General features: G+C 65.8%; 51 protein-coding genes and 1 pseudogene (1 of these 52 cut by a window edge). 17 read left to right on the top strand and 35 right to left on the bottom strand.

Features of this window, described 5'->3' with window-relative positions; translation table 11 throughout:
* Together DID99_RS31385 and istB are read left to right on the top strand one after the other, a co-directional pair.
* Nucleotides 1-346, top strand: a pseudogene (locus DID99_RS31385) (IS21 family transposase); the annotation flags it as partial.
* Nucleotides 339-1,136, top strand: coding sequence for an IS21-like element helper ATPase IstB (istB, locus tag DID99_RS31390; RefSeq protein ID WP_124668253.1), 798 nt, complete (start codon nucleotides 339-341; stop codon nucleotides 1,134-1,136). The pseudogene DID99_RS31385 and the gene istB, both read left to right, overlap by 8 nt.
* Before the next feature lie 149 nt (nucleotides 1,137-1,285).
* Here the strand turns inward: istB and DID99_RS31395 are convergent, their stop codons facing one another.
* From DID99_RS31395 to DID99_RS31415, 5 genes are all read right to left on the bottom strand, one after another.
* Nucleotides 1,286-2,251, bottom strand: coding sequence for a site-specific integrase (locus tag DID99_RS31395; protein WP_221623065.1), 966 nt, complete (start codon nucleotides 2,249-2,251; stop codon nucleotides 1,286-1,288).
* Entirely contained in the window at nucleotides 2,238-2,453 is a 216-nt protein-coding gene (locus tag DID99_RS31400) for a hypothetical protein (protein ID WP_124668254.1), read from the bottom strand. Before DID99_RS31400 ends, DID99_RS31395 begins: the two co-directional genes overlap by 14 nt.
* A 141-nt stretch (nucleotides 2,454-2,594) precedes the next feature.
* Complete coding sequence (locus DID99_RS31405) at nucleotides 2,595-3,704, bottom strand: hypothetical protein (protein ID WP_124668255.1); 1,110 nt, start codon at nucleotides 3,702-3,704, stop codon at nucleotides 2,595-2,597.
* 139 nt (nucleotides 3,705-3,843) lie between these two features.
* On the bottom strand, nucleotides 3,844-4,377 hold the full coding sequence (locus DID99_RS31410; RefSeq protein WP_124668256.1) for a hypothetical protein: 534 nt from the start codon (nucleotides 4,375-4,377) through the stop codon (nucleotides 3,844-3,846).
* A gap of 297 nt (nucleotides 4,378-4,674) precedes the next feature.
* On the bottom strand, nucleotides 4,675-5,577 hold the full coding sequence (locus DID99_RS31415) for a restriction endonuclease (RefSeq protein ID WP_124668257.1): 903 nt from the start codon (nucleotides 5,575-5,577) through the stop codon (nucleotides 4,675-4,677).
* A 476-nt stretch (nucleotides 5,578-6,053) separates the two neighbouring features.
* On the opposite strand from DID99_RS31415, the gene DID99_RS31420 reads away from it, so the two are divergent.
* On the top strand, nucleotides 6,054-7,175 hold the full coding sequence (locus DID99_RS31420; protein ID WP_124668258.1) for an HPP family protein: 1,122 nt from the start codon (nucleotides 6,054-6,056) through the stop codon (nucleotides 7,173-7,175).
* Between the two features lie 459 nt (nucleotides 7,176-7,634).
* Here the strand turns inward: DID99_RS31420 and DID99_RS31425 are convergent, their stop codons facing one another.
* Nucleotides 7,635-8,174, bottom strand: a complete 540-nt coding sequence (locus DID99_RS31425) for a hypothetical protein (protein WP_124668259.1) — start codon at nucleotides 8,172-8,174, stop codon at nucleotides 7,635-7,637.
* Between the two features lie 208 nt (nucleotides 8,175-8,382).
* Here DID99_RS31425 and DID99_RS31430 point away from each other — a divergent pair, with 208 nt between their 5' ends.
* The gene (locus tag DID99_RS31430) at nucleotides 8,383-8,625 is read left to right on the top strand and encodes a helix-turn-helix domain-containing protein (RefSeq protein ID WP_124668260.1); all 243 of its coding nucleotides are present in this window, start codon (nucleotides 8,383-8,385) and stop codon (nucleotides 8,623-8,625) included.
* 460 nt (nucleotides 8,626-9,085) lie between these two features.
* On the opposite strand, the gene DID99_RS31435 is transcribed toward DID99_RS31430, so the two are convergent.
* The 3 genes from DID99_RS31435 to DID99_RS31440 form a co-directional block, all read right to left on the bottom strand.
* The gene (locus tag DID99_RS31435) at nucleotides 9,086-10,411 is read right to left on the bottom strand and encodes a hypothetical protein (RefSeq protein ID WP_124668261.1); all 1,326 of its coding nucleotides are present in this window, start codon (nucleotides 10,409-10,411) and stop codon (nucleotides 9,086-9,088) included.
* Nucleotides 10,412-11,630: 1,219 nt separating this feature from the next.
* Nucleotides 11,631-11,792: a DUF29 domain-containing protein gene (locus tag DID99_RS37065; protein ID WP_148094685.1), complete on the bottom strand. Its 162-nt coding sequence runs from the start codon at nucleotides 11,790-11,792 to the stop codon at nucleotides 11,631-11,633.
* A gap of 91 nt (nucleotides 11,793-11,883) precedes the next feature.
* Nucleotides 11,884-12,966: an LAGLIDADG family homing endonuclease gene (locus tag DID99_RS31440; RefSeq protein WP_185733847.1), complete on the bottom strand. Its 1,083-nt coding sequence runs from the start codon at nucleotides 12,964-12,966 to the stop codon at nucleotides 11,884-11,886.
* A 768-nt stretch (nucleotides 12,967-13,734) separates the two neighbouring features.
* On the opposite strand from DID99_RS31440, the gene DID99_RS31445 reads away from it, so the two are divergent.
* Both DID99_RS31445 and DID99_RS31450 read left to right on the top strand, forming a co-directional pair.
* Nucleotides 13,735-14,046, top strand: a complete 312-nt coding sequence (locus DID99_RS31445; protein WP_124668263.1) for a hypothetical protein — start codon at nucleotides 13,735-13,737, stop codon at nucleotides 14,044-14,046.
* Between the two features lie 143 nt (nucleotides 14,047-14,189).
* Nucleotides 14,190-15,488, top strand: coding sequence for a hypothetical protein (locus DID99_RS31450; protein WP_124668264.1), 1,299 nt, complete (start codon nucleotides 14,190-14,192; stop codon nucleotides 15,486-15,488).
* A 523-nt stretch (nucleotides 15,489-16,011) separates the two neighbouring features.
* On the opposite strand, the gene DID99_RS31455 is transcribed toward DID99_RS31450, so the two are convergent.
* The 3 genes from DID99_RS31455 to DID99_RS31465 form a co-directional block, all read right to left on the bottom strand.
* On the bottom strand, nucleotides 16,012-17,409 hold the full coding sequence (locus DID99_RS31455; protein WP_124520492.1) for an enolase C-terminal domain-like protein: 1,398 nt from the start codon (nucleotides 17,407-17,409) through the stop codon (nucleotides 16,012-16,014).
* A gap of 62 nt (nucleotides 17,410-17,471) precedes the next feature.
* Nucleotides 17,472-18,812, bottom strand: coding sequence for an MFS transporter (locus DID99_RS31460; RefSeq protein WP_124668265.1), 1,341 nt, complete (start codon nucleotides 18,810-18,812; stop codon nucleotides 17,472-17,474).
* A 246-nt stretch (nucleotides 18,813-19,058) separates the two neighbouring features.
* Entirely contained in the window at nucleotides 19,059-20,033 is a 975-nt protein-coding gene (locus DID99_RS31465; protein ID WP_124668266.1) for a LysR substrate-binding domain-containing protein, read from the bottom strand.
* 17 nt (nucleotides 20,034-20,050) lie between these two features.
* On the opposite strand from DID99_RS31465, the gene DID99_RS31470 reads away from it, so the two are divergent.
* The 3 genes from DID99_RS31470 (at nucleotide 20,051) to DID99_RS31480 (ending at nucleotide 22,879) form a co-directional block, all read left to right on the top strand.
* Nucleotides 20,051-20,773 (top strand): glutathione S-transferase family protein, encoded by a 723-nt coding sequence (locus DID99_RS31470; RefSeq protein ID WP_124668267.1) that lies wholly within the window; start codon nucleotides 20,051-20,053, stop codon nucleotides 20,771-20,773.
* A 125-nt stretch (nucleotides 20,774-20,898) separates the two neighbouring features.
* Entirely contained in the window at nucleotides 20,899-21,525 is a 627-nt protein-coding gene (locus DID99_RS31475; protein ID WP_124668268.1) for a DUF2239 family protein, read from the top strand.
* Nucleotides 21,526-21,541: 16 nt separating this feature from the next.
* Complete coding sequence (locus DID99_RS31480; RefSeq protein WP_124668269.1) at nucleotides 21,542-22,879, top strand: carotenoid oxygenase family protein; 1,338 nt, start codon at nucleotides 21,542-21,544, stop codon at nucleotides 22,877-22,879.
* Between the two features lie 13 nt (nucleotides 22,880-22,892).
* On the opposite strand, the gene DID99_RS31485 is transcribed toward DID99_RS31480, so the two are convergent.
* Genes DID99_RS31485 through DID99_RS31500 form a run of 4 tightly spaced genes read right to left on the bottom strand, consistent with a single transcriptional unit; the run spans nucleotide 22,893 to nucleotide 27,159 of the window.
* A complete protein-coding gene (locus tag DID99_RS31485) occupies nucleotides 22,893-24,059 on the bottom strand; it encodes an ABC transporter permease (RefSeq protein ID WP_124668270.1) in 1,167 nt (388 codons plus the stop codon).
* A gap of 12 nt (nucleotides 24,060-24,071) precedes the next feature.
* Nucleotides 24,072-25,226 (bottom strand): ABC transporter permease, encoded by a 1,155-nt coding sequence (locus tag DID99_RS31490; RefSeq protein ID WP_124489227.1) that lies wholly within the window; start codon nucleotides 25,224-25,226, stop codon nucleotides 24,072-24,074.
* A gap of 18 nt (nucleotides 25,227-25,244) precedes the next feature.
* Nucleotides 25,245-25,943 carry an ABC transporter ATP-binding protein gene (locus DID99_RS31495; RefSeq protein ID WP_124668271.1) on the bottom strand — a complete coding sequence of 233 codons (699 nt, stop codon included), beginning with the start codon at nucleotides 25,941-25,943 and terminating at the stop codon, nucleotides 25,245-25,247.
* 10 nt (nucleotides 25,944-25,953) lie between these two features.
* Nucleotides 25,954-27,159 (bottom strand): efflux RND transporter periplasmic adaptor subunit, encoded by a 1,206-nt coding sequence (locus tag DID99_RS31500; protein WP_044846340.1) that lies wholly within the window; start codon nucleotides 27,157-27,159, stop codon nucleotides 25,954-25,956.
* Nucleotides 27,160-27,528: 369 nt separating this feature from the next.
* Between DID99_RS31500 and DID99_RS31505 the strand changes: the two genes are divergently transcribed.
* Nucleotides 27,529-27,762, top strand: coding sequence for a hypothetical protein (locus tag DID99_RS31505; protein ID WP_044846339.1), 234 nt, complete (start codon nucleotides 27,529-27,531; stop codon nucleotides 27,760-27,762).
* A gap of 200 nt (nucleotides 27,763-27,962) precedes the next feature.
* Here the strand turns inward: DID99_RS31505 and DID99_RS31510 are convergent, their stop codons facing one another.
* Entirely contained in the window at nucleotides 27,963-28,730 is a 768-nt protein-coding gene (locus tag DID99_RS31510) for a Mut7-C RNAse domain-containing protein (RefSeq protein WP_124668272.1), read from the bottom strand.
* Between DID99_RS31510 and DID99_RS31515 the strand changes: the two genes are divergently transcribed.
* Together DID99_RS31515 and DID99_RS31520 are read left to right on the top strand one after the other, a co-directional pair.
* Complete coding sequence (locus DID99_RS31515; RefSeq protein WP_260444740.1) at nucleotides 28,658-29,698, top strand: NAD(P)-dependent oxidoreductase; 1,041 nt, start codon at nucleotides 28,658-28,660, stop codon at nucleotides 29,696-29,698. The genes DID99_RS31510 and DID99_RS31515 overlap by 73 nt on opposite strands.
* 71 nt (nucleotides 29,699-29,769) lie before the next feature.
* A complete protein-coding gene (locus DID99_RS31520) occupies nucleotides 29,770-30,405 on the top strand; it encodes a LysE family translocator (RefSeq protein WP_124668274.1) in 636 nt (211 codons plus the stop codon).
* 81 nt (nucleotides 30,406-30,486) lie between these two features.
* Here DID99_RS31520 and DID99_RS31525 read toward each other — a convergent pair whose 3' ends face one another.
* Nucleotides 30,487-31,764, bottom strand: a complete 1,278-nt coding sequence (locus tag DID99_RS31525) for an MFS transporter (RefSeq protein ID WP_124668283.1) — start codon at nucleotides 31,762-31,764, stop codon at nucleotides 30,487-30,489.
* Between the two features lie 98 nt (nucleotides 31,765-31,862).
* On the opposite strand from DID99_RS31525, the gene DID99_RS31530 reads away from it, so the two are divergent.
* On the top strand, nucleotides 31,863-32,783 hold the full coding sequence (locus DID99_RS31530; RefSeq protein ID WP_044846334.1) for a LysR family transcriptional regulator: 921 nt from the start codon (nucleotides 31,863-31,865) through the stop codon (nucleotides 32,781-32,783).
* A gap of 195 nt (nucleotides 32,784-32,978) precedes the next feature.
* Here DID99_RS31530 and DID99_RS31535 read toward each other — a convergent pair whose 3' ends face one another.
* The 7 genes from DID99_RS31535 to DID99_RS31570 form a co-directional block, all read right to left on the bottom strand.
* A complete protein-coding gene (locus DID99_RS31535) occupies nucleotides 32,979-33,812 on the bottom strand; it encodes an OmpW family protein (RefSeq protein WP_044846333.1) in 834 nt (277 codons plus the stop codon).
* A gap of 15 nt (nucleotides 33,813-33,827) precedes the next feature.
* Complete coding sequence (locus DID99_RS31540) at nucleotides 33,828-35,072, bottom strand: DUF2957 domain-containing protein (protein ID WP_124668275.1); 1,245 nt, start codon at nucleotides 35,070-35,072, stop codon at nucleotides 33,828-33,830.
* A gap of 151 nt (nucleotides 35,073-35,223) precedes the next feature.
* Complete coding sequence (locus DID99_RS31545; RefSeq protein WP_124489231.1) at nucleotides 35,224-36,657, bottom strand: DUF2957 domain-containing protein; 1,434 nt, start codon at nucleotides 36,655-36,657, stop codon at nucleotides 35,224-35,226.
* Nucleotides 36,658-37,083: 426 nt separating this feature from the next.
* Entirely contained in the window at nucleotides 37,084-38,034 is a 951-nt protein-coding gene (argC, locus tag DID99_RS31550) for an N-acetyl-gamma-glutamyl-phosphate reductase (protein WP_124489232.1), read from the bottom strand.
* Between the two features lie 187 nt (nucleotides 38,035-38,221).
* Nucleotides 38,222-38,794, bottom strand: coding sequence for a flavodoxin family protein (locus DID99_RS31555; RefSeq protein ID WP_044846329.1), 573 nt, complete (start codon nucleotides 38,792-38,794; stop codon nucleotides 38,222-38,224).
* A 307-nt stretch (nucleotides 38,795-39,101) separates the two neighbouring features.
* The gene (locus DID99_RS31565) at nucleotides 39,102-39,707 is read right to left on the bottom strand and encodes a YbhB/YbcL family Raf kinase inhibitor-like protein (protein ID WP_044846328.1); all 606 of its coding nucleotides are present in this window, start codon (nucleotides 39,705-39,707) and stop codon (nucleotides 39,102-39,104) included.
* A 239-nt stretch (nucleotides 39,708-39,946) separates the two neighbouring features.
* Nucleotides 39,947-40,633: an orotate phosphoribosyltransferase gene (locus DID99_RS31570; protein ID WP_006752465.1), complete on the bottom strand. Its 687-nt coding sequence runs from the start codon at nucleotides 40,631-40,633 to the stop codon at nucleotides 39,947-39,949.
* A gap of 473 nt (nucleotides 40,634-41,106) precedes the next feature.
* Here DID99_RS31570 and DID99_RS31575 point away from each other — a divergent pair, with 473 nt between their 5' ends.
* On the top strand, nucleotides 41,107-43,377 hold the full coding sequence (locus DID99_RS31575; protein ID WP_124489234.1) for an NADP-dependent malic enzyme: 2,271 nt from the start codon (nucleotides 41,107-41,109) through the stop codon (nucleotides 43,375-43,377).
* A gap of 145 nt (nucleotides 43,378-43,522) precedes the next feature.
* Here the strand turns inward: DID99_RS31575 and DID99_RS31580 are convergent, their stop codons facing one another.
* Nucleotides 43,523-47,113, bottom strand: a complete 3,591-nt coding sequence (locus DID99_RS31580; RefSeq protein ID WP_124668276.1) for an indolepyruvate ferredoxin oxidoreductase family protein — start codon at nucleotides 47,111-47,113, stop codon at nucleotides 43,523-43,525.
* A gap of 317 nt (nucleotides 47,114-47,430) precedes the next feature.
* Here DID99_RS31580 and DID99_RS31585 point away from each other — a divergent pair, with 317 nt between their 5' ends.
* Nucleotides 47,431-47,625, top strand: a complete 195-nt coding sequence (locus DID99_RS31585) for a hypothetical protein (RefSeq protein ID WP_124668277.1) — start codon at nucleotides 47,431-47,433, stop codon at nucleotides 47,623-47,625.
* A gap of 133 nt (nucleotides 47,626-47,758) precedes the next feature.
* On the opposite strand, the gene hppD is transcribed toward DID99_RS31585, so the two are convergent.
* Complete coding sequence (hppD, locus tag DID99_RS31590) at nucleotides 47,759-48,856, bottom strand: 4-hydroxyphenylpyruvate dioxygenase (RefSeq protein ID WP_124571406.1); 1,098 nt, start codon at nucleotides 48,854-48,856, stop codon at nucleotides 47,759-47,761.
* Between the two features lie 213 nt (nucleotides 48,857-49,069).
* Between hppD and DID99_RS31595 the strand changes: the two genes are divergently transcribed.
* The gene (locus DID99_RS31595; RefSeq protein ID WP_011655746.1) at nucleotides 49,070-49,594 is read left to right on the top strand and encodes an Lrp/AsnC family transcriptional regulator; all 525 of its coding nucleotides are present in this window, start codon (nucleotides 49,070-49,072) and stop codon (nucleotides 49,592-49,594) included.
* A 69-nt stretch (nucleotides 49,595-49,663) separates the two neighbouring features.
* Here the strand turns inward: DID99_RS31595 and DID99_RS31600 are convergent, their stop codons facing one another.
* From DID99_RS31600 to paaA, 8 genes are all read right to left on the bottom strand, one after another.
* Entirely contained in the window at nucleotides 49,664-50,311 is a 648-nt protein-coding gene (locus DID99_RS31600; protein WP_044846322.1) for a GNAT family N-acetyltransferase, read from the bottom strand.
* A 234-nt stretch (nucleotides 50,312-50,545) separates the two neighbouring features.
* Nucleotides 50,546-51,151 (bottom strand): TetR/AcrR family transcriptional regulator, encoded by a 606-nt coding sequence (locus DID99_RS31605; protein ID WP_059682891.1) that lies wholly within the window; start codon nucleotides 51,149-51,151, stop codon nucleotides 50,546-50,548.
* A gap of 22 nt (nucleotides 51,152-51,173) precedes the next feature.
* Entirely contained in the window at nucleotides 51,174-51,989 is an 816-nt protein-coding gene (locus DID99_RS31610) for a DUF1835 domain-containing protein (protein WP_124668278.1), read from the bottom strand.
* 129 nt (nucleotides 51,990-52,118) lie between these two features.
* The gene (gene paaE / locus DID99_RS31615) at nucleotides 52,119-53,255 is read right to left on the bottom strand and encodes a 1,2-phenylacetyl-CoA epoxidase subunit PaaE (protein WP_124489245.1); all 1,137 of its coding nucleotides are present in this window, start codon (nucleotides 53,253-53,255) and stop codon (nucleotides 52,119-52,121) included.
* A 31-nt stretch (nucleotides 53,256-53,286) separates the two neighbouring features.
* Complete coding sequence (gene paaD, locus DID99_RS31620) at nucleotides 53,287-53,850, bottom strand: 1,2-phenylacetyl-CoA epoxidase subunit PaaD (protein ID WP_124520505.1); 564 nt, start codon at nucleotides 53,848-53,850, stop codon at nucleotides 53,287-53,289.
* Nucleotides 53,851-53,875: 25 nt separating this feature from the next.
* On the bottom strand, nucleotides 53,876-54,679 hold the full coding sequence (paaC, locus tag DID99_RS31625) for a 1,2-phenylacetyl-CoA epoxidase subunit PaaC (RefSeq protein ID WP_124668279.1): 804 nt from the start codon (nucleotides 54,677-54,679) through the stop codon (nucleotides 53,876-53,878).
* Between the two features lie 10 nt (nucleotides 54,680-54,689).
* A complete protein-coding gene (gene paaB / locus DID99_RS31630; RefSeq protein WP_006752453.1) occupies nucleotides 54,690-54,974 on the bottom strand; it encodes a 1,2-phenylacetyl-CoA epoxidase subunit PaaB in 285 nt (94 codons plus the stop codon).
* Between the two features lie 36 nt (nucleotides 54,975-55,010).
* Nucleotides 55,011-56,009 carry a 1,2-phenylacetyl-CoA epoxidase subunit PaaA gene (gene paaA, locus DID99_RS31635; protein ID WP_124668280.1) on the bottom strand — a complete coding sequence of 333 codons (999 nt, stop codon included), beginning with the start codon at nucleotides 56,007-56,009 and terminating at the stop codon, nucleotides 55,011-55,013.
* Nucleotides 56,010-56,210: 201 nt separating this feature from the next.
* On the opposite strand from paaA, the gene DID99_RS31640 reads away from it, so the two are divergent.
* Nucleotides 56,211-56,836, top strand: partial view of an SGNH/GDSL hydrolase family protein gene (locus DID99_RS31640; RefSeq protein ID WP_124668281.1) — the 5' end (the start) only. It continues 640 nt past the right edge of the window; the window shows 626 of its 1,266 coding nt (coding positions 1-626); it begins with the start codon at nucleotides 56,211-56,213; the stop codon falls past the right edge of the window.

The following is a 56,836-nucleotide window of genomic DNA, read 5'->3' on the forward strand; positions in this document are numbered from 1 at the left end:
ACCCGGCGCGTTGCGCAATGGTGCTCCGTTCATCACGATGCCACAGCCGCTGCAGCAGTTGCAGCGACACCTACTGAAGCACCCGGGAGGCGATCGCATTATGACGCAGGTGCTCGCCGCGGTGCGCGAACACGGACTCGATGCCGTGCTGCTTGCTGTGCAGGCAGCGCTGGACTCGGGACGCCCCAGTGGGGAACACGTTCTGAACGTGCTGAGCCGGTTGAAGGCGCCCACCACGAGTACCAACCTCGCGACGACGAAACTCCAGCTTACTGAAGAGCCGGCTGCCGACGTGAGCCGCTACGAAACCCTGCGCGCCAACCCACCGGAGGACCGTCATGTCTAACGACATCGCCGCCCAGCTTAAGGGGCTCAAACTGCATGGCATGGCGAGCACCTGGCCAGAGCTGCTGGCGCAGTCGCGTCACACGGAGTTCGACCCGGAGCGCTTCATGAAGCAGCTGCTGATGGCTGAGACGGCGGAGCGACAGGTGCGCTCGATCGCCTATCAGATGACCGCCGCTCGCTTCCCGGCTCACCGCGACCTGAAGGGCTTCGACTTCGCGCAGGCGCACGTCGATGAAGCGCTGGTTCGAGAACTCAGTGACCTGTCGTTCCTCGCAAGCGCACACAACGTCGTGTTCATCGGTGGCCCCGGCACCGGCAAAACGCACCTCGCCTCAGCGATCGGAATTGAGGCCGTGCAGCGCCACGGCAAGCGCGTGCGCTACTTCTCGACCGTCGAGCTGACCAACGCACTGGAGCAGGAGAAGTCCATCGGCAAACAAGGCCAGATCGCCCATAAGCTGATGTACGTCGACCTGGTGATCCTCGACGAACTGGGCTACCTGCCGTTCAGCCAGACCGGTGGCGCATTGCTGTTCCACTTGCTCTCGAAGCTGTATGAACACACGAGTGTCGTGATCACCACCAACCTCAGCTTCGGCGAGTGGGCGACCGTGTTCGGAGACGCAAAGATGACGACGGCGCTGCTGGACCGCGTCACCCATCACTGCCACATCGTCGAAACGGGCAATGAATCCTGGCGCTTCAAGTCCAGTTCTGCCAAGGCGAAGACAACCAGAAAGAGAGCAGCAAAAGCAGCAGGCAGTGAGGAGTTATCCACACCGGAATAGATGTACTACGCTGTCTCGGGGTGGGTCAGATTTAGATGAAAACGGTGGGTCAAGATTCGGTGGAAATCAACAGTCTGTGTACCCCTTCGACACGATGGCAAAGTGCAATTGATTGCAATTGTCGGTCACGCTCTCGGCGGCGGTTCCGCTTACAGCACGCTCGCCGCGTTCTGGTCGAACAGGCTGGCATCGCGAATGTACCGTGTGAGCATCTCTAGCGAGCGGTGCCCGGTCTGTTGCTGGATCTTGTAAGACGGGATGCCGGCCCGCGCGGCACTGGTGACGAGGCCTGCTCGCAGGCTATGCGCGGACAACTTGGACGGATCGAATCCTGCGGCCCGGGCGCGCGCCTTGACGATGAGCGTCACCGACTGGGCGGTCAGGCGGTCGCCGCGTAGTACGCCACGCTTGTCGATTCCGCGAAACACCGCGCCCTCATGCAGGTGCGCGTGCTCGAGCCATTGGGCTACAGCCGTCACCGGACAGGCACCGGGTCGCCCGAATGGCACGCCGATTTTTCGACCCACTCCCGCTTGATCGGTCTTGCTTCGACGCAGCGTCAGCACCATGCCTTGGTCGACAAAGGCGAGGTCGCGCAGGTCCAGTGCGACCAGTTCCGACCGGCGCAGCGCGGCCGCAAAGCCGGTGAGGATCAGCGCGCGATCCCGCTGGCTCTTGAGGTCGGCGCCGACGGGGAGCAGCGTGAGGAGCTTGTCTGTCAGCAGCGGCGCGGCCTGGCGCTGGGGGCCGCCATGTTGGCGCCGGATGCCACGCAGCACGGTGCGGACCAAGTCGCTCCGGGCGGGATCGGCGAATCCTTGGCTCAGATGCGCCCGGCTGATGCCGACGAGCCTGCGGGCGATCGTATGCGGGGAGTAGGTTGGGGCCTGGTCCGCGAGGTACGCGGCGAGGACCGTTGGCGTGCAGGGGATGGTGCCGCCCCAGTGGAGGAAGTCCGTGAGATCGCCCCTGTACGCTCTTCGCGTATTGTCGGAGATGGCAGCGGCGACATAGGAGCCAACGGTGCCCGGCAGAGTATCGGCGGGCCATTCTTTGACCAGGGCAGCGGGCGCTGCAGGATATCGGCCGCACGGCAGGAGTTCAGCGAGTTCCACGTGAGGGTCCCTTTTCTGCGCGGCGGTACAGGAAATGGGTCACGAGATTCAGCAGGATTTCTCGCGGCACGCCTTGCGGGTACGACGCGCACGCCAAGGTATCCGCGCGCCAATGGATACATGACAGGCACTTCGGGATCACCGTCTCGTACTGGACGTCGTCCCAGCGGGTGGTCGATTCAACCTCGATGCGGTGCTCCATTCTGTTGCTCCTTTCATGGTTGGCCTGGCAGGGTGGGCCGGCGGCCTGGCGTTCCGGGACGTGACTGGCGTTGTACTGGCGCCCTGGTTAGGTAGCGATAAGTGGGTGTTATCGCTAGTAAAACGCGGGCGGCGATCCAGATCATGCCAAGGCCTCCGCCCGCAGCGCGTTCAGCGCCTCCCGCTCGTCGAGTAACAATGCGGTCAGCTCGGCGGCGGCGTCCGGCCGCAGGCCGACGCTGGCAAAGAACGCCTGCTCGAATTGCTGACGCAATAGATCTCGGCCGTTAAAAATCAGCTCGCGGTCGAGCCGGGCGCCTTCGCTGACGAATGCGGCGCAGCCGAGCGCGGCGACCGGATCGACGCCGGGGTGGGCGCGGAAATAGCGGCGCAATACGACCGACTCGGCGAGCAGGGCGGCAAAACAGCGCTTGCCCACCCGCGTATGGCGGTCCAGCGCGGCATACAGGATGCCGTGCCGTCCGGCGAAGCCAGTCGACGTGGTGCGGAGCACGGGAGGCTGCATGCATAGGAACTCGGCAATGACCGGCACGGGGATATTCAATGAGTCGGTCACGCCATTGCCGGAGAGAAACAACGCGTGCTCATCCGGGGAGAGCTGCATCCGATCGCAGACCGCCTCCATCAGGTCGCGACGGGGAGCGGCGACCGTGCGCCAGGCGCCGCCGCAGAAACGGTGGTAGCCGCAGATCTGCCGCAAGCAGGCGACGCGATGGGTCACATCGGCCGTGGGCGCCGCGATGGCCGCCAACAACTGGGCATCATTAAGCGCCAGTACCTGTTGCTCGAGTCTCGACAGCTCGGGCGAGAACTCGAGCGCCGCGATGGCGTCGCAGAGCGCACGACTCTTTGAGGCCTCGCAGAGCCGGCGGACGAGGTAGCCGGCGACGCGCATGCTGCCGAAGCGCCGATGGAGCGCGGCGCGTCGGAACAGCTGCAACACTTCGAGGCAGCGCTCATGGCTTCCCGCGCCCACATCCTCATAGGCGACCACGGGAAGGCGCCGCCAGAGATATGGTTCGTCGACCTGGAGCAGCTTCACCATCGTCGCCAGCGCCACGTCCGTCAGGCCCAGGCGAATCGCCTTCTGCAGGTTGGAGGCGAGCAACCAGCGGTCACTCGCCTCAAGCAGTGGAAGCGCGCCGACGGCGACCGATGTCGACGCAATGTGTTCGAGGATTGCAGTTAACGCAGGCGGAGCATTGATGCGCACTGCTTGCTTGGCTTGCATGGGCGGGTATGGAGATGTATTTGGATATTATTAAATCGTAGTCCTAATACATTTAATGTAAAGCTTTATTGTGATCGGTTAATTGTTTAGTGGAATTTGATCCGTGGTGCACTGGTGGATCACTGTCTCAGATGTCTGATTATTGCTTGCCCACGATCGGATTGAATCGGTCACGCAAGGCTGCCTCAAGTGCCGGGGCGATGAGGTCATAGTTTTCAACGCGCAACTCGAGTACGTGCAAGCGAAATGCACGCGTGGCCATGGTCGGCCGCGCCCGGAGCTTCAGCGCGAAGGTCGTTTTGTCGAGCCCAAGATTGAGATGCTCCAGGACTCGCGCGCCCACATTTCTTGATTTCCCAAGATAAAGTGGGAGCCACTCTGGCATGGAACGGTGGCGATTGATCCGCTTCTTCTTGAGGTTCGGCGTGAACTTCTTCTTGTAGTCCTCGTGCTCCCACTCTGCGCGAAAAGCTTGCATCCATGCAGAGACGCTGGTGTCGGGCGTGGCGAGGGTTGCGATGTCAATGCGGTAGATTCCGCTATAGGTCAGGCGGCTGATCGGCGCGTCGTCAGAAAGATCGCAGATCAGTGGCAGATCGATTTCGTCTGAGATCGCCGCGAAGTCCGCGAAGGCCTTGCTCAGTATTTTATCCAGCGCGTAGAGACGTTCCATGACTAGTTTCTAGGATTGATCGGACAGTGGTTCCAAGCATGACGGCACGTTCAAGCTAAAGCCCTGGTCGGAACCGCGATATTGCCAGCGGCCGTTTTCGGCATCACTTGGTTATCGCGCTCAAAGTATTCGGCATTTCCAGCGATTTGGATGAATTCACACTCGTGCGACGCAGCAGGAGACACCGTGTAGTCGCATCCGTGCAATTGATTTCAATAGTCGAGACTAGATGGGCCAGTGTCGACCATCATAAACAGCGGGTAGAATCTTGCGTCGACCTCACCGTTCACGTTTTTTCTACACCGATGGCGCGTAGAAGTAGATCGGCGTCAGCGGGAGCATCACCTTGTCTTCCTCGGCGAGCTGCGGGTAAAACTGCTGCCACAACGCGATGAGCCGACCCAAATCGATCAACTCGACATGCGCGTGTGAGCTGCGGGCCGTGGCTTTGGCCTCGGGCGTGAACCCACCCGAAGCTACGAAGATTCCGACATCGCCGTCCTTCTGGAGCAGCCCCATCAGCTCGCGGATTTCCTGAACTCTCGCTGCCGTGTCGATCTTGTGCTTGACCTGTACCTTGATTCGCGGGGAGACCGTGCCGAGCGGATCTCGATATGCAATGATGTCGACGCCGCCATCTTTGCCAGCGGGGGCGACGAACGGCGTAAAGTAGCCCATCCCGCGCAACAGGGCTGCGACCAGATCCTGGAGCTCGTAGGGGTTCTTCAGCGAGATCTGCTTCTTCAATCCCTCGGCCGCGAGCTGCTCCATTTCGTGAATGGTCGCTTCCTGCGCCTGTTCGCCGATCTCGGTCATCTCGTCGCCGTTCCTTGGCTCGGTGGTCGGTTGATTCTTCTCGCGCCACACGCGATAAGCCTCCACGGCTGCGTTCAGGAGACCCACCTCACCGAGCGTGAGCGCTTGCTCACCTTCGCTCGTCAAGTACCAGACGCCCTTCTTCTTGAGAAGAAAGCCCGCCTTGATGCAGTCGATGCTGAAGAAATGCAGGATCGATTGCCATCGAACGTAACCCGTTCTCTCGTAGGTTTGGGTGGCCCAGTCATCGAGCGATACGCGTTTTTCGATTTCCGCGATGACGTCCCGACCGGCGAGTTCACCGCCACGCTCCTGCAAGATTTGAAAGGCGGAAAAGAGGACCTTGGCAGCGAGTTCGCGGGAGCGAGAGAGCTTGGTTGCCATGTTCGTTCGTCTCCGAGGGCCGACAGCGCATTATTGCAATTCGCAGGGCCCGGTCAACACTGGTAGTCGGTCTCGGACGGCAGCAGGGCGACGAGTCTCGTTGATCGTCCGCGTCGACATGCTGCACCCGAGTGGGGCTTCGTTGCAAGTGTCGAATGGGCGATGTATCACGAATTCGAATCGACGCTGGACGACGGGCCCCAGCGGCCCGTGCAATTAATTGCAACCGTTTCTGAGACCGAGTGACGCGACATGGAGCACGGCGATAAAGATGATTTAATGCGATGTAAGCCCCCACGGGGTTGCGCGGTTCCTGCCCACCTACAGCCGAAATTCCGCCAAGATGTACTACACGCCGTCGCACATCCGCATGGATCGCGCCACAGGTTAAAAAGCGGTTCGACCATTGCAAGGTTGCGCTATATTGATCAACGTCACTTTGTTCTTCTCTTTTAAGCTCGTCGCGCGTGCCCATCATGGAAGCCGAAGCTAGAAATCGCCTCCTTCACGACATTGCCCAATCGCATCAAGACGGACGGCCAGCGGAGCCCATCTCCGTTCGCGAACTCATCGGGTGGTTCGACGCCCTTCGAAGAGGGGCAAACGTGAATCGGTCGGTTCGACGCGCGCTCGAGCAGGCCGGCCTAGAGACTGTGCCCGACTTCGAAGGCTCGCACATTGACGGCCGCGTTCAGTTGATGCTTGCCAATGCACCACAGCAGGAGCCACAAGCGGGTGTGGAACCCGGCCAACAAGCCGGTGACCAGCCCATGGCTCAAGAGGTGGAAGCCGTGGTCGAGTTTGTCGGCGGTGCTGGCGTGGAGCCTGCCTACCGAGTGAGCCGACTGCTCGATCCCAGATTGCCGCTGGTGACCATTGGCCCGGACGCGACATTGGAACAGGCAGCGACCTTGATGCTGCGGCACGACTATTCCCAGCTTCCTGTCATGACCAATGAGCGCGATGTCCGAGGTGTTGTTAGTTGGGAGAGTATCGGGCCCGCAATGACACTAGGCCATCCACCGCCCCGCTTCGTCCGGCAGTGTATGCGGCCGCATGTCGAAGTCAAAGCTACCGATTCGATTTTCCAAGTAATCAATCGAATTATCGAAAGCTCATACGTGTTAGTACGCGACGAGCGGCGCGTAGTCGTTGGAATTCTAACCACCACTGACCTTAGCCAACAGTTCCAAGACTTGGCTGAGCCGTTCTTGCTGATTGGCGAAATTGAGAACCATATCCGAGCACTGATCGACGGTCGCTTCACTCAGCTCGAACTAGAGGCCGTACGCAACGAGAATGATCCAGAACACAGCATTGAATCGGTGGCAGACCTGACATTGGGTGAGCATATCAGGTTGATCCAGAATCCTGACAACTGGGTACGTTTGGGGCTACGAGTTGACCGTGGCGTTTTCGTGAAGGAACTTGATGAGATACGTCAACTTCGAAATGATGTCATGCACTTTGACTCCGATCGGATTACCGACGTAGAACGGGACTCACTCCGAAACTTTGTTCAGTTCCTTCACCAGCTTAAGGTTCACCAGCCCGTTGCAGCCGTAGCCGTAGGTGCAGGTGTCGCTGTCGCAGCATAGCCTTGTAGGCTCGCGTTGAGCGTGACATGCAGAGCACGGAGCATCTTGACGCGCGATGCCTCGAGGCGAAAGCGTTCGTATCCGGCTCAATGCCGAACGCGATTGCAATCAATTGCAATTCGGGATGTTGCATGTCAGTTGGAAGACGCTCGGGCTTCTATACATGGGCAGTAAGAAATCCAAATCTTCAACGAGCGTAAAGACCGAACAGGGCGATGGGCGGGGAGGCCGAAGGTGCAGATTTCCACTATTTTTGCATCATGACCGAGATCGGTGATTTTCTATCGATGCGTCATGCGGATGTAGAACGGTCTACAGCTGCGCGTGTCGATCGCCGCCGAAGCCTTCGGGATCGCAGTTACCGTGTCTGGTCGAATCCATTGCCAACTACCAAAGCCAGCGAGTCGATCCTAGGTGAAGGAGCCGTACGGCCGAGTGCAGCGGCGCCAGCGTTGAGGCTCACAAGCCTTTTACCCTCTTGAGCCAATCCATTCCCCGCTGTCCTGACCAGTGGGTGAGGCACTCGTCAGGCAGCATGTGTCCCCACACTGTGTCAGCCATGTCGGGATCCCGTATGTAGGCTTTCGCACCACTGGTCAGGTGCGCATCGCCGAAATAGAAGCTCGCGACGCCACTTACGAAGAAGTCGTTAAATCCGGTATAGCCACCGAAGCCATTCCGTGCGTCGACCTGGCCACAGGCGTACGAGATGCCAATATATACATCGCGAAACTGCGCCGATTGCGGATCCTTTAGGGAGGCGGCAACCATTGCTTCGACCTCGGCGATTTGATGTTGCTTCTCTCTCTCGTCGTCGGCCGCAGATGCGCGCGTCTCTTCTGCTGCTTTTTCGGCGGCGGCCCGCTCCTGGCTAGCGTGCGTATAGTGCAAGTCGTGAACGTACCCGTATTGCACGCAGACGCCAACGATCAGCGCCACTACCGTGACGACGCACGCCCTTTTCGTGTCGGTCAGGATCGGTTCTTTTTGGCCGCTCATTCGTGGGTCCCCTTTCTGCCTGCCTATTTTCGGTGCCGCGCAAATGGGTGAGCGGCCAGCGTGCAATTGATTGCACAGACTGCTCTGGGTTGAACGCTGGCCGACACGTGCAGCAAACAGCTCCTCCAAGATAGCCAATTTTTGCCCAAAATATTGTGAGGACAATCCCTTGCCTCGCCCGTAACGTCGTCCCTCTAAAGGGGGGCGGATGGAGCCGGAAGTGGCATTGGGCGAGGTTTTGCGGGCACTGCGAAGGCGAAAGGGCCTGTCGCAGGAGGCGCTCGCCCATGCCGCCGAGATGGAACGGAACTATGTGTCTCTAATCGAACTAGGCAGGCATAGCGCGAGCATTCGGATTCTGTTCAAGCTCTGCGCCGTGCTTGAACTGCGCCCGTCTGAGCTCTTCTCGCTCGTTGAGCAACGAATGGCTGGCCATCAAAAGCCCGATTGACAATAGCAACGAGGCTGTCTGACGGCGGAGCGCCTCACCGGCCCAGTATTAGTGCTGTTCGCCATCATCGCCTCGACCCCGCCGCCAAGTGGCTGCGAGGAGACCGAGCCCAGCTGTCAGGCGAGAGTCCTGGCGCTGTTTTTTGAGCCGCGGAGCCGGCAGGGGCTGCCGGTAGTGCCTGCCTCACGATCATTTCACCGGCTGCGCGCGAGCCGTTTTGCACGGCAGGAGATCAGCCACGTGTCCGGGGCTGATCGACCCAGGCGCAGTAGCCGGCTAGGACTTTGTTGTACATGCGGTGCAAACAGTGATCCAGCCCAGTGCCGCGCAGCGATTGCAATCAATTGCACAGGTGTCGCCGTAGCTTTCGACGTTCAGCCCAAGATCGTCGAGCGATGGACCAGGCGCTCGATGTCGACCAGCAGCCGCGCGTGGGTCACCGGGGCCAACACGGTCGGCGTCATTTCTGCTTCTCCTTGGCCTTCGTCTGAATGGCCTCCAGTTGCGCCAGCGTCTCGATGTGCGCCGCCTGCTTTTCCTCTGGCGTCATCGGCTGTTCACTTGGCTTGTAGCCCTTGATTGCCGTCGATGCGACGGGCACCAGCTTGACCACCTTCGGTGTCGGGGGCTCGGGCGGTTGTGCAATCAATTGCAACGCCACGTCGTAGTGCGCGAGCACGAACCCGACCACCGGCTGCTCGGGCGCGACCGTCAGTCCCTTCTTCGCCTTGGCCGTCCACACGAACTTGCACCAGTCCGCCAGCACGGACTCCAGCACCTCCGGCGCTTTCGGTCCCAGCGCGTTGTGCAGGTGCTTAAGCTGCCCAATCTCCTTCGCCGTTAGCTCCTTGTACCCCTGCTGCAGTGCATTGACGCGCTTACGCCACAGCAGGCTCAACCCCTGTACGCCCTTCGCCTGCAGGGGTTCTCCCACGCTGGCCTTCTTAGCGGCTTGCGCCGCAATTACCTCGCTTTCCTTCAGGAATGAACTCCCTGGCGTGGTGTTCTCCTCGCGTGTCTGTTGCGGTGGTTCCGACTGCACGGAATTTCCATGCTGAGACTTATCAGATAACAGCAGAGCATTCGGGGATGGTTTTTCCCCTGTTTTTTCGATGGCCCAGGTTTTCTGGATTTGATTCCCTTCTGGCAACGGGGTGGCGCTCGCGGCAGTTGCGAGCAGCGAAGCGCTCGCAGAAGTTAGCTCTCTGTCCGTAGTCTCTTCTGTACTATCTGTATTGGGAAGCTCGGATTCGTCCTTTTGGAAATCCTGAATCTGTGCTTTCGAAATGCTCGAAATCGTGCTTTTGGCTGAACCAACAAGCGTCTCTTTGCTGGGGTAGCCATTGATGAAGCTAGCGCCTTGCGCGCACGTCAGCCGATAGAAAGTAGTCTTCTTTGCACCATATCCGCTCACCTCCACAACGGTAGCGCCCTTGGCGATCAACATTTTCACCGCACGCCCCAGCTGACCCTTGCTAATGCCAATTTCAGCGTGAAGTTCGGCAGCGGTTTTCGCGATCCAGTACGTGCCGTTCGCACGACGAATAGTCAATTTCGGTTTGCCCTTGTCATTGACCTGATACCAGTAAAGAAGCTGGCATACCAACATGACTGCCCAGATTTCATCGTCCAATACTTCGAGATATTCAGGAAACCATGCTCGCACGCGACCTTTTGAGGTCTCCACCGTGCGGGCGGATTTGCAAGGCTTGGGATTGTCGGCGCTCGCGCTGCTGAGCGCGCTTGCGCACGCGAGCATGGAGCCATTGACGGGCAGCGATTGCAAGTGGCTGCACTCTGGGGGCAGAGCATCGCAATTCATAGTCAACCTCGGCAAAACAATTCTCAAAAACCGGAGCTGACATATAATGAGTGAGTCAACACCGGGTAGCCTCACTACCTGTTCTTAGCCAGAACGTTTGTTGGGTGCAGACGTTCTGGCTTTTTCATCGCTACTCGCCGCGGTATCTGCTGTACCTGCCTGTTGCTCTCCTGAGCTGCGAGAAGGAGGGCGGCGCTTCGTACCGGGTGCAGCAAGCGCGACGCGCACCCTACAGCACCGGACATGATGGTCCGGTCGTCACACCCCCAAGAACGCCCTTACCGTTTCGGTTCTCCAGTACGGCCGCGGATCGTGCCCGTCGGGTTTAGGAACACGTCCGAGCTTCAATCTCGCGTAAAAGGCTGAATGGGAGAGATCGCCGAGCAGTGCCTGGAAATGTGCGACCCTGATCCACCCCGGCTCCTGCAACGAGATTTGCGGGGCCTTCGGCTTCGTGTGGCCCGACTTCCTCTTCTTACCTTGTTCGTTATGATCGTTAGCATTGCCAATTGCTGTCGCTGACATTTTTTTGATCCCCCTTAGGGCGTGAGGCGCACAGCGCGAGCTCGCCCGGTTGAGAAAACCCAGCGACCGAAATCTCATCAGGGAGAGCCCGAGCGCCGGAGTGCTTTCGTTGCCCATTGCGGGCGATCCGTCGAAACCTCTCGGCTTCCAGCACTCCGTTGCTCGGATCGGGATGGCACCGGACAATCGTATCGCGGCACGGGACGCCGTGCAAATCAGGGGCTTTGGCGAAGAGGTGACCGCCAACAGGCAGCGGCTATTGCTTGTCAGCAAGCACGTATTGCATATGAGCAAGCAACCCGTTGCGTGCTGGCCAGCAGTCATATACAGAGAATACTTATGAGATTACGACAGAGACTGTTGCGACGGAGGTCGCGGACAGCGAACCGCATCCTGCGTTGTTGTCGCGGGATCGAACGTCCTGCGGTATGAGGGGATCGTCCGAAAGACACGACGAGGTCCGCGTGACAGTGCAATTGATTGCAATTTCGAGCGAGCCACTACTGCACGATTCGTCCGACGGCCCAGCCGCCGCGATCAACTTCTTGGAGGCGTCGCTTTCCCTTAGGCCCATCACCGGACGACCGGTTCAGGATGTCAACTTCCCTGCTCGTTGGCGAGTTGCTGCAGCACCCGCGCGACGTTACCGCGTGCCTTCTCAAATACCGAATGAGACAGAGCCAGCGTCTGCACGGGCACCGCGCATCTGGCGCCGGCTTCGCCGATGCTCGGCGTCGAGTTCTCCGAGCCTGCCCGCGCGCAGCAGCGCGGAATACTCACAGACCCAGGCAGCGAAGTCTTTGTCATAGTCGGTGCCCATACGAGGACTCCTTGCTTACGGGTTTCATAAGTTAATGTACTCGCTCGCCGCATTGCCGTGCTCGCGGGTAGCGCTCACGAATCCGCTTCGCCTACTTCGGGGGCTTCGGGATCGTGTTATGCACCATCATGCCGTTCGCAATGAACGAATGGCTGCCAGGCACCGTGACGTCGTAGACCCAGTCATCCAGCGTCGGCTCGACCGACTTAACTTCCCAGCAGCGCTTACGCGAGCGGCCCCCGACGCCATACGTCTGCGGTTCGATGTCACCATGCAGCCTTAGCGCGTTAATGACCTCTTCGGCCGCCTTGCCCGACCACTGTATGAACTTCGTGCCACGTGATTCCACATGCGCGTAGCCGCAATGGAGCCCCAGTGAGATCACCATCTGTTGTACCGTGTCAGTCAGCTCGTGGCTGAGGCTCGTGAAATTGACGACGAGCCGGCGCCCTCGATGCCCCGACTTCGCGATATGGACGCTGCCGTCGCCGCGGAACAGGCCGCGCAAATAGTCGGCCATGAATGGCGAGCGCAGGATGCGGCTCGGCACGCGCTTGTTACCGGCGCGGCTTTCGCCGACGACTTCCATCAGCTTCAGCCACCACTTTGTGAACGCCTTCGAATACACGTTTACGCGGCGCCCATTCAGCTCGGCCTTCAGCCCCCATCCACGCAGAATCGACAGCACCCGCTGCTGGCACTCCGGGATCGTCGTCGCCCACAACACGTAATCGCGGTTGTACCCAGCCGTCGCCGAGCCTTCGGCGGTCCAGAACCCCATCAGCCAAGCGAGATCGGCCGTCAGTGCACCGGGGGCATAAAACTGCGTTCGCTTCGCGCCCTTGTCAAACCAGAGATGTGGCGTGGGGGCCGTGCGATGGATCGTCGGAAGTGCCGATGCGCGTATCACGGGCTGCCCGATTTTCAGATCCTCGGCCTTCACCCAGCCATTCTCGGTCAAGAACGGATGGTCGTGCGTGCAGCGCACGCTCATGCCACCACGCAGCGTTACCTTGCGCAGGTTCGTCGCGAAGCGCTTGAACGTTTCGCTCGTCGTCTCGACACCGTTCATCGTGACTAGGTCTACCGCGCACTTATGCACGCCCTCCTGTGTCACGAGGTCGGCGATACGCTGCTGGCCCGTCGGCGTCCACACCAGCGTATCGCCGGTCACGCACTGGAACGCCGGGTCCTTGCAGGAGATGTGACAGTTCCGTCCTGCCGGACTTCGGCCGCTGCAGATCAATGCATATGCACATATTGTTTGAAATCGATTCCGCGAGTTGTGCGGCCATGGCGCGGCACCAGATGTCGTGTGTTTTGCGTTCGGCTGCTGCTGCATCACGAGCAGGGATCCACCGAGTCGTTGTCGAGCAATTGGAACTGCGGCGGATGGCTGGCGCGCTACATGCGCGGTCCAAGCGTTATTGCGGTCGACACTCGACATCAGCCCAGACTCGATAACCGAACTGTTGGTCGCAACGTGCATGGGATGCCCTAACGACATTACCGCGGAGGCCATACCGTTGCCGAAGGGCCTTCGGACGATGGCGGTTGTCATGGTCTTCCTCTCTCAAACAGTGAGCGAGGTGAACATGCGGCCACCCCGCCGGTTAGTCAGCCGGCGGCGACATCTCTATCGGGGAATCTCGTGTGCCGGAGTGCGTCGCGCTACCAATTGCAGGCAGTCCATCGAGAGCATCGCTCTCCTCGCACTCCATTGCGTACGGACAAATACAGTCTAGGCGATGGAAAGGATAATGCGAGACGGCTATCGAACTGCACTCTCCAGCTTCGTATGGCCCGCCCGCCTCGCGAATTTTGGCGGGGAATTCATGACTGTGCTCGCGGCTTAATCTTGCAATAGTTCGTCCTGCGTGTCCGGCGCCCGGAATTTCCGGGCTGGGATCATCGTCAACATTCAAACGTCAGGAGCGAAAAAATGGGCAAGATTCTGAGTTACTTCGATGAGAGCAAGCTGGTTGTGCGCCACGGCCAGCAGTTCTACCATTTGCATCAGGCCCTTAAATCGAGCGAGGAAGCTGACTATATCAGCGCGCTCGCGAAGGAATATCTCGACGCGGGCCGGGTCAAGACGCTCGCCGAAGGCATGGTACTGGCCGGCGCAACCATCACCGCCTATCGCAGCAATGAGGCCGGCGAGCGGGTGCCGCAGCGTGCCCGTGCGCGCGTGGAAGCGGATGCCGCCGCGCGTAAGGCGGCAGAGGCTCAGATCAAGCTGAAAGGGGCTTAAGCGTGACGACGTATGAATTCGCTCGGGAAGCGCTGGAATCCAGGTGGAGGAAGGCGCGTCACGAGGTCGACCCTCGTGCCGCACGAAGAGGCATTCGCGACATACTTTCCCTGCAGGAGCCGCCCCGGGTGTCCGAAGAGGAGATGAATATCTTCGACATGGTGTATTGCATCATGACCCATGAGAACCGGAACTGGCTGAGTATTTCCCAGGTGGCTTATCCGCATGAGCAACTGACCGGGAGATTTCCGCGTCGCGAGGCAGACCTCAAGTCACGCATCGGCCTCGTAGTACAGACGGGTGGCGAACAGGTCCTGGCTTCAAAAATCAGCGAGCAGATGCAACTTCGTCGCCGGTTCCTCGACCTTGTATCGATGTGCATCCCGATCGAAGAACGTAAGCGCTATCCGCATATCCTCACACTGGTCGATTCGCACGTTGTGCGAACCTCCAAGCCACCATCGGAGCTAAGCAGCGGCGTGGATTGCGCGGCGTGGTGTCTTGCGAATTACTTCTATACGGCCATGGTATGGGAGCGCGGGCGTGCTGCCTACGCGCATCCCATTACGCCCGATATGCCATCGGATGTCGTCAAGGCCAGCCATGCAATGACTCTCGCCAAATTGCAGGTTGCGATTGACACTCATCCCTGGGCGCGTGTGATCGAAGACACGCCGGCATCGAACGACTCCCTGTTCTCACGCCTGCTGTTGAATGCTGCGGTCAACCGGCACTGTCTGGAGACCTGGGCCTACGAAAAGCGGTTGTTTGCGGTCCTTCCGATGCAACTGCGGGTTTTTAGGGAGGTCAGTTACGCTGCTCCGGGCGGTTTGCGTGATGCGGTCCACCAGGCCCGCGCTGGGGGGCGGATCGACTACTTGGCGCTGGTTGAGCTGGTCTTGGCGCGCACTTTGGCCGAGAAGGGCAGACGGCTTACGGCCGGCGTACAGAAGCGCATCTGTGAGCAAGCCGACGCGGTCATCGCCAGCGCAAGCGACGAATACTTCGAGAACGAAAACCAGCTGAATCGCTTTCTCGTGGAACACCCGGTCCGTGCAAAGGCTTTGCTCTGGATCATCCTGACCTGGTGCTATCAACATGGCTTCGGGATGTCGAACGAAGATCCGCGCGTGCATTGCTCCGAGAAGACCGTAATTTCGACCCGGTCGGAGCTGATCGCCGCGAGCCAAGATATGTCGACCTTGCGTCGTATGCTCATGACCCCCGTCTTCAGCCAGCAGTGGGAAAAGCCCGACTCCGAGCGCCTCGAGTTACATGCGCTCCAGAATTCGGCAATTCGTACGCTTGCGCGATCCAGCCTAGAGAAGAACTTTAAGGGCGCATCGCTGGCACAGCTGGACGCATTCGCATCGACACTGGACAGAAACAGGTACTTCGAATTGATGAAGCATGCCGAAGTCGGCACGCTGATGCGGAACTAGGCGAACTCAGACGCCTGTCACTTACCCCCGCGGATTCCGCGAAGAGCAATTTTGAGCCGACTTGGCAAGCGTCCGCATCCAAGTGAAAACCCGAAATTCCTCGCCGTCAAAAGGAGCGTTGTGACAGTCACATTTTGGACGAAAACGGCCCAGTTGCGAGGACACGTTCGCGCTCGCGGTCTATAGTGACGCTGCCATCGGGGCCCCTCTGTTCGAAACTCGGCTTCGTCAGGACAAGTACTCGGAACTCGGTGACCGCTGGCGCTGCGATGCTGCGCCATGTTGAAGGAATCTCGACAGATGGTTACCGATGGATACCGACGGGTGGCCCGAGAGCATGTCGATAACGAGGAAGACGTGGGGGCAACTATGGGGGCAACCGTCCTCGATCGGAATCACGGATCTACCACTCACGGGATCTCTAGCTAATTGTTCGATCCTCCTCCGCTCCACCAACGGATTCCGAAGGGCTCGGTCGCAAGACCGGGCCCTTTTGTTTTTCCGCGTGTCCGCTCCGCCGCCGTCACCCCCGCCCGAAACTCGGCCGCTTCGGATCGTACGTCCAGCCCGGCACCAGATACCGCATCGCCATCGCATCGTCGCGCGCCGTGCCGCCGACCTCGCGATACAGCGCATGCGCGGCCTCGACCTGCGCCATGTCGAGCTCGATCCCGAGCCCCGGCCGCTCCGGCACGGCCACCTGGCCGCCGACGATCTCGAGCGGCTCGCGCGTGAGCCGCGCGTCGCCTTCCTGCCAGATCCAGTGCGTGTCGATCGCGGTGATCGTGCCGGGCGCCGCCGCGGCCGCATGCGTGAACATCGCCAGCGACACGTCGAAGTGGTTGTTCGAGTGCGAACCCCACGTGAGCCCCCAGTCGCGGCACAGCTGCGCGAGCCGCACCGAGCCCTGCATCGTCCAGAAGTGCGGATCGGCGAGCGGGATGTCGACCGCCTGCAGCCGCACCGCATGATCCATCTGCCGCCAGTCGGTCGCGATCATGTTGGTCGCGGTCGGAATGCCGGTCGCGCGCCGGAACTCGGCCATCACCTCGCGGCCCGAATAACCGGCTTCCGGCCCGCACGGGTCCTCCGCGTACGCGAGCAGATGACCTTGCCCGCGACACAGCGCGACCGCTTCGTCGAGCGACCACGCGCCGTTCGGGTCGAGCGTCGCGCGCGCGTCGGGAAAGCGCGCCTTGATCGCCGCGATCGCTTCCATTTCGTCCGCGCCGGCCATCACGCCGCCCTTCAGCTTGAAATCGGCGAAGCCGTAGCGCTCGACCGCGGCCTCGGCCTGCCGCGCGATCGCGGCCGGCGTGAGCGCGGCTTCGTTGCGCAACCGGAACCACGGATCGGCGGCGTGCGTCTCGTCGCGATACGGCAGGTCGGTGCGGCGCCGCTCGCCGATGTAGAACAGGTACGCGAGCATCGGCACCGCGTCGCGCTGCTGGCCTTCGCCGAGCAGCGCCGCGACCGGCACGTCGAGATGCTGGCCGAGCAGGTCCAGCAGCGCGGCCTCGATCGCGGTGATCACGTTGTCGAGCCGCAGGTTGATCTCGTGCGGCTGGCGCAGCACGGCCGCCTCGCCGGCCGACGTCACCTCGTGCCGGATCGTCCGGCCGGCCGTCGCACCGGCGCCGGACAACGCCGCGCGCACCGCGTTGAGCGTCGCCTGGTAACGCCCGATCGACTGGCCGACCACGAGGCCGGTCATCCGCTCGAGCGCCTGGCGGATGCCTTCGCCGCCGGGCACTTCGCCGACGCCCGTGTGGCCGCTGCTGTCGTCGAGGATCACGAGGTTGCGCGTGAAATACGGCGCGTGCGCGCCGCACAGGTTCAGCAGCATGCTGTCGCGGCCGGCGACGGGGATCACCTGCATGCGCGTGACGCGCGGCGTGCCGGCACGGCGGGATTCGGACATCGGTTCGCTCCTGGTTCCGGTGATGCACGGGCCGCCGGACCCGCCGGCGCGGCCCGCGCCGTTCAGTTCAGCTCGACGCGGCGGATCTCGCCGACGACGAACAGGTAGCAGATCACGGCGACCAGCGCGTGCGCGACGACGTACACCAGCGCGCCGTTGAACGAGCCGCTGCGGTCGACGATATAGCCGATCGCGATCGGCGTGGTGATGCTGGAAAGATTGCCGCACGTGTTGAGCAGCGCGCCGCTCAGGCCGGCGATCTGGCGCGGCGCGGTGTCGGCGTTGACGGCCCAGCCGAGCGCGCCGAGCCCCTTGCCGAAGAACGACAGCGCCATGAACAGCACGACCAGCACGTGCGAGTCGGTGTAGTTGCAGACGATCATCGATATCGACAGCAGCATGCCGATCACGATCGGCACCTTGCGCGCGACCGACAGCGACTGGCCCTGCTTGAGCAACGCGTCGGACACGATGCCGCCGAGAATCCCGCCGAGGAAGCCGCACACGGCCGGGATCGACGCGACGAGCCCCGCGTTGAGGATCGACATCCCGCGCGCCTGCACGAGATAGACGGGGAACCACGTGATGAAGAAGTAGGTGAGCGCGTTGATGCAGTACTGCGCGACGTACACGCCGACGAGCATCCGGTTCCTCAGCAGCGCCTTCACGTGACGCATCGACGGTCCGCCGTCGCGCGCGCCGGTCGCCTGGTCGATGTTGACGAGCGCGCCGCCTTCGGCGAGGTAGTCGAGCTCCGCATCGTTGATACGCGGGTGCGCCTTCGGGTCGTACATCGTGCGGTTCCACACCAGCACGAACGCGAAGCCGAGCACGCCCATCACCGCGAACACCGACTGCCAGCCGTACGCGTGCACGAGCCAGCCCATCAGCGGCGCGAACACGACGGTCGCCGCGTATTGCGCGGCATTGAAGATCGCCGACGCGGTGCCGCGCTCCGCGGCCGGGAACCAGGTGGACACGATCCGGCTGTTGGCCGGGAACGACGGCGCCTCGGCCGCGCCGACCAGGAAGCGCAATCCGAACAGCAGCGCGAACGCGGCCGCGCCGCCGAAGAAGCCGATGCCGCCCTGCAGCAGCGTGAACAGCGACCAGAAGAAGATGCTGAACGCATAGACGATGCGCGACCCGAAGCGGTCGAGCAGCCAGCCGCCCGGCAGTTGCGCGATCACGTACGACCAGCCGAACGCCGAGAAGATGAAGCCCATCTGCACGTGGCTCAGGTGCAGCGCGCGGGCCAGCGCCGGGCCCGCGATCGCGATCGCCGCGCGATCCGCGTAGTTGATCGTCGTGACCGCGAACAGCACGGTCAGCACGAGCCAGCGCACGCGGGTGCGCCGGGCCGTTGCCGACGCGGACGCCGGCAATGCGTGAAGCGGATTCATCAGTGTCTCCTCCGAAGGGCGGAAGGTGCCGTCGTGCGGCTGCGCGTCGGGTGCGCGCGTTTTTTCGTGGTGGTGTTGCCGGCCGGAGGCCGGACGCCGAACGCCGATGCCCGGGGGCACGGCGTCCGGATCATTCTGTCACGGCGAAATATGCGCTTTCATGCCAATTACTGACTTGATCGATTCAGGAATTGAATCGATTGGAGGCGGGCGCGAATTGTGGGCGCGATTCGGCGGAAGGCCCGTTCACGCGTGCGCGTCGTCCGGGCCGGCGCCGTGGTGGGCCGCGACGTGTTCCGCGAGAAACTCGACCGCGGCGCGCACGCCAGGCAACTGGCCGCGCCGGTGCGGCATCAGCAGTGTGGTCGTGACGGTGCCGGCCCGCCAGCCGGGCAGCACGTGCACGAGCGCGCCCGACGCGAGCGCGGCGCCGGCGATCCAGTCGGGCAGGCATGCGATCCCGAGGCCGGCCGTCGCGGCCTGCAGCAGCAGCGTCGACTCGTCCGCCTGCATCCGGATGCGCGGGGCGACGTCGACGGTGTCGCCGGCGCGCTGCAGCCGCCATGGCTGAGGACCCGGATGAAGCCCGTCGTGCCGAGCGAGGTCGGCCGGTGCGTCCGGTGTGCCGGCACGCGCGAGATATGCCGGCGACGCAACGGCGACGATCGGCGACGTGGCCAGCGGCCGTTGCACGAGTGCGGAATCGGGGAGCGGCGCGAAATGACTGCGGACCGCGATGTCGAAGCCTTCCTGCGCGATGTCGACGAGCCGGTCGCTCGCATGAATCTGCAGCAGCAGCTTCGGGTGCACGATCGCCAGCGCCGGCAGGCATGGCGCGAGGATGTGCTGCGCCACCGGCACCGAACTCGTGATCCGCACGACGCCGGCCGGTTCGGCCGCCTGCCGCAGCACGGCGTCGCGCGCGCTTTCGGCCTCGATCACCGCCGCGCGCGCATGCTCGAAGAATTCGGCGCCGACCGGCGTCAGCCGGAAGCTGCGCGACGTGCGATGCACGAGTCGCGCGCCGAGCGTGCGCTCGAGTTCGGCCACGCGCTTGCTGACCGTCGATTTCGGCAGGTCGAGCCGACGTGCGGCCGCCGACATGCTGCCCGCGTCGACCGCCTGTACGAAGAGGTAGAGATCGTTCAGATTCACTGTCAGCGTCCACCAGGAGAAACGACGGGTTTCGATTCTAGCGGCTACTGCGCGATCGTTCGTCATGGGAGCATGATTGCTCGATCAACTTCTACGGCATTCCCGCCGGTTGCTCGTTCGGCTCGATCGTCGCGCTCGAATGGGCAGGCCGGCCTTACCGGCTGTCGCGCATCACGATGCCGGGCCTCGTGACGAGCGACGCGTTCCTCGCGCTGAACCCCGCCGCCGAGACACCGGCGTTCGTGACCGCGAACGGCGACGTGCTGACCGAAAGCGTCGCGATCCTCGGCCATGTCGGCGCACAGGCGCTCGATAGCGGCCTCGCGTTCCGCCAGGGCAGCGCGGATTTCGACCGTCTGAACCGCATGCTCGCGTGGTTGAACACGACGTTCTTCAGCGCGTTCGGTGCGCTCTGGTACGTGTACGAACACGGCGCCGAAGGCGCCGAGAAAACCGTGCTGCAGGCATACGGTCGCGGCAAGGTGCTGAAGGCGCACCGTCACCTCGAAGCGCTGCTCGAGCGCGGCGACGGTCCGTGGCTGCTCGGCGCGCAACGCACGCTGGCCGACGCGTATTTCGCGGGAATCGCCCGCTGGGCCGACTATCACGCGGTGTTCGAGCAGGATGCGTTTCCGCACGTCGCCGCGCTGCGCGCACGGCTCGCCGACGACGCCGGCGTGCAGTTCGCTCACGCGATCGAGGAAAACCGGCCGCTACCGGTGTCGTCGGCATTCGAAGGACACGTGTCGCTCGACGATGCGCTCGCCAGCGCACGCGTGACCGCGATGCCGGCCGCGACGCCCTGAAGACCGGACAGCGCGCTCACCCGACGCGTACGGCGTCGGCAAATTTTTACCCGGGTGATATTGACATTCAATTTATACCCGGATAAAAATAGCGTCATTCCGATTTCTGCCCACGGGCGACCACGATGACGCTCTCCACACTTCTCCCTTCCTACACGGCGTTCGACGGCCACCGGCGCGTCGCGTCGGGCCCGCTCGCGACGGTGGCGGTCGCGGTCCGGCAGGCGGCCGGCGACGCCATGTCCGGCACGATCGTGATCTTCGACGACGCGACCGGCCGCTCGATCGACCTCGACCTGCGCGGCACGGCGGACGATATCCGCGCGCGTTACGCGGCAGCGCCGGGCGATGCATCCGCGCCCGCCGCGGAGGGAGGCGGGGCGGGCGAACAACGCGGCCGCGGCCGTCCGAAGCTCGGCGTCGTGTCGCGCGAGGTCACGTTGCTGCCGCGTCACTGGGAGTGGCTCGCCGCGCAGCCGGGCGGCGCGTCCGTCGCGCTGCGCAAGCTCGTCGAGGACGCGCGGCGCACGCATGCGGCGGCCGACCGGCGCCGCGACGCGCAGGCACGCGCCTATCACTTCATGTCCGCGATCGCGGGCGACCTGCCCGGTTTCGAGGAGGCCGCGCGCGCGCTGTACGCGAACGACCTCGCGCGGCTGGCCGAGTGGGTCGCCGGCTGGCCGGACGACGTGCGCGACCATGCGCTCGCACTGGCGCGCGGCGATCTGCCGCCGTCGACCGAAGACTGCTGAAGGAGCACACGACGCGATGACGACGTTCGATCTGAACCGCGGCGCGATCGCGCCGGTCGCCGACGAAGCCGACCTCGTCGACCTGCGCGTGACCGGCACGATCCCGCCCGAACTCGACGGCACGCTGCTGCGCAACGGCCCGAATCCGCCGGGCGGCCGTTTCGAAGGCAACGACGTGCTGTCGTGGTGGCCGGAAGCGGCGATGCTGCACGCGATCGCGTTCGAACGCGGCCGCGCCGCGGGTTACCGGAACCGCTGGGCCCGCACGCGCCGCTGGGCCGATGTTCACGCGCCGGAGCAGGCGCCGCATCTGCCCGACACGAATCCGAACGTGAATGTGCTGCAGCACGCGGGCGAATTGCTCGCGCTGGCCGAAGGCGGCGCGCCGCTCGCGATCACGGCCGCGCTCGACACGCTCGGTGCGCCCGCGCGGCACGCGGCGTTCGGCGGCGCGATGACCGCGCATCCGAAGGTCGATCCGGTGACCGGCGAACTGATCCTGTTTCGCGCGGACTGGCGCGCGCCGTGGCTGCGCTACGGTGTCGCGGACGCGCAGGGCGTGCAGCGCGTCGACCTCACGGTCGACGTGCGCGCGCCGTCGATGATGCACGACCTCGCGATCACCGAGACCCGCAGCCTGCTGCTCGACCTGAACGTGGGTTACGACTTCGCGATGCTGAAGCACGGGCACCGGATGCCGCTGCGCTGGCACGACGACCGCGACGCGCGGATCGGCGTGATGCCGCGCCACGGCGGCGACGTGCGCTGGTTCGGGATCGAGCCGTGCTTCGTCCAGCACGTGGTGAACGCGTACGACTGCGATGCGTCGTGCATCGTGCTCGATGCGGTGCGCTATCCGTGGTTCCTGCGGCTCGACGCGCGCACCGGCCGGTTCGCCGACAACCCGGTCGGCGAACTGTGGCGCTACGTGATCGATACCGCGAACGGGCTGGTCGACGAGGGGCCGCTCGCCGATGGCGGCATCGAGCTGCCGCGCATTAACGAAAGCCGGACCGGGCGCCGCTACCGTTACCTGTATGCGGCCGAGCAGCCGAACCACACCGAGATGCGCGGCGTGATGCGCTTCGATCACATGCGCGGCACGACGACGCGTTACGCGGTGCCGGCCGGCGACCAGAATGGCGAGCCGGTGTTCGTGCCGCGCCCGGGCGGCACCGACGAGGACGACGGCTGGCTGCTGGTGGTGGTCTACCGCGCGGCGACGGATACGAGCGACGTCGTGATCCTCGATGCGCGCGCGATCGACGCGGCGCCGGTCGCGACCGTGCACCTGCCGCGCCGCGTGCCGGCCGGGTTCCACGGCGCGTGGGTGCCGCGCGAGCGCCCAGCGTGAGCGGCCGCACGCGTCACTGCGCGCGCAGCGCGTCGACGATGCTCAGCCGCGCGGCGCGCATCGCCGGCAGGAACCCGCCGACGAGCCCCATCACGAGCGAGAACAGCAGCGTCTTCACGACGATCGCGGGCGTCAACACGAAACGGAACGACAGGTCGGAGAAAGTCTGGAAGTTGGTCGTCGAGAACGACGCGAACTCCATCAGCGACGCGCACGCGAGCCCCGCGACGCCGCCGACGAAGCCGAGCAGCAGCGCCTCCAGCAGGAACGCGGCGAGCACGTTCATGCGCTTGAAGCCGAGCGCGCGCAGCGTGCCGATCTCGGCGGTGCGGTTCGCGACCGATGCATACATCGTGATCATCGCGCCGATCATCGCGGCGATCGAGAAGATCGTCGACAGCGTGATGCCGAGGATGTTGATGAAGGTCGACAGCGCCTTCGACTGGTCGCCGTAAAACGTCTGCTCGCGCTTCGCTTCGTCGGTGAGGCGCGGGTCGACGTCGATGTCGGCCTTGAAGCGCGCGAAGCCGTCGGCGCTCGGGATGCGCAGCACCATCGACGAATAGCTGGTGCGCCGGAACGACTGCATCAGCTGGTCGACGTCGCCCCAGATCTCCGAATCGAAGCCGCTGCCGCCCGCGTCGAAGATGCCGACGACGGTCCAGTCGCGCTGCGCGAAATGCAGGCGGTCGCCGAGCTGCGTGCCGCTGAAGCCTTTCGCGATCGCGCTGCCGACGACGATCTCCGACGAGCCCGGCGCGAACGTGCGGCCCGCGACCAGCTTCACGCGCGGGCGCAGCGCGAGGCCGGCCGGCGACACGCCGCGGATCACGACGTTGGACGGCTTGCCGGTCGACGTCTTCACGAGCGAGATCAGCACGACGGCCTCCTTCGACACCTGCGGCCGGCCGTCGGGGCCGAGCGCGACGGCCGGATGCATCTCGAGCGCGTTGGCCTGCTGGTGGTCGATCGCGCTCTGGATCTCGGTTTCCGCGCCCTTGCGGATCACCACGACGTTGTCGGGTTCGCCGGTCGACACGAGCGTCTGCGTGAGCCCCGCGTCGAGCATCTGCACGGTCGCGAACACGAAGATCACCAGCGCCATCCCGCCCGCGGTGAGCGCGGTGGTGAGCCGCCGGGTCCACAGGTTGCGCGCGATGTAGGTGAGCGGAATGGCCATCGATGCGCGCCTCTAGCCGATCGCCCGCAGGCCTTCGACCACGCGCACGCGTGCCGCCTGCCACGCCGGCACCAGCGCGGCCGCGAAGCCGACCGCGATCGAGCACGCGGCCTGCAGCGCCATCGTCCCGTCCGACACCCTGAACACCGGAAAGATGCCGCCCGCGGCCTGCTTGAAGAGGCTCGCGGCCGGCGGCGTCGCGAGCATCCCGAGCCCGCCGCCGACCACCGCGATCACGACCGATTCGCCGAACACGAGCAGCGCGAGAAAACCGGGGCCGAAGCCGAGCGCCTTCAGCGTCGCATATTCGGCGGTGCGTTCGCGCGCGCTCATCGCCATCGCGTTCGCCATCACGGCCATGATGATCAGGATCACCACGTACGACACGACGCGGATCGCCGCGATGATCTGGTTCGACATCGCGACGAAGCCGAGCTGGAACGCCTGTTCGGTCTCGGTCAGCGTTTCGGCGAGCGAGTTCCTGAACACCGCGTCGACGTTGCGCGCGATCGCGGCGCCGTCGTCCGGGTGCGCGACGCCGAGCACGAACACGCCGACCTGGTCGGCCTGCTTCGGCGTGCGCTTGCGCACCGTCTCGTTCAGGTAGTCCCAGTGGAACACCAGCTGGCGCGTGATCGTCGAGTCGTCGCGGCCGTCGAGAATGCCGCGCACGACGAAATCCCACGTGCCCGGATAGATCGTGCCCTTCAGCGGAATCACGTCGCCGACCTTGAAGCCGAACTGTGTCGCGAGCTGGCGCCCGACGAGGCAGCCGCGGCGGTCGCGAACGTAGTCGGCGCGCTGCTGCGCCGGGAGGATGAATTCCGGATACAGGTCGAGGTAGTTTTCCGACACCGCGAAGCTCGCGAAGAAGTTCTTCGGGTCGCGGTAGATGCCGCCGAACCAGTTCGAGCGGACCACGGCCGTCACGCCGTCGACGCCGCGGATCCGGTTCTCGTAGCTGACCGGCAGCGGGAACACGAGCGAGATCGCGTTGCGCGTGACGAGCCGGCCGCTCGACGCGGCGGCCGCGCCCGCGTACCACGCGTCGACGACGGTGTGCAGCAGCCCGAACGCCAGCACCGCGATGGTCAGCCCGAGCACGGTCAGCAGCGTGCGCAGCCGGTGCCGCAGCGCGTTGCGCGCGATCAGCTTGAACACCATCATCGTGCGCGCTCCCGTCCGTCAGACGGCGTGCCCATCGATCAACTCTCCTTTCTCCAGATGCACGAGCGACTGCGCGACGGCGGCCGCGTGCGCATCGTGGGTCACCATGATGATCGTCTTGCCGAGCTCGGCGTTCATCCGCTGCAGCATCGCGAGCACGTCGGTGGCCGACGCGCGGTCGAGGTCGCCGGTCGGCTCGTCGGCGACGATCAGCACCGGGTCGGTGATCAGCGCGCGCGCGATCGCGACGCGCTGCTGCTGGCCGCCCGACAGCTCGGACGGGTAATGGCTGGTCCGGTCGCCGAGATTCACCATGTCGAGCACCAGCTCGACGCGCTCGCGCCGTTCGCGGCGCGACAGGTGCGTGAGCATCAGCGGCAGCTCGACGTTCTCGAACGCGGTGAGCACCGGCATCAGGTTGTAGAACTGGAAGATGAAGCCGACGTTCGCCGCGCGCCATTCGGCCAGTTGCGCTTCCTCGAGCCGCGAGATGTCGAGGCCGCCCACGCGCAGCTCGCCGCTGTCGGGCCGGTCGATGCCGGCGACGAGATTGAGCAGCGTGCTCTTGCCGGAACCCGACGGCCCCATCAGCGCGACGAAGTCGCCTGAGCCGATGTCGAGCGTGATGTCGGTCAGCACCGGCACGACCTGGTTGCCGCGCCGGTACGACTTCGCGACGTGGCTGATCTCGACGAGGGGCGGCGAGGCGTCGTTCACGCGCGCCACGCTACTTCTTCGCGACGGCGACTTTCGCGCCGTCCTTCAGCTTCGCGCCCGGCGCGAGCACGACCGTATCGCCGGGCTTCACGCCGCGGATCGCGACGAGTTCGCCGATCCGCGCGCCTCGGGTCACCGCCGTCGCACGCACCGTGTCGTCCTTCACGACGAACACGACCGGGCGGCCGTCGCGCTCGACCACCGCGCTCGCCTGCACGGCCGTCACCGGCTGCCGGTCCTGCGGCGACGCCGGCTTCGACAGGAACGCGATCTTCGCGCTCATGTCGGGCAGCACGCGCTCGTCGCGGTCGACGAAACGCACCTTCACGAGCACCGTCGCCTTCGAGCGGTCGACGGTCGGCACGATGCGCGACACGCGGCCCGCGAAGCGCATGTCGGGCAGCGCGTCGAGCTGGATCTCGCACGGCTGCTCCGCGCGGATCTTCGCGATGTTCGATTCGGCGACGTCGGCCTCGACCTCGAGCGTGTCCATGTCGGCGATCGTCACGACCGCGCCCTTGCTGTCCGACGCGGACGAGAACGGCGTGATGTTGTCGCCGACGTTCGCGTGCTTCGCGAGCACGATCCCGTCGAACGGCGCGCGGATCACCGTCTGGTCGACCGCGACCTGCGCGGCCTGCGCATTGGCTTCGGCGGACGCGATCGCGGCTTCGTCGCTGTTGACCGACGCGCGTGCCTTGTTCACGCGGGCCGTGTCGATGTCGAGCTGCGCGGCCGGCACCGCGCCCTTCGGCGCGAGCGCGGCGGTGCGGCGCAGCGCGATCTCCGCATCCTTCAGCTCTGCCTGCGCGACGCCGAGGTTCGCACGGGAGACCTGCGCCTGCGCGCGTGCCTGTGCCAGCGACGCCTGCACGTCGCGGCTTTCGAGCCGCGCGATGATCTCGTCCTTCTTCACGCGCGTGCCTTCGAGCACGCCGAGCCACTCGACGCGCCCCTGGCCCTTCGACGCGACCGCCGCCTTGCGCTGCGGCACGACGTAGCCGGTCGCGTTGAGCTGGGTGTCGTTCTGGTACGGGTAGGCGGACGTGACGGAGGTCGTGTCGACCGTCGGCCGGCCGGTGAGTGCCAGCGCGGCGACGATCGCGACGATGACGAGCGCTGCGGCGACCGCGTAGCGGACCCACCGGCGCCGGCGTGGCGCGGGTGCGATCGGACGCCGGTCGATTTTCAGTTTGTCCAGATTGTGATCGGGCAATTTGGGCGCCTTGCGACGGCGGCGGTCTCGTGACCGGCCGCGTCCGGTTGGGACGGAAGGTGGCCAGTATAGCGTCGGCGCGACGGGCGCGAGAGCCGGTTTGTCGGACGATTGACGCAGGTCCCGGCGGCGCGTCGCGCGGGCGCGAAACCCGTGCCCCCCGGGGAAACCCGAACGATGCAAGCTGCATGTCAACTCGCCGCGCGGGCGATGCGTTATGGAGCCTGTGCGTCAGTATTTGCCGAGGCGGAAAGGCGAGAGCCAACCCGTCCGGTGGCGACCGGGAGCCCGGCGCGACTGATGTTCCGATGCGGATGCCTCGCATCTCTTACCGGTACGTTTGACTTTTTCTCCGCTAAAGGAAGAACAATGAAGAAGACGCTCGCTTCGATCATGACCGCAGCATTCGCTCTCGCATCGGTTTCGGCATTCGCACAGGCGTCGGCGCCGGCAGCCGACACGTCGGCCGCTGCACCGGCACCGGCCAAGAAGGATCACAGCAAGCCGAAGCACCAGCTGAAGCAACACGGTTCGGCCAAGGGCAAGGCGAAGGCCGCAGCCGCTTCGGCCGCCGGCACGAACGACGCAGGCACGCAGAACTAAGCACGCTTCACCGGGCCGGCGCTGCCGGCTCCCTGTCGCGAAACCCCGCACGCTCCGGCCTGCGGGGTTTTGTTTTTTCAGGCGTCCGCCACGTCCGGAACGACGCAGGCGCGCAGAACTAAGCACGCTCCGCCGGGGTCGCCGCTGCCGGCCGGCCGTCGCGAAACCCCGCATGCTTCGGCCTGCGGGGTTTTCTTCTTTCAGGCGTCCGCCACGTCCGGAAACTCGAGGGCATCGGGCGGCGGCGCGCGCATCGCATCGACCACCGCGCGCATGCGCCGCCAGTGCGACCCTTCCCAGAACACGCGCCGGCACACGTCGCACGCGGCAAAGCGCCGGTGCCGCTGGCGCACGCCCGGCGGCACGCGCGGCGCGGCGTCCGCCGCATCGAGCGCGTGCAGCGGCGCGTTGCAGCGCAGGCACAGCCGGAACGGCCGCATGTGCGGCGCGAGATCGAGCCGCGCGAACAGCTCGCGCAGCTGCGCGTCCGGCTGCTGCGCATGCAGGTAGCAGCCGCGCACGACCGCGCGGCGCTTCAGCAGCTCGCGGTCGCGGGTCAGCACGATCCGGCCTTCGCGCGCGGCGAGCGCCGCGAGTTCGTCGTCGCGGTAGTGGTTGTCGTAGCAGGTGTCGAAGCCGGCGAGGCGCAGCAGCTGCGCGAGGCCGCCGAGATGCGCGTCGGCGACGAAGCGCCAGCGGTCTGGTTGCGGCAGCGGCGAGGCGGCCGCCGGCTGCGCGCGCTCCGGATGGATGTCGACGCGGTCGCCGTCGCCGAGCGGCCGGTCGAGGGCGGCCGGTGCGCCGTTCACGCAGAGCCGGCCGATTTCCGTATGCGGGACGCCGAGCGCCTCGACCGCGTGCTTGACCGTCGCGTCGCGGGCAAACGCGTGCGCGAATGCGCACTCGCGCTGCTCGCGCGCGAGAAACGCGTTCAGTTCGCCGTGGAAGCGGAAGGTCGCGGTCGCCATTGGCGCAGTATCGCACCGCGCACGGCCGGTCGCCGGGGGCTGCAGGCCGCCGCCATCTGTGTTTAACTCCCCGCTTCACGGGTCGAAGGAGCGGGGAAATGGATCTCGGATTTATCGGGCTGGGCGAAATGGGGCAGGCGATTGCGACGAACCTGCTGAAGGCGGGGCACGCCCTGCGGGTCTGGAACCGGTCGCGCGAGCGCGCCGAGCCGCTCGCCGCGCTGGGCGCGCAGATCGTCACGACGCCGGCCGACGCGTTTCGCGGCGACGCCGTGTTCTCGATGCTCGCCGACGACGCGGCCGCGCGCGAAGTATTCGACGACGCGCTGCTCGCGCAGGCGCCGCGCGGCCTGATCCACGTGAACATGGCGACGGTGTCGGTCGCGCTCGCCGAGTCGCTCGCGCACGCGCATGCGTCACGCGGCCTCGAGTACGTCGCCGCGCCCGTGATGGGACGCCCGGACGTCGCGGCGGCCGCGCGCCTGACGATCATGGCCGGCGGCCCGGCCGAGGCGATCGACCGCGTGCAGCCGCTGTTCGACGCGATCGGCCAGAAGACCTGGCGGTTCGGCTCGCTGCCGCAGCATGCGAACGTCGCGAAGATCGCGGCGAATTTCACGCTCGCGTCGGCGATCGAGACGCTCGGCGAGGCGTCCGCGCTGCTCGGCGCGCACGGCGTCGCGATGCGCGATTTCCTCGACGTGATCACGAACAGCGTGTTCCCGGGGCCAGTCTACGCAGGCTACGGCGGGATGATCGCCGAGCGCAGCTACGAACCCGCGCGCTTCAAGGCGCGCCTCGGGCTGAAGGACGTGCGGCTCGCGCTGGAGGCCGGCGACGCGGCGTCGGTGCCGCTGCCGGTGGCGAGCGTCGTGCGCGACAGCCTGCTCGATGCGCTCGCGCACGGCGGCGGCGAACAGGACTTCGCGGTGCTCGGCGAAGTCGCGCTGCGCCGCGCGGGCCGCTGAGCCGGCGCGGGACAAAAACGCCGCGCGCACGGCATAATCGACATTTCAATTCTCTTTCGGTCGGGGCGGTCATGAACCTGCATACGTGGTGGCTTTTCGTGGCGACGGTGTTCGTCGTGTCGGCGATTCCCGGTCCGAACATGCTGCTCGTGATGACGCACGGCGCGCAGCATGGGCTGCGCCGCTCGGCGTCGACGATGGCCGGCTGCCTGAGCGCGCTGGTGCTGATGCTCGCGGTGTCCGCGGCGGGGCTCGGGGCGGTGCTCGAGGCGTGGCCGGCGACGTTCGATGCGTTGCGCTTCGCGGGCGCCGCCTACCTGATCTATCTCGGCGTGAAGGCGTGGCGCGCGCGCGTCGACGACACGCCGGCCGCGGACGTCGATGCGGTTTCGCAAGGCGCGTCGGCATCGCGCTGGGCGCTGTTCCGCAATGGTTTCCTGGTCGCGGGCAGCAACCCGAAGGCGATCCTGTTCGCGGCCGCGCTGCTGCCGCAGTTCATCAATGCAGCCGAGCCGACGCTGCCGCAGTTCTGCATCCTCGTCGTCACGTTCGCGGTGATCGAGGTCAGCTGGTATCTCGTCTACGCGTCGTTCGGCACGCGCATCGGCGCGACGCTGAAGAGCCAGAGCGTCGCGAAGGTGTTCAACCGGCTGACGGGCGGCATCTTCGTCGGCTTCGGCGCGATGATGGCGCTGGTCCGTCACTGATTTCGGCCAGCGCGGCCGCGCGGCCCGCCGGACGCCCCGCGCCTCGTCAGAGGGCCGGGCGTTTTCATGTCCGGGCCCGCGTTACGCGCGCGGCCACGCCGCGGTGCCGGTCCGGCGCCCGCCCGACAAGCCGAACGCCGCGGCCGCGCCCGCGAATGCGAAGCCGACGCCGCACACGGCGCTCCACCCGCCCCACGCCCATGCGCTGCCCGCCAGCGCCGCGCCGAGCGCGCCGCCGACGAAGAACAACCCGACGAACAGCCCGTTCAGCCGCCCGCGTGCGGCCGGGTTCAGCAGGTTGATTTCCCGGCGGCCGATCGTCTGGTCGACGATCACGCCCGCGTCGAGCAGCGCCGCGCCGCCGGCCAGCAGCGCCAGCGCGACGCCGCGATGCGCGTGCGCATCGAAGCCGAACCAGCCGGCGCCGGCGATGCCGAGCACAGTGAGCGCCGCGAGCATCGTCACGTGCGCGATGCGCTGCGCGGCCGGGCCGTGGCCACGATCGCCGGCATGGCCGGCCAGCGGCGTGACGATCGCGCCGCTCGCGCCGGCGAACGCGAACAGCGCGATGCCGTGCAGGTCGAGGCCGAACGGCGGCTGCGCGAGCCGCAGCCCGACGGCGGTCCAGAACGCGCTGAACGCGGCCATCGCGAGCGCGGCCGACAGCGCATGCCGGCGCAGCACCGCTTCGTCGGCCAGCAGCCGGCCCATCGACGCGAGCAGCGCGCGATAGCCGGCCGCAGCCGGCGGCACGCGCGGTGGCAAGCGCAGCGCGAGCACTGCCGCGATCGCCGCGTTCGCGAGCGCGGCCAGCGCGTAGAACGCGCGCCAGCCGGCCGTGCCCGCGATCAGGCTGGCGAGCGGCCGTGACAGCAGGATGCCGAGCATCAGCCCGCTCATCACGTTGCCGACCGCGCGGCCGCGCTGCGCTTCGGGCGCCATCGACGCGGCCATCGGCACCAGCATCTGGATCACGCTCGACGCGGCGCCGGCGGCCAGCGTCGCGAGCAGGAAGAGGGTGCCGGACTGCGTGAACGCCGGCAGCGCGAGCGCGGCCGCGCACGCGACGAGCGTCGCGACGATCAGCCGGCGGTTCTCGAGCAGGTCGACGAGCGGCACGAGCAGCACGAGGCCGGCTGCGTAGCCGAGTTGCGGCAGCGTCGCGACGAGGCCCGCGAGACCGGGCGGCAGGTGCAGGTCGGCGCTGATCGGGCCCGTCAGCGGTTGCGCGGCGAACAGGTCCATCACGATCACGCCGACCGTCGCGGCGAAGAAGAGCGTCATGCCCGTGCTCAGCACGGGCGGTGCAACGTGCGCGGCGCGGCCGGGGGCGGGGCGGGAGTCGGCAGGGCAGTTCATCGGAAACCTGGGGGCGTCGAGCGAAGGAATCCCCATCGTAGGTGCCGGATGTTTATGCGACAATTGAAATATGTCTAACATGATTATGCGAGTTTGCTTTGAATACGCGTGATCTCCAGGCGTTCGTCGCGGTGGTCGACAGCGGGTCGATGGTCGCGGCCGCGGCGAAGCTCCATCTCACGCAGCCGGGCCTCACGCGACGCGTGCAGAACCTCGAGACGCTCCTGGGCATGCCGCTGCTCGAGCGGCAGAGCAAGCCGCTGAAGCCGACCGCCGCCGGGCGCGACGTCTATGCGCTCGCGCGCAACGTGCTGGGTGCGGTCGACGCATTGATGGCGGCCGGTGCGCCCGACAGCGAGCCGTCGGGCGAACTGCGCATCGGCGTGCCGCCGTTCCTGTCCGAGCTGGCGCTCGAGCGGCCGATCGACCGGCTGCGCGACGCGTTTCCGCGGCTGACGCTGCGCGTGACGGCCGGCTGGTCGCCGGCGCTCGTGCAGGGCATCGAGCGCGGCACGCTCGATGTCGCGGCGGTCATGGTGCCGGCCAGCGCGGCGCTGCCCGACACGCTGACGGCCACGCCGCTCGGCACGCAGCCGACGGTGCTGGTCGCCGCGCGCGATTTCCCGCTGCCGGCCGGCCCGCTGTCGCTCGACGTGCTGTCGGGTTTTCCGTGGGTGCTGAGCCAGGACGGCTGCGGGATGCGTTCGGCCCTGAGCCGCGCGCTCGGCGCCGCGGGGCTGCCGTTCGACGTCGCGGTCGAGGCGTTCGGCTCGGAGCTGCAGCTGTCGCTCGTCGCGCGCGGTGCCGGCATCGGGATCGCGTCGCCGAACGCACTGGCGCGCAGCAAGCATCGCGATGCGCTGAGGGTGGTGGAAACGGCGGGGCTGGAAACGCGGATCAACGTGTGGATCGTGCACGGCGCGCTGCCGGGCCGCCTGACGCGGCCGGTCGCGCTGCTGCGCGACACGCTGGGCGAGGTGCTCGACCGGGAGAACGGGAAGGGGTCGGATTCGAACTAGCGATCTAGAGTGCGCAGTCGAGGGAAAATCCTTATTTTCTCTACGGAAATGTTGCAATGCAGAAATTGATTCGCTATAGTTACACCTGTCTCCTCCATGTCTCCTCTGATATGGATTCAGCCCGCCTCTTAGGCGGGCTTTTTTTTTTGCCCGCGTTTTTTGCGCGGGCCGTCCGCTCATCCTCCGTCGCCGCCGTCAGAACTTGTAGGTCATCCCGACGTAGCTGATGATCGGGTCGGCCTTCAGGTCCGATTTCGACTCGGAGAGCACCGTGCCGTCGGCCGCCTTGATCGTCACCGTCGACGTCGTCTTCAGCGGGATGTAGGTCACCGACGCGACCAGCCCGAAATGCTCGGTCATGTTGTACTGCAGGCCCGCGTTGAACACCGGCTGCCATGACGACGACGCCTTCGCCTCTACCGATGTCGTACCCGGCTTGCCCGCGCCCGCGGCGAGAATCGCGCCGAGGTTGTCCTGCGTCTGCTTGATGAAGTTCGTGTTGAGTTGCAGGTCGCTGAACCAGTTGTACGACACGCCGAGGCCGAGGAACGGCCGGAACTTCGCGGTCGCCGCCCCGAAGTAGTACTGCAGGATCGCCGCCGGGCTCCACTGCCGCACGCTCTTCACGATCGGGTTCACCGAGGCGAGGCCGATGTTCTGCGTGCCGAGCGCGCCGGCCGGGCCGGGCGGCTTGATCGTGCCTTGACCCGACACCTTGAACACCGGCGGCACGCCCGCCACCGACGTGACCGCGATGTGATCGGTCAGGAAGTGGCTGACCGTCAGGCCGACCGTGTCGGCGCCGCTCGTACGCAGCCCGGTGCCCGGCGACGTGAACGACGGCGGCAGCCGCAGCGGCGTGTTGATCGGCGTCGGCGCGACGTTGGTCGTCATCGGCGTGCTGCTCTGCTGAGGCATCACGTGGAACCAGCCCAGCGTGACGACGTTGCTGCCGGCGCTCTGCGCGTGCGCCGCGAGCGGCGCCAGGGCGGCGGCGCCGGCCGCCGCGCAGAGAAGGGTCTTCTTCATCACGGCTTCCCCCGCTTACTGGACGAACGCGCCGATCGTGAAATACGGCGTCGAACCCGCGTTGTCGAGGAAACCGAACACGCCACCCGTGAAGATGAACTTACCGGTCGGCGACGTGCTGCCCGAACCCGTGTGGATCGTCGTGACCGTGCCCGGCACCTTCTGCGTGTAATCCAGGTCGAGCGCGGTCGCGAGCGAGGCCTGCGACGGCTGGAACGGATCGAGCAGCGTGGCCTGGTTGTTGATCAGCGCGGTGGTCCGGTAGTCGAACTGGCTGTCGACGCCGATGTATTCGCCGTTTTGCGACCCGGTCGCGATCGCGGTCTGCGGCGCGAGGATCGAGATGCTCGATTCGTCGTCGGCGGTCAGGCCCGGCACACCGTTGCTGTCGGGCGTCGGGTTCGGGTTCGCGACACCCGTGCGCACGAGGATCGGCACCAGCTGGTTGCGCAGCTTGCCGACGATCATGAAGCCCTTGCCTTGCGGCGTCGCCGACAGCGTCGGGCTGAGCTGGCTCCGGTAGTTGTTGCTCTGGAACGCGCCGCTGCCGTCGGCCGACTGCACGAAGTTCGTGCCCTGCTGCATGCACGCGCCGCCGGCGAACTGGCCGGTCGTGTCGCACTTGGTCCACGTGCCGTCCGCGTTGATCGTCACCTTCGCATCGATCGACGCCGGCGCGAATTTCTGCGACGGCACTTCGCCGAAGCCGATGTGGCTGTACGTGCCCGCGACCTTCGTGATGTCGGTTTCGATCGACGAGAAGCCGATGAACGGGTAGTACGGGAATTTCGTGTCGGGCACCGCGGCCTGGCCGAGCACGCCGTCGAACTGGATCTCCTTGCCGGGAATCGTGCCGCCCGCGACACCGAAGCCGACGAAGATACGCGCCGGACGCGACGCATCGAGGCTCGCGCCGTTCAGCCGGAATGCGCACTGGTTCAACTTGTTGGTCGGCAGCATCGTTTCCTGCGTGAGCGTGCCGCTGTCGACGGTGCCTGCGCGGGTCGGCGTGACGGTGCCGGTCTTTTGCGGCACCGGCGATTCGACATAGGTGACCTGCCAGGTCATCTTGGTCGTGTCGAGCTGGACCTTGGCCAGTTCGCCGCTGCCCGCGCCGCCGGTGTACACGGTGTTGTAGTCGAGCGTGGCGGGGCAGAGCCGGTCTTCGACGAGCGGGGGCGGGTTGTCGCCGCCGCCACCGCCGCATGCGGAAAGAAGGGGGGCGGCAAGGGCCGCCGCGAGAACGAGGTTGCGCTTCATGTTGCTCCTCCAGATTTGTCTTGTCGGGCGGCCGGCTCCCTGTCGGCCGCTTCTGTTGCTTGTGCTCGTGCTGCTGCGCCGTGCCGGGCGCCGTCGTTGCGTGCCTTCCCTGCATCCCGCGGCGGCGCACCGGCCACCGCGTCCTCGATCGCTACTTGCTGATCTGCGCGCCCACGCCGAAGTACGGTGTCGACGACGTGCTCGAGTTCGCCGACGTCGACGTGACGCCGCCGTTCACCGTGCCCTGGATCAGCGCCGCGTACAGGCCGCCCGTCGCGATCACCACGCCCGATGCGGACGGATAGGTCGCGCCGTTCGCCGGCGTCGTCGTCGTGTTCAGCAGGCCGGGCGTTCCCTGACCGTAGTCGAGCGTGAAGGCGTCTTCCTCGGCCTGCGTGGTCGGGTTGATGAACGACGCGTTGCTGCCGCGGATCAGTGCCGCCGTGTACTTGAAGTTCGAATCCGCGCCCGCGTAGCCGCCGTCGATCGCGCCCGACTGGATCGCCGTTGCCTTGCCGAGCACCGCGATGCCCGATTCGTCGTCGACCTTGGCGTCGGTGTGCAGCGCGAGGTCGGTGCCCAGATACACGTAGCCCGTGCGGACCACCACCGGCACGGTCGCGCCGTTGAGCTGGCCGATGACCATGTGCGCGGTCGCCGACTTGCCGGTCGTGCCGACGATCGGCAGCGCCGTCTGCGGCAGGATCTGCGGTGCCTTCGTGCTGTCGAGGTAGCCGCCGTTCGCGGTGTTGACGGTCCACGGATCGCCGGTCGTCTGGCAGCCCCCCGCACTCGTCGACGTGCACGCGCCGTTCGCATCGAACGTCTCGCTCGAATTCGTACCCTTCGTCGCGTAGTTGCCCGACGGCACGAGGTGGTAGAGCAGCGCGTTGTAGGTGCCCGGCAGCTTCGTGAGGTCGGTCGTCGTGTTCGCGAAGCCGAGGAACGGGTAGAAGTCGAAGTGGCGGTTCGGCACCTGGCCGACGTTCTTGTAGATCGGGACGCCGGCGACGGTGATCGTCAGCCCGTCGTACTGCACCGTCGCGCCGGGGATGCCGCCGCCCGCGACACCCATGCCGACCAGCAGCATCGGCGGGTTCGCCTGGTTGAAGTCGGCGGCCGTCGAATAGGTCGAGCCGTTCGGTGCCTTGCCCGAACCCGGCGTGAAGACGAATGCGCAGCGCGTCTGCTCCGCGGTCGGCAGCGCGCCGGTCGGCGGATGGATGACTTTGCCGGTGATCGTGGTGCCGGCGCGGCTCGGCGTGACCGTGCCGGTCGCGAGCGGAATCGGCGATTCGAGCCACTTGAGCGTGTACGTCATCGCGACCGCGTCGATGTTGACGCTGACGATCTCGCCGCTGCCGGCGCCGCCGAGGTAGGTGCTCTTCACGATGTCGGCATCGGCCGGGCACAGCGCGCCGTTGACGGGCTGCGACGGCGGCGGCCCTTGCGTGCCGCAGCTCGATCCGGAACATTGAGGGGCCTCGATCGGCGCGGGCGAGCCGCCGTCTCCTCCCCCACAGGCAATCAGGAAAGGGGCGATGGCAAAGGCCGTTGCCACCCCCTTTGATAAGGCGTGCGACATGCCGCTGTCTCCAATCGTTTAATTGTGCGAGCTAATGTCGCTGCCAGGATTTTTGCTGTCAATTGATGAACTCGTCTAAAAAAGACGATTGAAACAACGCGCGCGCGATGAATCCTTGCGGGATAGCGCTTTCAGTAAGAATTAAAACGCGCGGAGGGCGCTGGAGTGCTGCCGGAGTGGGGCGGCTGCCACGCACGGACGGCGCTCGAGGCCTTCACGCGTATAACGGCAGCGTTTAAAGCGGCGATATCCGGTTTATCCCTATTCGGGATTGACTGGAGAAAGGGGCAAATTAATTGGCCGGCAATTACGCAATGGAAAGCTTGTAAATATTTGTAAATGCGTGATCCGGATTTTTATTTATTGCTTGATGCGGGCAAATAAAAAGCCGGCCAGCGGCCGGCTTTGCATCGCATGCAAGTTGAATCAGCGCTTGAGGCCTTGATCCTCGGCGGCGCCGATGTTGAGGTTCATGCACTGGATCGCGGCGCCCGATGCGCCCTTGCCCAGGTTGTCGAGGCGCGCGACCGTGACGAAGCGCTCCTCGTTGCCGAACACGAACAGGTCGACGCGGTTCGTGTCGTTGTTCGCCTGCACGTCGAAGAAGCCGCTGTCGAGATTCGCCTCCGCGTTGAACGGCGCGACGCGCACGAACGGCTCGTCCGCGTAGTACTCGGCGAACACGCGCTGCACGTCCTGCGGCGTTGCGCGCTTCGCGAGCTGTTCGGGCGAGAAGTAGGTCGTCACGGCCAGGCCCTTCAGGAACGGCCCGACGATCGGCGTGAAGATCGGCGCGTGCGCGAGGCCCGTGTGCGCGGCCATTTCCGGCAGGTGCTTGTGCGCCAGCGCGAGCGCGTACGGACGCGGGCTCGCGAGCTTGCCGCCCGGCGCCGCGTTTTCGTATTCGGCGATCATCGACTTGCCGCCGCCGCTGTAGCCGGTGATCGAGTAGCTGTGCGCGGCGAAGGTCGGCGCGACGATGCCGGCATCCACGAGCGGACGCATCGCGAGCACGAAGGCCGACGCGTGGCAGCCCGGCACGGCGATGCGTTTCGACGTGCGAATCTTCTCGCGCTGCGCGCGGGTCAGTTCCGGCAGGCCGTATGCCCAGTCGGCGCTCGTGCGGAACGCGGTGCTCGCGTCGATCAGCGTCGTGTCCGGGTTCTCGACCAGCGATGCCGATTCGCGCGATGCGACGTCCGGCAGGCACAGGAACGTGACGTCCGACGCATTGATCAGGCGGCGGCGCTCGTCGACGTCCTTGCGCTTCGCTTCATCGATGCGCAGGATCTCGATGTCGCTGCGCGCCGACAGGTATTCGAAGATCTTGAGGCCGGTCGTACCTTCCTGGCCGTCGACAAAAACTTTGGTGCTCATTTCGCTCTCACTGAATGAAACGGGAGCCGCGGCGCCCTGAAACCGCCATTTTAAGACGTCATCCGGCGGGCCTGCACCGCACGGGGCGAAAAAAAGACGGCCCGCGGGCCGTCTTGTGTCCCTGTCACGCGCCTGCGCCGCGTTGCCGTGTCACCGGCGGCGCGAGCGCTCGCGCGTGCCGCCGCGTTCAGCGGCCGCCGGCCAGCCAGCGGGCGGTCGCTTCGGCGACGCGCCGCCCGAACGCCTTCGCGGTCTCGAGGTCGCCGGGCAGCGGGCCCTCGTCGGGCGTCGCGTCCGCCGGCGACTGCGCGAGCAGGCCCGTGAAGCCGCCGACGTAGTTGATGTCGTTGCGGGTGGCCGCCTTCGAGTTGGCCGGCATCATGCCCGTGCCGACCCACACCATCCCATGTTGCATCGCCAGCGTGACGAAATACTGAATCGTCGAGAACTTGTCGCCGTTCATCGTCGCGGAGTTCGTGAAGCCCGCGGCGATCTTGTCCTTCCATTTCTGCGTGAACCACGGTTTCGACGTGGCATCGGCGAACTGCTTGAACTGCGCGGACGGGCCGCCCATGTAGGTCGGCGCGCCGAAGACGATCGCGTCCGCCGCGTCGAGCGCGGCCCAGCCCGCGTCGTCGAGCTCGCCGACGGCGATCAGGCGTGCGGTGGCGCCGGCGTCCTGCGCGCCTGCATGGACGGCGTCGGCCAGTTTCTGCGTGTGACCGTAGCCGCTGTGATAGACGATGACGATGTTCGACATGAAGCGTTCTCCGGAAGGGGACGAAACGGCGGGCACCGCGGCCAGCCGCGTCACGCGCCGCGGTCGGGCGGCGCGACGGATGCGCGGCGGGATGCCGCGACCGGTGCCGCCGAGTCTAGCAAGCCGAAATGACGGGAGAAAAGCGCGCGGGCGGCGCACAGAAATTCGCAGGCGCGGACAATCGCGACCGGCGACCGGCGACCGGCGACCGGCGACCGGCGACCGGCGACCGGCGACCGGAAACTGGAGATCGGCGACCGGCAACCGGAGACACACGGCACACGCCTCACGGCGGACACGCGAGCGCTTACTGCCCGTACGTGACCGTGAGCTGTGCGGTGCCGATCGTCAGCGTGCCGATTTCGTGCTCGAACATCGGGGCGGGGCGTCCTTGCCCGATGCGCAGGTCCGTGCCCTTCAGCGCGTAGACGGTGATCACGTAGCGGTGCGGCTTGCCGGGCGGCGGGCACGGGCCGCCGTAGCCGTCGATCCCGAAGTCGTTGCGCGCCTCGCTCGCACCGATGCGACGCAGGAAGCCCGACGCGCTCGCGTCGGCCGGCAGGCTCGTGACGCTCGCCGGGATGCCGGCGACGGCCCAGTGCCACCAGCCGTGCCCCGGTGCATCGGGATCGAAGATCGTGATCGCGTAGCCGCGCGTGCCGGGCGGCGGGTTGCGCCACCTGAGCTGCGGCGAACGGTTGTCGCCCTTGCAGTCGCCGCGGTCGAACACGTTCGCGGCGCCGACGCGCCCGCCGGGCGTCAGCTCGTCGCTCGACACGGTGAACGGGCCTTCCGCGCGCGCGGGCAGGGTGGTGAACGCAGCGCACGCGGCGGCGGCGCAGAGCAGGACGGCGATGAACGGAGACGAACGACCCGGGGACGCAGGCGAAGTGATCCGGCGATCCACACGCATATGGCGCTTCTCCCGTCACGTGGGCCGGGCCGATGCTCCCGGCATTGTTGGCGTTGTGCGTTGCCCGCGCAGCTGATGGCGACGATGGATCAAGTCTAGCATTAGGGTTCGATGAGCGATGCATGCCGTGGCCCGCGATTCGGGCCGGCCGCGATGCCGATCGACGGACGAAAAAAAACCGCTCGCGGCCAGGCGAGCGGTTTTTTCAGCCAGGGTGCCGGCTGCGTGCCGGCTCGGCGTTACTCCTTCGGGGCCGTCGCGCCGCCGTGCGCGGCCGACCACTCGGCCGGCGCATGCAGGAACTTCTCGACTTCGTCGAGCGTCTTGGTCTCGAAGTAGCCCGACGCCTTCGCGACGCGCAGCACGTCCCACCAGGTCGCCAGCGCGTGCAGGTCGACATCGATGTCCTTCAGGACCGACACGCTTTCCTTGAAGATGTTGTAGTGGAACAGCACGAAGCAGTGGTTCACCGTCGCGCCCGCGGTGCGCAGCGCGTTGACGAAGTTGATCTTGCTGCGGCTGTCGGTCGTCAGGTCTTCCACCAGCAGCACGCGCGAGCCTTCTTCCAGATGACCCTCGATCTGCGCGTTGCGGCCGAAGCCCTTCGGTTTCTTGCGCACGTACTGCATCGGCACCATCATGCGGTCCGCGAGCCATGCCGCGAACGGGATGCCGGCCGTCTCGCCGCCCGCCACCGAGTCGATCTGCTCGAAGCCGACGTCGCGCATGATCGTCGTTTCCGCCATTTCCATCAGCGCACGACGCACGCGCGGATACGAGATCAGCTTGCGGCAGTCGATGTAGACGGGGCTTGCCCAGCCGGACGTGAAGATGAACGGTTTTTCGGCGTTGAAGTGCACCGCCTGCACTTCGAGCAGGATTTTGGCGGTCGTATCCGAGATCGACTGACGATCGTAGCCTGTCATGGGCATTCCTTGGGTGATGAGCGAAGAGCGGGCGCGGGCCCGGTGGCGCAGCAAGGGGAACCTGCCCGGGGGGCCGGGGTGCGATCGACGGACCCATCGGGCCAACAATCGCATCGCTGCGCGCGTAGCCCGCTATTTTACCCGATTCAGGCCGGTTTTCGGCGGAATTCGCGCAGGTTCGGCGCGCGGCTCGCCACCGGTGAAACAAACGGGACACGACCAGCCCGATGCTGATGGCAAGGATGCCGCGCTGCACCAACAGGCGGCATTTAGGGGGTGTACACTAGGCGACCCTTAGAAATCGTTCAGTACTTTGTACTTTCCTCTTGCCACCCGCCAAGGTTCGATGGCGTGCCGACCCGGCGCGTCGCGTGCCGTCTCGCAGTCGACCACCCCCTCGATTCAAGCAGACGCGGCCCAAGGTGCTGTGTACTGAACCGTCAAAAATTTCGCATGTCTCTCGCAGGTCAATCATGGACGAACAACTGAAGCAGGCCGCTCTCGCTTATCACCTGAACCCGAAACCCGGCAAGATTTCGGTCACCCCGACCAAGCCGCTGTCGAACCAGCTCGATCTGTCGCTCGCGTATTCGCCGGGCGTCGCCGCGGCGTGCGAGGCGATCCACGCCGATCCGCTCGACGCGCAGAAGTACACGTCGCGCGGGAATCTCGTCGGCGTCATCACGAACGGCACGGCCGTGCTGGGCCTCGGCAACATCGGCCCGCTGGCCGCGAAGCCGGTGATGGAAGGCAAGGGCTGCCTGTTCAAGAAGTTCGCGGGCATCGACGTGTTCGACATCGAACTGTCCGAGTCCGACCCCGACAAGCTCGTCGAGGCGATCGCGATGCTCGAGCCGACGCTCGGCGGCATCAACCTCGAGGACATCAAGGCGCCGGAGTGCTTCTACATCGAGCAGAAGCTGCGCGAGCGCATGAAGATCCCCGTCTTCCACGACGACCAGCACGGCACCGCGATCATCGCGTCGGCCGCGATCCTGAACGGCCTGAAGGTCGTCGGCAAGAAGCTGTCCGAAGTGAAGCTCGTGTGTTCCGGCGCGGGCGCGGCAGCGATCGCGTGTCTGGACCTGCTGGTGAACCTGGGTCTCACGAAGTCGAACATCCTCGTCGCCGATTCGAAGGGCGTGATCTACGAAGGGCGCGGCAACCTCGACCCGTCGAAGCAGCGCTATGCGGCGACCACCGACGCGCGCACGCTCGCCGACGCGATCGTCGGCGCGGACGTGTTCCTCGGCTGCTCGAGCGCGGGCGTGCTGAAGCAGGACATGGTCAAGACGATGGGCGAGCGCCCGCTGATCCTGGCGCTCGCGAACCCGGAGCCGGAAATCCGCCCGGAAGACGCGAAGGCCGTGCGCCCGGACGCGATCGTCGCGACCGGCCGTTCGGACTACCCGAACCAGGTCAACAACGTGCTGTGCTTCCCGTTCATCTTCCGCGGCGCGCTCGACGTCGGCGCGACGACGATCACGGAAGAAATGAAGCTCGCGTGCGTGCGCGCGATCGCCGAGCTGGCCCAGGAAACCGACCAGAGCGAGGAAGTCGCGAAGGCGTATGAAGGCCACTCGCTCGAGTTCGGGCCGGACTACCTGATTCCGAAGCCGTTCGATCCGCGCCTGATCATCAAGATCGCGCCGGCCGTCGCGCAAGCCGCGATGGATTCGGGCGTCGCCACGCGTCCGATCCAGGACATGGACGCATACCGCGAGCAACTCGGCGCGACCGTCTACCGCACCGGCATGGTGATGCGCCCGGTGTTCGCGACCGCGAAGACGAAGCAGGCGCGCATCGTGTTCGCCGAGGGCGAGGACGAGCGTGTGCTGCGCGCCGCGCAGTTCGTGCTGCAGGAAAAGATCGCGAAGCCGATCATCGTCGGCCGTCCGTCGGTCGTCGAGATGCGCCTCGCGAAGATCGGCTCGAAGCTGAAGGCGGGCGTCGATTTCGAGATCGTGAATCCGGAAGACGATACGCGCTACCACCGCTACTGGCAGGCATACCACGAGATCGGCGCGCGCGACGGCGTCACGCCGGAAGTCGCGAAGGCCGCGCTGCGCAAGTTCAACACGCTGATCGGCGCGATGCTCGTGCACCTGGGCGACGCGGACGGCATGATCTGCGGGATGATCGACACGTACCACACGCACCTGAAGTTCATCGAGCAGGTGCTGGGCCGTGCGCAGGGCGCCGAGCACTACGCGGCAATGAACCTGCTGATGCTGCCGGGCCGCAACCTGTTCCTGTGCGACACGTACGTGAACGAAGTGCCGAGCGCGGAACAGCTCGCCGACATGACGATCCAGGCGGCCGCCGAGATCGAGCGTTTCGGCATCGCGCCGAAGGCCGCGCTGCTGTCGAACTCGAACTTCGGCAGCGCGCCGTCGGCATCGTCGCGCCGCATGGCCGAGGCCCGCAAGCTGATCAGCGAGCGTGCGCCGACCCTCGAAGTCGACGGCGAAATGCATGGTGACGCGGCGCTGTCGGAAGCGGTCCGCAAGGCCGCGTTCCCGGGCACGACGCTGTCGGGCGAAGCGAACCTGCTGATCATGCCGAACGTCGAAGCGGCGAACATCGCGTACAACCTGCTGAAGATGGTCGGCGGCGAAGGCGTGACGGTCGGCCCGTTCCTGCTCGGCGCCGCGAAGCCGGTCCACATCCTGACGCCGGCCGCGACCGTGCGCCGGATCATCAACATGACGGCAGTGGCCGCCGCGAACGCGAACACGAAGTAAGTTCGCGCCCGCGTGCGCCGCGCGTCATGCGCGGCGCAATGAAAAACGCCACGGAACCTGCGTTCCGTGGCGTTTTTTTATGCACTGCCGTGGGCGGTGCTACGCGGCGGCGGGCGTCCCGACCGCGAACACCCGCCGCGCGCCGTCACGCGACCTGCTGATGCGACTGGCCGCCCGTCGGCGAACGCCACTTCGCGAGCAGCGTGTCCCACTTCTGGCGTACCGCGCGCAGGTTGTTCTCCTTCACGTGGCCGTAGCCGCGAATGCCGTCCGGCAGCGCCGCGAGCTCGAGCGCGAGCGGGCGGTTGGCCGCGTTCAGCTTGCCCAGCACTTCGCCGATCAGCGCTTCGTACTCGCTGATCAGCGCGCGCTCGGTGCGGCGCTCCGCGGTGCGGCCGAACGGGTCGAGCCCCGTGCCGCGCAGGAACTTCGCCTTCGCGAGCAGCCGGAACGCCGACAGCATCCACGGGCCGTACGCCTTCTTCACGAGATGGCCGTGTGCGTCCGTTTTCGCGAACAGCGGCGGCGCGAGGTGGAACTTCAGTTTCCAGTCGCCTTCGAACTGCGACGACAGGCGCGCGAGGAACGCGGGATCGGACTGCAGCCGCGCGACCTCGTACTCGTCCTTGTAGGCCATCAGCTTGAACAGGTTGCGCGCGACCGCTTCGGTCAACGGCTCCTGCACGGCGTCGCCGTCCGCCAGCGCGCGTTCGGCCGCCCGCACCGTGTCGACGAAGGCCGCATAGCGCGATGCGTACGCGGCGTTCTGGTACGAGGTGAGGAACTCCACGCGCTTCGCGATCAGTGCGTCGACCGCCTTCTTCGTGTGCAGCGCGATCACCGTGGCGCCCTGCGCGTGGCGTGCATCGCCGGCCGCAGCCTGCTTCACGCTCGCGAGGTCGTGCGCGGCGCGGCGGCCCCAGTCGAACGCCGCGCGGTTCTTCTCGACCGACACCGCGTTCAGCTCGATCGCGCGTTCGAGCGACGCGAGCGTGAGCGGCAGCCAGCCCTTCTGCCACGCGTAGCCGAGCACGAACGGGTTCGTGTAGATCGCGTCGCCGAGCAGCGCAACCGCGAAGCGGTTCGCGTCGATGAAGTCGACGGCTTCACCGGCTGCCGCGCGGATGTCGTTCTCCGCGGACAGGCCAGGGAACGCCCAGTTCGGGTTCTTGATGAACTCGGCGGTCGGCGTCTGCGCGCTGTTGACGACCACGCGCGTCGCGTCGTGCCGCATCCGCGACGTGCATTCGTCGCCGGCCGTGACGATCGCGTCGCAGCCGATCACGAGGTCGGCTTCGCCCATCGCGATCCGCGTCGCGTGGATGTCGGTCGGCGCATGCGAGATCTGCACGTGGCTCATCACGGCGCCGCCCTTCTGCGCGAGGCCGGTCACGTCGAGCACGGTCACGCCCTTGTTCTCCAGGTGCGCGGCCATCCCGAGCAGCGCGCCGATCGTGACCACGCCCGTGCCGCCGACGCCCGTGACGAGCACGCCGTACGCACGGTCGATCGCCGGCAGCGTCGGCTCCGGAATCGGCGGCAGCGCGCCGCCGTCGACCGACACGGCCTTCGGCTTCTTCAGCTGGCCGCCTTCGACCGTGACGAAGCTCGGGCAGAAGCCCTTCACGCACGAGAAGTCCTTGTTGCAGCTCGACTGGTTGATCTGGCGCTTCGTGCCGAATTCCGTTTCGAGCGGCTCGACCGACAGGCAGTTCGACTTCACCGAGCAGTCGCCGCAGCCTTCGCACACCGCGTCGTTGATCACGACGCGCTTCGCCGGATCCGGATACGTGCCGCGCTTGCGGCGGCGGCGCTTCTCGGTCGCGCAGGTCTGGTCGTAGATCAGGATCGTCGTGCCTTCGATCTCGCGCAGCTCGCGCTGCACGTCGTCGAGCTGGTCGCGGTGATGAATCGTCACGCCCGGTGCGAGCAGGGCTTTCTGGCTGTCGTACTTCTCCGGCTCGTCGGTGACGATCACGATCTTCTTCGCGCCCTCGGACGCGAGCTGGTGCGTGATCTGCGGCACCGTCAGCACGCCGTCGACCGGCTGGCCGCCCGTCATCGCCACGGCATCGTTGTAGAGGATCTTGTAGGTGATGTTCGCCTTCGACGAGATCGCCGCGCGCACCGCCAGCAGGCCCGAGTGGAAATAGGTGCCGTCGCCGAGGTTCGCGAACACGTGCTTCTCGTCGGTGAACGGTGCCTGGCCGATCCACGGCACGCCTTCGCCGCCCATCTGGCTGAAGGTGCTCGTGCTGCGGTCCATCCACACCGTCATGTAATGGCAGCCGATCCCGGCGATCGCGCGCGAGCCCTCCGGCACGTTGGTCGACGTGTTGTGCGGGCAGCCCGAGCAGAACCACGGCTTGCGCTCGGTCTGCACGTGCGGCTTCGCGAGCGCCATTTCCTTCGCGTTGATCACCGCGAGCCGCGCGGCGATGCGCGCGCGCACGTCGGACGGCAGCTCGAACTTCTCGAGGCGTGTCGCGATCGCCTTCGCGATGATCGCGGGCGACAGTTCGTAGTGCGCGGGCAGCAGCCAGTTGCCCATCGGCACCGACCATTCGCCGCCGGCGCCGTCCTTCTCGTCGAACTTGCCGAACACGCGCGGGCGCTGCGCATCGGGCCAGTTGTACAGCTCTTCCTTGATCGCGTATTCGAGGATCTGGCGCTTTTCCTCGACGACGAGGATTTCGTCGAGGCCGCGCGCGAACGCCTGCGCGCCCTGCGCTTCGAGCGGCCACACGCAGCCGACCTTGTACAGGCGGATGCCGATCCGCGCGCAGGTTTCGTCGTCGAGGCCGAGGTCGGTCAGCGCCTGGCGCACGTCGAGGTACGCCTTGCCGCCCGTCATGATCCCGAAGCGCGCATTCGGCGAGTCGATCTCGATCCGGTCGAGCTTGTTCGCGCGCACATAGGCGAGCGCCGCGTACCACTTGTAGTCGAGCAGCCGTGCTTCCTGCACGAGCGGCGGGTCCGGCCAGCGGATGTTCAGGCCGCCTTCCGGCAGGATGAAGTCGGTCGGCAGCACGATCTCGGTGCGATGCGGGTCGATGTCGACCGACGCCGACGATTCGACCACGTCCGTCACGCACTTCAGCGCGACCCACAGGCCCGAGTAGCGGCTCATCGCCCAGCCGTGCAGGCCGAAGTCGAGATATTCCTGCACGTTGGACGGGAACAGCACCGGCAGCCCGCAGGCCTTGAAGATGTGTTCGGACTGGTGCGCGAGCGTCGACGATTTCGCCGCGTGGTCGTCGCCGGCGAGCACGAGCACGCCGCCGTGCTTCGACGAGCCGGCCGAGTTCGCGTGCTTGAAGACGTCGCCGGTGCGGTCGACGCCCGGCCCCTTGCCGTACCACATGCCGAACACGCCGTCGTGCTTCGCGCCGGGGTACAGGTTGACCTGCTGCGAGCCCCACACGGCGGTGGCGGCGAGATCTTCGTTGAGGCCGGGCTGAAAGACGATCTGGTGGGCCGCCAGGTGCTGCTTGGCTTTCCAGAGCGACAGATCGAGGCCGCCGAGCGGCGAGCCGCGGTAGCCGGAAATGAAGCCGGCCGTATTGAGGCCGGCGGCGCGGTCGCGTTCCTGCTGCAGCATCGGCAGGCGCACGAGCGCCTGGATGCCGCTCATGTACGCGCGGCCGCGTTCGAGCGTGTATTTGTCGTCAAGCGTGACGGACTTCAGCGCGGCTTCGAGCGATGCGCGTTGGCCTGCGTCTAGCGGGGCATTCATTAACAGTCTCCTCCACCCAGTTTGGGATCACCAAAGCTTCGATTGCGTCGACGTCTTGTGAACGTGTCGGCAGTGGCCGGCATATTGGCCGGTTTTAAGTGATGGTAGCACTGGGATAAACCCGCCGACCACCGGCCGGCGTGCTGCGGCACGCCGACTAAATGGCGCGACTATGCGTTACATCATGTAAAGGCATGTAAAGCCGCGCCCATCATCGGACAAATGCCGTTAATCTTGTCGGCCTGCCGGAGGTGCCCGGTCGCGTCGGCTCGTTTCGACGCAACCGGGGAGGCGCCGGCAGTTTTACAGGAGGTGCAATGAACACACGTCATATCCAGAGTTTCCTGATCGTGTCCGCCGCGTTCTTCGCGATGACCGGCCCGGTGCACGCGCGCGGCGCGAGCGCACTGGCGGCAGCCGGCGCGCAGATGCGTCAGATCGCGCCGGCGCAGGATGCCGACGCACAGCAGGCGGCCGCGCGTGCGGTCGTGTCGAAGGCGAACGTGCGTTGATCCGTTCGCGCGGCCGCCGGGCCGCGCCGGAACGACGAAAGGGCGGGAATCGCAGGATTCCCGCCCTTTTTCCTTGTGCCGCCGATGTTCGCGCGGACGCCCGGGCCAGCCGGGCGCCGCGCGGCCTTCTGCGTCAGGCCTTGTCCTGGACCACGCCGCGGCGGATCTGGTCGAGCTCGATCGATTCGAACAGCGCCTTGAAGTTGCCTTCGCCGAAGCCCTGGTTGCCCTTGCGCTGGATGATCTCGAAGAAGATCGGGCCGATCTGATTCTCGGTGAAGATCTGCAGCAGCAGGTCGTCGCGGGCGCCGTCGATCAGGATCTTGCGCTTCTTCAGCTCGTCCAGCGATTCGCCGTGGTTCGGCACGCGGCGGTCGACCAGTTCGTAATACGTGTCGATCGTGTCGAGCAGCTTCACTTCCTTGCCGCGCAGGCCGTCCACCGCGCCATAGATGTCGTTCGTGCCGAGCGCGATGTGCTGGATGCCTTCGCCGTGATAGGCATCGAGGTATTCCTGGATCTGGCCGGCCGTGTCCGAGCCTTCCTCGTTGATCGGAATCCGGATCTTGCCGCACGGCGACGTCATCGCCTTCGACTTCACGCCCGTCACCTTGCCTTCGATGTCGAAATAGCGCACTTCGCGGAAGTTGAACAGCCGCTCGTAGAACTCGGCCCATTCCTGCATGCGGCCGCGATGCACGTTGTGCGTCAGGTGGTCGATGTAGGTGAGGCCGTGGCCGACCGGGTTCGGGTTCGCGCCGGCGATCGGTTCGAAGTCGACGTCATAGATGCTGATGTCGCCGATCGCGCCCGGTTGCGCGCCGTTCTTGCCGCGCCAGCGGTCGACGAAATAGATCAGCGAATCGCCGATGCCCTTGATCGCCGGGATGTTCAGCTCCATCGGGCCCGTCTTGTTGTCGAAGCCCCACGCGCCGAGTTCGAGCGCGTGCTGGTAAGCCTTCGCGGCGTCCTGCACGCGAAATGCGATCGCGCAGATCGACGGGCCGTGCAGGCGCGCGAAGCGCTGCGCGAACGAATCGGGCTCGGCGTTGATGATGAAGTTGATGTCGCCCTGGCGGTAGACCGTCACGTCCTTGTGACGATGGCGGGCGATCGCGGTGAAACCCATCCGCTCGAACAGTTGTCCGAGCGCTTTCGGATCCGGCGCGGTGTATTCGATGAATTCGAAGCCGTCGGTGCCGACGGGGTTGTCCCAGTTGGGGATCTGCATGTCGTGTCTCCTGTGCGGGGCGATCGGCCGGCGCGACGTGCGCGTGTGCGGCCCGGTTCGATGTCGAACGCGGCGCACGTGTCGGCGTGCGCAACGAATCGGTACGTGCGACAAAGTGTAGCGGGCGGGCGCGAGCGAAAACTTGCGAACTTAATCGTCCGTGCCTACGATGGCGCAATTTCCAGTCTGGAAATAATCAACGGAGGGCAGAAAATGGCGCAAGCCGAATTGGATGCCATCGACCGGCGGATTCTGGCGATTCTTCAGGAGAACGGCCGCCTGTCGAACCAGGAGATCGCCGAGCGCGTGAACCTGTCGCCGAGCCCGTGCCTGCGGCGGATCCGGCGGCTCGAGGAGATCGGCGTGATCACCGGCTACGTCGCGCTGCTCGATCCGCAGAAGCTCGGGCTCGACCTGCTCGCGTACGTGAGCGTGCGGCTCGAGAAGCGTGGTGGCCTGGCGCCGGTCCGTGCCGACGAGACGTCGGCGCGCGCGGGCGCGACCCACGCGGAACTGTTCCGCGCGGCCGTGCAGACCTGGCCGGAAGTGGTCGCGTGCCATGCGATGACGGGCGACATGGATTACCTGCTTCGCGTGCAGGTCGAGGACATGGCGCACTTCTCCCGCTTCGTGCAGGAGCACTTGCTGCACCATCCGTCGGTGATCGACGTGAAGACGAGCTTCTCGCTCGAGTGCTTCAAGGAGACGACGGCGTTGCCGATCCGCTCGGTGCGCTAGTGCGCGGCGGGGGAAGGCGAGAAGGAAGGGAAGGCCGGGCGCCCCGCAGGGCAGCCCGGTCGGCCGATGTTATGCCGTCAGCGCGGCAGGCATCAGCGATTCGATGAACTTCGACGTGCGGTGTGCCTGGCGCTTGAGCGCGTAGTCGAACACCGCGGCCTGTTCCTGCAGCATCTCGGCGAGGATCGTCGCGTGGTCGGCCGGCGGCAGCGACAGGTACGCGTCGGCTTCGCCGTACGCGTATTCGATCCGCATCCCGGATTTCTTCGCGATGTGCATCATCGTCGCGTTGCGCGACAGGCAATGCATGTACAGCATCGTCACGCGGGTATTGCGGCTGCGGATCGCCGCGCGCTCGAACAGCTTCGAGCCGACGCCACGTCCGCGGGCGCTTTCGAGCACCGACACGCCGAATTCGGCCGTGCGCTTGTCGCCTTCCGCGGGCAGATACGCCAGGTGGCCGACGCCGATCAGTTCGAGCCCATGGTCGAACACGCCGAACACCGTGTCGCGACCGAAGTCGATCGTACGGACATAGTTCTCGATCACGTGGTCGGGCACCATCTGGCCGAAGCGCAGCAGGCGGTCCTCTTCGTTGAGCGAGAGAAAGTGGGTGAGCATTCGCTCACGGTCTTTGGAAGCCAGTTCCCTGACGAGAACCGGCGCAGTACCGGCGTGGCCGACAGCATCGGCACGGCGGTCGAGTTGCGTGTTCATCGTGGGTTCCTCAGTCTGTAGCCGCACAAGCAGCTTGTGCAATGCAACAGCATTTTACCCGAGCGGGTTGGGGAAAACCCGTATTTGACGTTATTTGTGCCGAGGGCGAATTCTAAATCCGCTTAGTTCATTTGCTATCTATTTGATTTATAAGCGATTTAAAATTCATAACATGAAATGCGCGGCGGCCTGTCGCAGTGTACCCGCTGCGCAACGCATGCTGCTGCGCGGCAATCACGCGCCGGACGACAGCCCGTGCTCCATCAGGTCGATCACCTGCTCGGCGAAGTCGCGGTAGCCGAGGCGGCCGCCCGGCTTGAGCCATGTGAACGTCCAGTTGATCATCCCGAACACCATCATCGTGACCGACGTCTGGTTTTCCTTCGAGATCCGGTCCGGATAGGCGCGCGCGAGCTGGCGCGCGAATGCCGCGACGATGTCGCGCTGGCGGTCGAGCACGATTTCGCGCTGGGCGTCCTCGAGATACTTCACGTCGTTGAGCAGCGCGACATGGCGGCTGTGCGACGTCTCGTACTCGGCGAGGAACGCGCGCACCAGCTCGGCGAACGCGTCGCGTTCGCTGAGGCCGCGCCGCTGGCTCGCACCTTCAACCTCGGCGATGATCAGCATCAACCGCTTCGTGTAGCGGTCGAGCAGGTCGAACAGGATCGCTTCCTTGCTCTCGTAATAGTGATAGAGACGTGCCTTCGACGTGCCGCTCGCGGTCGCGAGATCGGACATCGACGTGCTTGGGTAGCTCGTCTGCGCGAATTTCTCGGCGGCGAGATCGAGGATCTGCTCGCGCTGGGATTCGTGGTCGGGCGCTCGGGTACGGGCCATGGTCGAATGCGAAAGAGTAGCGTTAGCGAGGCGCGGCGGGCGCGCGCACCTGCGTGGAAGAAAGGGCGGCCGGCGCGTCGTCCTGCAGCTCGAGCCGGCCGGCTGCCGCGAGTTCGCGGCAGCGCCACCAGGCGATCGAGTCGCTGACGAACAGCCCGCCGCGGTCGGCGCCGGCCATGATGCCGCCGACGACGCGTCGAGCGGGCAGCCAGCCGGTTTCCGCGTGCGCGACGATCAGCGTGTCGAGGTCCGCGTATTGGCCGCTCTTGATGGTGTTGCTGACCCAGTATCGCAACTCGGCATTCAGGTGCTTCGCCTCCTGCCATTCGAGTGCGAGGCGGCCGATGCGCAGCACCGAGATCGGTGCGGCCAGCGGCCGTTTGCGCGCGAGCGCCGCCGGCGAGAACATCCCGGTCGAACAGGCCTGGTCGGTGCGGGTCAGCGCCGCGCGCTGCGGCGCGTCGAGGTCCGCGGCCGACAGCCGCACCTCGTTCAGGCGCTGCGGCACGTTGCGCAGGTGATAGGCGACGCGGCGTAGCAGCAGCTTGTCGCCGACGCTCGGCGCGTGCCAGACGACCACCTGGCCCGTCTCGGTCGCGAGCTGGTCGAGGCGGGCGAATTCGCCTTCGATTTCCGCGTTCCAGTCGGGAATCGCGTCGCCGAGCACGCGCTGCCAGAAGGCGGCGCGCGTGTCGGGCGTCTCGTCGGCGCCCTTCAGCGGACCGACCGCGAGATCGTCGAGCAATCCGACGACGCGCTCGTCGCGTCCGGCTTGCGCGAGGGCCTCGCGCAGCGACGCGGCGGCGGTGCCGCCCTGAATCACGTGAATGGTACTCATCGGTCTGTCGTCAACAAAAGAAAACCGCCGGCCGGGCGGACGTGAAGACGTCCAGCCGGCCGGCGGCCCCTAGTGTAAGCGAGATGTGTGACGACGAGAAACCGGCGCGGCGCGCCGGCGCGACGCCGCTCAACGCTCGTCGAAGCTCACGACGACCTTGTCGCTGATCGGGTGGCATTGGCACGTGAGCACGAAGCCGTCCTTCACTTCGTGTTCCTCGAGCGTGTAGTTCTTCTCCATCCGGACCTCGCCTTCGATCACCTTCGCCCGGCACGTGCAGCACACGCCGCCCTTGCACGCGTACGGCAGCGCGAGGCCCGCGCGCAGGCCGACGTCGAGCAGGCTCACGCCTTCGTACGGCAGGCGCAGCTTGCGTTTCTTGCCGTCGAGCACGATTTCGAGGTCGGCAGCCGGCGTCTGGTCGGTGATCTCGACGACGGGCGCGCCCGCCTGCGGCAGCGGCGTGCCGAAGCGTTCGACGTGCACTTTCGCCTGCGGCACGCCGGCTGCCTTCAGCGCGGCTTCGGCCGCGTCCATCATCGGCGCCGGGCCGCAGATGAACGCTTCGTCGATTGCGTCGGCCGGCGTGAGCGTCGCGAGGAATTCCGCGCATTTCGCCTGGTCGAGCACACCGTTGAACAGCTCGACGTCCTGCTGGTCGTCCGACAGCACGTGGTACAGGACGAAGCGGCTCATGTAGCGGTTCTTCAGGTCCTCGAGTTCCTCCGCGAACATGATCGCGTCGACGCTGCGGTTGCCGTAGATCAGCGTGAACGTGCTGCGCGGTTCGAGTTCGAGCGTCGTCTTCACGATCGCGAGCACCGGCGTGATGCCCGACCCGCCGGAGAACGCGACGTACTGCTTGCCGTGGTCCGCGTTCAGATGCGTGAAGAAGCGGCCGTCCGGTGTCATCACGTCGATCGTGTGACCCGGCTGCAGCGTGTCGAACGCGAAATTCGAGAAACGGCCGCCGCGCACGCGCTTGATGCCGATGCGCAGTTCGCCGTCGCGGTCGTAGTCGGTCGTGCCGACGCAGATCGAGTACGACCGGCGCGTTTCCTCGCCGTCGATGTGGGTCTTCAGCGTGACGAACTGGCCCTGCGTGAAGCGGTACGCGTCGCGCAGCTCGGGCGGCACGTCGAAGGAGACGGTAACGGCGTCGGCGGTCTCGGGCCGCACGTCGCGGATACGCAGCGGGTGAAATTGCGGGGTTGACGACCCCCGCCGGGCCGCCCCAACGGGGGCGTCGGCCCCCTCGGGGGGCAGCGAATGAAGAGAGCGTGGGGGCTGTTTCATTTCAGTAAGGTTTGAAGTAGTCGAAGGGTTCGCGGCAGTCGACGCAGCGATACAGCGCCTTGCAGGCCGTGGACGCGAATTGCGCGAGGCGCTCTGTGTTGGCTGAGCCGCAGCGCGGGCACACGGGCGCCGCGACGGGGCGCGGCACGAAACGCACGACGTTTTCCCGCGGCGCGGCGCTGCCGCACTGGCCGACGGGCGGCGCGATGCCGTACGCGCGCAGCTTGTCGCGCGCTTCCTGCGTGATCCAGTCGGTCGTCCACGCGGGGGCGAGCACCGTCTCGATCCGGTGCGGCGGCAGGTCGGCGGCCTGCATTGCCGCGGCGATGTCCTCGGCGATCTGCGACATCGCCGGGCAGCCGGAGTAGGTCGGCGTGATCACGACTTCGAGCTGGCCGTCGTCCGCGCGACGGACGTCGCGCAGGATGCCGAGCTCGCGGATCGACACGACCGGAATCTCGGGATCGGGCACGGCTTCGAGCACGTCCCACGCGCGCGCGAGCAACGGATCGTTGCGGTGCGCGGCGGGCGTCGGGTCGGCTGGGGCGGCGGTCTGGACGGACATCGTCGGGCTCCGTTGGGGCGGCGGGTTACCAGGTCGCGCCAGGGTGCTGGCGCGCGAGGCTCTGCATTTCCGCGAGCAGGTAGCCCATGTGCTCCGAGTGCTCGCCCTGCTTGCCGGTGCTCACGTGCTGCACGGGCGCCGGCAGGGTGAGCGTCGCTTCCGCGAGCGCTTCGTCCACGTCCGCGCGCCATGCGGCTTCGAGCGCGGCCGGTGCCGGCCCGATGCCCGATGCGCAGACCGCGTCGTCGATCGCGTCGGCCGCGAAGCATTCGCGCGTGTACGGAATCAGGTAGTCCAGCGCGGCCTGAGCGCGGCGATGCGATTCATCGGTGCCGTCGCCGAGGCGCACCAGCCATTCGCGCGCGTGCTGCACGTGATAGCGGGTCTCCTTCACCGATTTTGCGGCGATCGCGGCCAGTTGCGCGTCCGTCGACGTTTCGAGCGCGGTCCACACGTGCAGCATCAGCGTCGCGTAAAGGAGGTTGCGCACGATCGTCACCGCGTAATCCTTGTCGGCGTGCGCGGTGCCGGCGATCGGGCCGTAGTGCGGCAGCTCGGCGAGCGTGAAGTTCGCGAACTCGCGCTCGGTGCGGAAGTACGCGTAATCGTCTTCCGTCTTCGTCGCGCCGTTCAGCTGGCGCTCGAGTTCGGCTGCGTGCGTATACAGCATGCGGGCCTGGCCGATGAGGTCGAGGCTCATGTTGGTGAGCGCGATGTCTTCCTCGAGGATCGGGCCGTGGCCGCACCACTCGGCGTTGCGCTGACCGAGGATCAGCGCGTTGTCCGCGAGGCGCAGCACGTAGGAGAGGTGTTCGGGCGTGATCGTCATGGCGCGGGCGTTACATGTGGTTGACTTCGTCGGGCAGCGTGTAGAACGTCGGGTGACGGTAGATCTTGTCGCCCGCCGGTTCGAACAGCTCGGCCTTCTCGGCCGGATCCGACGCGGTGATCGCCGACGACGGCACCACCCAGATGCTCACGCCTTCCTGGCGGCGCGTGTAGACGTCGCGCGCCATGCGCAGCGCCATCGACGCGTCGGCCGCGTGCAGGCTGCCGCAATGCTTGTGGTCGAGGCCCTGCTTGCTGCGCACGAACACTTCCCAGATCGGCCATTCCTTGTTCATCACTCTCTCCTGAATCCTGTATTCGATGGTTGCCGCTCAGGCGGCGTGCTGTTCGGCGCGGGCGCGGCGCTTCGCCTCGTGCGCGAGCGCGGCTTCGCGCACCCATGCGCCGTCGTCGTGCGCTTTCACGCGGGTCGCGAGGCGTTCCTTGTTGCACGGGCCGTCGCCGTTGACGACGCGCCAGAATTCGTCCCAGTCGATCGCGCCGTAGTCGTGGTGGCCGCGTGCCTCGTTCCATTTCAGGTCGGGGTCGGGCAGCGTCACGCCGAGCACCTTCGCCTGGTCGACCGTCGCGTCGACGAACTTCTGCCGCAGGTCGTCGTTCGTGATCCGCTTGATGCCCCATTTCGCGGACTGGTTGCTGTGGACCGAATCGGCGTCGCTCGGGCCGAACATCATCAGAACCGGCCACCACCAGCGGTTCACCGCCTGCTGGACCATCGCACGCTGCGCGTCGGTGCCCTTCATCATCGACAGCAGCGCATCGAAGCCTTGGCGCTGGTGGAACGACTCTTCCTTGCAGACCCGGATCATCGCGCGCGCGTACGGGCCATACGTGCAGCGGCACAGCGGGATCTGGTTCATGATCGCGGCGCCGTCGACGAGCCAGCCGATCACGCCGACGTCGGCCCAGGTCGGCGTCGGGTAGTTGAAGATGCTCGAGTATTTCGCCTTGCCGGCGTGCAGCGCGTCGATCAGCGAATCGCGCGAGACGCCGAGCGTTTCCGCCGCGCTATATAGATAGAGGCCGTGACCGGCTTCGTCCTGGACCTTCGCGAGCAGGATCGCCTTGCGCTTCAGGCTCGGCGCGCGCGAGATCCAGTTGCCTTCCGGCAGCATGCCGACGACTTCCGAGTGCGCGTGCTGCGAAATCTGGCGCACCAGCGCCTTGCGATAGGCGTCGGGCATCCAGTCCTGCGGTTCGATCTTGCCGTCCGCGGCCATGACCGCGTCGAACCGCGCCTGCTCGGGCGACTCGGCTGCGGCGTCGAGCGATGCGACGTTGCCGGGGATGTCGAGGGATTGCGTGTACATGGCGGAGGATCTCGTCCGGTTGAATGTGTGCGAAGTATAAACCAACCGACCGGTCGGTTAATAAATTTCTCGCGGATTTGCGGGGAGATTCGGGTAAACGTGGGGCGTCGGGGCGCGATCGCCAGGGCAGGAAGACGGTCCGGCGCGTGAGACGGGCCGCTTCTGCGGCACAATGCCCGCTTTCCGATAAGGATTTCGCCGATGTCATTTCGAAGCAGTTTCGTCGCGACCGTGCTGGGCGCGTCCGTGTTCCTGTCGCCGCTTGCCGCCTCGGCCGCACCGGCCGGGTGGGTCGCCGCGTGGGCGACCGCATTGCAGCCGATTCCCGACCTGGCTGCGCCGCCGCCGCTCTATCGCGCGCCCGACGTGGGCGGACGGACCGTCCGTCAGATCGTCTACCCGACGGTATCGGGGCATGCCGCGCGGATTCGCGTGAGCAATGCGTACGGTCGCGCGCCGCTGGTGATCGAGGGCGCCGGTCTTGCGCGCGCGGGTGACGGCGCGGCGCTTGCCGACGGGGCGAGTGCTGCCGTGCGCTTCGGCGGCAAGGCGTCGGTGACGCTCGCGCCGGGCCAGGAACTCGAAAGCGACGCGGTGGCGATCGACTTGATGGCCGGGCAGCCGTATGCGATCAGTCTGCGGATGGGCGCGAACCAGCGGATGACCGTGTGGCACCGCGTGTCGAACCAGCTCAATTTCGTATCGGCGCCGGGTGATCACGTGAACGATCCGGGCGGCGGTGCCTTCCGTGTGCGCTTTACCCAGTATGCGTGGGTGACCGAACTGGCCGTCGAGGCCGGGGTCGCGCGGGCGAGCGTCGCCGCGAT

The organism is Burkholderia sp. Bp8986, from assembly GCF_003854225.1.
In the GTDB taxonomy this organism is placed as follows: domain Bacteria; phylum Pseudomonadota; class Gammaproteobacteria; order Burkholderiales; family Burkholderiaceae; genus Burkholderia.

Coding starts and splice junctions, on each gene's coding strand:
- DID99_RS31410 (WP_124668256.1), bottom strand. CDS start 4,377: ATGGAACGTCTCTACGCGCTGGATAAAATACTGAGCAAGGCCTTCGCG.
- DID99_RS31405 (WP_124668255.1), bottom strand. CDS start 3,704: ATGCAAGCCAAGCAAGCAGTGCGCATCAATGCTCCGCCTGCGTTAACT.
- DID99_RS31430 (WP_124668260.1), top strand. CDS start 8,383: ATGGAGCCGGAAGTGGCATTGGGCGAGGTTTTGCGGGCACTGCGAAGG.
- DID99_RS31485 (WP_124668270.1), bottom strand. CDS start 24,059: ATGGCCATTCCGCTCACCTACATCGCGCGCAACCTGTGGACCCGGCGG.
- DID99_RS31555 (WP_044846329.1), bottom strand. CDS start 38,794: ATGTCGAACATCGTCATCGTCTATCACAGCGGCTACGGTCACACGCAG.
- istB (WP_124668253.1), top strand. CDS start 339: ATGTCTAACGACATCGCCGCCCAGCTTAAGGGGCTCAAACTGCATGGC.
- DID99_RS31505 (WP_044846339.1), top strand. CDS start 27,529: ATGAAGAAGACGCTCGCTTCGATCATGACCGCAGCATTCGCTCTCGCA.
- DID99_RS31400 (WP_124668254.1), bottom strand. CDS start 2,453: ATGGAGCACCGCATCGAGGTTGAATCGACCACCCGCTGGGACGACGTC.
- DID99_RS31420 (WP_124668258.1), top strand. CDS start 6,054: ATGGAAGCCGAAGCTAGAAATCGCCTCCTTCACGACATTGCCCAATCG.
- DID99_RS31450 (WP_124668264.1), top strand. CDS start 14,190: ATGAATATCTTCGACATGGTGTATTGCATCATGACCCATGAGAACCGG.
- DID99_RS31475 (WP_124668268.1), top strand. CDS start 20,899: ATGACGCTCTCCACACTTCTCCCTTCCTACACGGCGTTCGACGGCCAC.
- paaC (WP_124668279.1), bottom strand. CDS start 54,679: ATGACGATCACGCCCGAACACCTCTCCTACGTGCTGCGCCTCGCGGAC.
- DID99_RS31525 (WP_124668283.1), bottom strand. CDS start 31,764: ATGAACTGCCCTGCCGACTCCCGCCCCGCCCCCGGCCGCGCCGCGCAC.
- DID99_RS31460 (WP_124668265.1), bottom strand. CDS start 18,812: ATGAATCCGCTTCACGCATTGCCGGCGTCCGCGTCGGCAACGGCCCGG.
- DID99_RS31515 (WP_260444740.1), top strand. CDS start 28,658: ATGCGCACTCGCGCTGCTCGCGCGCGAGAAACGCGTTCAGTTCGCCGT.
- DID99_RS31510 (WP_124668272.1), bottom strand. CDS start 28,730: ATGGCGACCGCGACCTTCCGCTTCCACGGCGAACTGAACGCGTTTCTC.
- DID99_RS31605 (WP_059682891.1), bottom strand. CDS start 51,151: ATGGCCCGTACCCGAGCGCCCGACCACGAATCCCAGCGCGAGCAGATC.
- hppD (WP_124571406.1), bottom strand. CDS start 48,856: ATGCAGATCCCCAACTGGGACAACCCCGTCGGCACCGACGGCTTCGAA.
- paaD (WP_124520505.1), bottom strand. CDS start 53,850: ATGTCCGTCCAGACCGCCGCCCCAGCCGACCCGACGCCCGCCGCGCAC.
- DID99_RS31570 (WP_006752465.1), bottom strand. CDS start 40,633: ATGACAGGCTACGATCGTCAGTCGATCTCGGATACGACCGCCAAAATC.
- DID99_RS31610 (WP_124668278.1), bottom strand. CDS start 51,989: ATGAGTACCATTCACGTGATTCAGGGCGGCACCGCCGCCGCGTCGCTG.
- DID99_RS31575 (WP_124489234.1), top strand. CDS start 41,107: ATGGACGAACAACTGAAGCAGGCCGCTCTCGCTTATCACCTGAACCCG.
- DID99_RS31465 (WP_124668266.1), bottom strand. CDS start 20,033: ATGACGAACGATCGCGCAGTAGCCGCTAGAATCGAAACCCGTCGTTTC.
- DID99_RS31445 (WP_124668263.1), top strand. CDS start 13,735: ATGGGCAAGATTCTGAGTTACTTCGATGAGAGCAAGCTGGTTGTGCGC.
- DID99_RS31600 (WP_044846322.1), bottom strand. CDS start 50,311: ATGAACACGCAACTCGACCGCCGTGCCGATGCTGTCGGCCACGCCGGT.
- DID99_RS31580 (WP_124668276.1), bottom strand. CDS start 47,113: ATGAATGCCCCGCTAGACGCAGGCCAACGCGCATCGCTCGAAGCCGCG.
- paaB (WP_006752453.1), bottom strand. CDS start 54,974: ATGAACAAGGAATGGCCGATCTGGGAAGTGTTCGTGCGCAGCAAGCAG.
- DID99_RS31540 (WP_124668275.1), bottom strand. CDS start 35,072: ATGAAGCGCAACCTCGTTCTCGCGGCGGCCCTTGCCGCCCCCCTTCTT.
- DID99_RS31545 (WP_124489231.1), bottom strand. CDS start 36,657: ATGTCGCACGCCTTATCAAAGGGGGTGGCAACGGCCTTTGCCATCGCC.
- DID99_RS31565 (WP_044846328.1), bottom strand. CDS start 39,707: ATGCGTGTGGATCGCCGGATCACTTCGCCTGCGTCCCCGGGTCGTTCG.
- DID99_RS31425 (WP_124668259.1), bottom strand. CDS start 8,174: ATGAGCGGCCAAAAAGAACCGATCCTGACCGACACGAAAAGGGCGTGC.
- DID99_RS31520 (WP_124668274.1), top strand. CDS start 29,770: ATGAACCTGCATACGTGGTGGCTTTTCGTGGCGACGGTGTTCGTCGTG.
- paaA (WP_124668280.1), bottom strand. CDS start 56,009: ATGTACACGCAATCCCTCGACATCCCCGGCAACGTCGCATCGCTCGAC.
- DID99_RS31455 (WP_124520492.1), bottom strand. CDS start 17,409: ATGTCCGAATCCCGCCGTGCCGGCACGCCGCGCGTCACGCGCATGCAG.
- argC (WP_124489232.1), bottom strand. CDS start 38,034: ATGAGCACCAAAGTTTTTGTCGACGGCCAGGAAGGTACGACCGGCCTC.
- DID99_RS31585 (WP_124668277.1), top strand. CDS start 47,431: ATGAACACACGTCATATCCAGAGTTTCCTGATCGTGTCCGCCGCGTTC.
- DID99_RS31535 (WP_044846333.1), bottom strand. CDS start 33,812: ATGAAGAAGACCCTTCTCTGCGCGGCGGCCGGCGCCGCCGCCCTGGCG.
- DID99_RS31595 (WP_011655746.1), top strand. CDS start 49,070: ATGGCGCAAGCCGAATTGGATGCCATCGACCGGCGGATTCTGGCGATT.
- DID99_RS31415 (WP_124668257.1), bottom strand. CDS start 5,577: ATGGCAACCAAGCTCTCTCGCTCCCGCGAACTCGCTGCCAAGGTCCTC.
- DID99_RS31490 (WP_124489227.1), bottom strand. CDS start 25,226: ATGATGGTGTTCAAGCTGATCGCGCGCAACGCGCTGCGGCACCGGCTG.
- DID99_RS31480 (WP_124668269.1), top strand. CDS start 21,542: ATGACGACGTTCGATCTGAACCGCGGCGCGATCGCGCCGGTCGCCGAC.
- DID99_RS37065 (WP_148094685.1), bottom strand. CDS start 11,792: ATGGGCACCGACTATGACAAAGACTTCGCTGCCTGGGTCTGTGAGTAT.